Annotated in this window: 53 protein-coding genes (2 of these 53 cut by a window edge); 8 read left to right on the top strand and 45 right to left on the bottom strand. The window is 54.0% G+C overall.

The window, feature by feature from the left end:
- The 3 genes from clpB to rluD all read right to left on the bottom strand — a co-directional run.
- A protein-coding gene (gene clpB / locus ACT3R7_RS08530) for an ATP-dependent chaperone ClpB (protein ID WP_193091918.1) crosses the window boundary here: on the bottom strand, positions 1-2,561 show its 5' portion. The gene continues 37 nt to the left of window position 1, outside the view; 2,561 of the gene's 2,598 nt are visible here — the first part of the coding sequence; the start codon lies at positions 2,559-2,561; its stop codon lies beyond the left edge, outside the window.
- 142 nt (positions 2,562-2,703) lie between these two features.
- Positions 2,704-3,462: a peptidoglycan editing factor PgeF gene (gene pgeF / locus ACT3R7_RS08525; protein ID WP_192539814.1), complete on the bottom strand. Its 759-nt coding sequence runs from the start codon at positions 3,460-3,462 to the stop codon at positions 2,704-2,706.
- Positions 3,459-4,418 (bottom strand): 23S rRNA pseudouridine(1911/1915/1917) synthase RluD, encoded by a 960-nt coding sequence (gene rluD, locus ACT3R7_RS08520; RefSeq protein WP_193091919.1) that lies wholly within the window; start codon positions 4,416-4,418, stop codon positions 3,459-3,461. Before rluD ends, pgeF begins: the two co-directional genes overlap by 4 nt.
- Before the next feature lie 148 nt (positions 4,419-4,566).
- Between rluD and ACT3R7_RS08515 the strand changes: the two genes are divergently transcribed.
- Together ACT3R7_RS08515 and ACT3R7_RS08510 are read left to right on the top strand one after the other, a co-directional pair.
- A complete protein-coding gene (locus tag ACT3R7_RS08515; protein WP_018918930.1) occupies positions 4,567-5,376 on the top strand; it encodes an outer membrane protein assembly factor BamD in 810 nt (269 codons plus the stop codon).
- A gap of 201 nt (positions 5,377-5,577) precedes the next feature.
- Positions 5,578-7,281, top strand: coding sequence for a methyl-accepting chemotaxis protein (locus ACT3R7_RS08510; protein WP_496199011.1), 1,704 nt, complete (start codon positions 5,578-5,580; stop codon positions 7,279-7,281).
- An 86-nt stretch (positions 7,282-7,367) separates the two neighbouring features.
- On the opposite strand, the gene ACT3R7_RS08505 is transcribed toward ACT3R7_RS08510, so the two are convergent.
- On the bottom strand, positions 7,368-9,002 hold the full coding sequence (locus ACT3R7_RS08505) for an NAD+ synthase (protein WP_496199010.1): 1,635 nt from the start codon (positions 9,000-9,002) through the stop codon (positions 7,368-7,370).
- A gap of 128 nt (positions 9,003-9,130) precedes the next feature.
- Between ACT3R7_RS08505 and ACT3R7_RS08500 the strand changes: the two genes are divergently transcribed.
- Positions 9,131-9,403 carry a PP0621 family protein gene (locus tag ACT3R7_RS08500; RefSeq protein WP_018918933.1) on the top strand — a complete coding sequence of 91 codons (273 nt, stop codon included), beginning with the start codon at positions 9,131-9,133 and terminating at the stop codon, positions 9,401-9,403.
- Here ACT3R7_RS08500 and thiO read toward each other — a convergent pair.
- On the bottom strand, positions 9,400-10,500 hold the full coding sequence (gene thiO / locus ACT3R7_RS08495; protein WP_496199009.1) for a glycine oxidase ThiO: 1,101 nt from the start codon (positions 10,498-10,500) through the stop codon (positions 9,400-9,402). The two genes, ACT3R7_RS08500 and thiO, sit on opposite strands and share 4 nt — an antisense overlap.
- Positions 10,501-10,601: 101 nt before the next feature.
- On the opposite strand from thiO, the gene ACT3R7_RS08490 reads away from it, so the two are divergent.
- A complete protein-coding gene (locus ACT3R7_RS08490; RefSeq protein WP_444491568.1) occupies positions 10,602-11,132 on the top strand; it encodes a GspH/FimT family pseudopilin in 531 nt (176 codons plus the stop codon).
- A 6-nt stretch (positions 11,133-11,138) separates the two neighbouring features.
- On the opposite strand, the gene trxB is transcribed toward ACT3R7_RS08490, so the two are convergent.
- Positions 11,139-12,089 carry a thioredoxin-disulfide reductase gene (gene trxB / locus ACT3R7_RS08485; protein WP_496199008.1) on the bottom strand — a complete coding sequence of 317 codons (951 nt, stop codon included), beginning with the start codon at positions 12,087-12,089 and terminating at the stop codon, positions 11,139-11,141.
- Between the two features lie 224 nt (positions 12,090-12,313).
- Here trxB and acnA point away from each other — a divergent pair, with 224 nt between their 5' ends.
- Complete coding sequence (acnA, locus tag ACT3R7_RS08480) at positions 12,314-15,061, top strand: aconitate hydratase AcnA (RefSeq protein ID WP_496199007.1); 2,748 nt, start codon at positions 12,314-12,316, stop codon at positions 15,059-15,061.
- A gap of 60 nt (positions 15,062-15,121) precedes the next feature.
- On the opposite strand, the gene ACT3R7_RS08475 is transcribed toward acnA, so the two are convergent.
- The 6 genes from ACT3R7_RS08475 to ACT3R7_RS08450 all read right to left on the bottom strand — a co-directional run bounded on the left by ACT3R7_RS08475 (position 15,122) and on the right by ACT3R7_RS08450 (position 21,963).
- Positions 15,122-16,801 (bottom strand): NAD-dependent malic enzyme, encoded by a 1,680-nt coding sequence (locus tag ACT3R7_RS08475; protein WP_496199006.1) that lies wholly within the window; start codon positions 16,799-16,801, stop codon positions 15,122-15,124.
- Between the two features lie 283 nt (positions 16,802-17,084).
- Positions 17,085-18,296 carry a YeeE/YedE family protein gene (locus ACT3R7_RS08470; RefSeq protein ID WP_496199005.1) on the bottom strand — a complete coding sequence of 404 codons (1,212 nt, stop codon included), beginning with the start codon at positions 18,294-18,296 and terminating at the stop codon, positions 17,085-17,087.
- Between the two features lie 104 nt (positions 18,297-18,400).
- Entirely contained in the window at positions 18,401-19,399 is a 999-nt protein-coding gene (locus tag ACT3R7_RS08465) for a phosphotransferase enzyme family protein (protein WP_496199004.1), read from the bottom strand.
- A gap of 54 nt (positions 19,400-19,453) precedes the next feature.
- Entirely contained in the window at positions 19,454-20,467 is a 1,014-nt protein-coding gene (locus ACT3R7_RS08460) for an AI-2E family transporter (RefSeq protein ID WP_496199003.1), read from the bottom strand.
- Between the two features lie 606 nt (positions 20,468-21,073).
- On the bottom strand, positions 21,074-21,562 hold the full coding sequence (locus ACT3R7_RS08455) for a hypothetical protein (protein WP_138435700.1): 489 nt from the start codon (positions 21,560-21,562) through the stop codon (positions 21,074-21,076).
- 74 nt (positions 21,563-21,636) lie between these two features.
- The gene (locus tag ACT3R7_RS08450; RefSeq protein WP_192532262.1) at positions 21,637-21,963 is read right to left on the bottom strand and encodes a DUF7709 family protein; all 327 of its coding nucleotides are present in this window, start codon (positions 21,961-21,963) and stop codon (positions 21,637-21,639) included.
- Positions 21,964-22,339: 376 nt separating this feature from the next.
- On the opposite strand from ACT3R7_RS08450, the gene ACT3R7_RS08445 reads away from it, so the two are divergent.
- The gene (locus ACT3R7_RS08445; RefSeq protein ID WP_496199002.1) at positions 22,340-23,308 is read left to right on the top strand and encodes an integron integrase; all 969 of its coding nucleotides are present in this window, start codon (positions 22,340-22,342) and stop codon (positions 23,306-23,308) included.
- A 179-nt stretch (positions 23,309-23,487) separates the two neighbouring features.
- Here ACT3R7_RS08445 and ACT3R7_RS08440 read toward each other — a convergent pair whose 3' ends face one another.
- From ACT3R7_RS08440 to ACT3R7_RS08305, 28 genes are all read right to left on the bottom strand, one after another.
- A complete protein-coding gene (locus ACT3R7_RS08440; protein ID WP_496199001.1) occupies positions 23,488-25,662 on the bottom strand; it encodes an AAA family ATPase in 2,175 nt (724 codons plus the stop codon).
- Positions 25,655-26,095 (bottom strand): VPA1267 family protein, encoded by a 441-nt coding sequence (locus ACT3R7_RS08435; protein ID WP_496199000.1) that lies wholly within the window; start codon positions 26,093-26,095, stop codon positions 25,655-25,657. Before ACT3R7_RS08435 ends, ACT3R7_RS08440 begins: the two co-directional genes overlap by 8 nt.
- Complete coding sequence (gmtX, locus tag ACT3R7_RS08430) at positions 26,088-26,756, bottom strand: gamma-mobile-trio protein GmtX (protein ID WP_496198999.1); 669 nt, start codon at positions 26,754-26,756, stop codon at positions 26,088-26,090. Before gmtX ends, ACT3R7_RS08435 begins: the two co-directional genes overlap by 8 nt.
- The gene (gmtZ, locus tag ACT3R7_RS08425) at positions 26,753-29,374 is read right to left on the bottom strand and encodes a gamma-mobile-trio integrase GmtZ (RefSeq protein WP_496198998.1); all 2,622 of its coding nucleotides are present in this window, start codon (positions 29,372-29,374) and stop codon (positions 26,753-26,755) included. Before gmtZ ends, gmtX begins: the two co-directional genes overlap by 4 nt.
- A gap of 1 nt (position 29,375) precedes the next feature.
- Positions 29,376-30,842: a gamma-mobile-trio recombinase GmtY gene (gene gmtY / locus ACT3R7_RS08420; protein ID WP_496198997.1), complete on the bottom strand. Its 1,467-nt coding sequence runs from the start codon at positions 30,840-30,842 to the stop codon at positions 29,376-29,378.
- 163 nt (positions 30,843-31,005) lie between these two features.
- Complete coding sequence (locus ACT3R7_RS08415) at positions 31,006-32,028, bottom strand: tryptophan--tRNA ligase (RefSeq protein WP_496198996.1); 1,023 nt, start codon at positions 32,026-32,028, stop codon at positions 31,006-31,008.
- A 64-nt stretch (positions 32,029-32,092) separates the two neighbouring features.
- Positions 32,093-32,614 carry a pilus assembly PilX family protein gene (locus ACT3R7_RS08410; RefSeq protein WP_496198995.1) on the bottom strand — a complete coding sequence of 174 codons (522 nt, stop codon included), beginning with the start codon at positions 32,612-32,614 and terminating at the stop codon, positions 32,093-32,095.
- Positions 32,611-33,069 carry a prepilin-type N-terminal cleavage/methylation domain-containing protein gene (locus ACT3R7_RS08405; RefSeq protein ID WP_444491577.1) on the bottom strand — a complete coding sequence of 153 codons (459 nt, stop codon included), beginning with the start codon at positions 33,067-33,069 and terminating at the stop codon, positions 32,611-32,613. Before ACT3R7_RS08405 ends, ACT3R7_RS08410 begins: the two co-directional genes overlap by 4 nt.
- Entirely contained in the window at positions 33,069-33,488 is a 420-nt protein-coding gene (locus ACT3R7_RS08400; protein ID WP_444491578.1) for a prepilin-type N-terminal cleavage/methylation domain-containing protein, read from the bottom strand. Before ACT3R7_RS08400 ends, ACT3R7_RS08405 begins: the two co-directional genes overlap by 1 nt.
- Complete coding sequence (locus ACT3R7_RS08395) at positions 33,489-33,887, bottom strand: type IV pilin protein (RefSeq protein WP_444491579.1); 399 nt, start codon at positions 33,885-33,887, stop codon at positions 33,489-33,491.
- A gap of 63 nt (positions 33,888-33,950) precedes the next feature.
- Complete coding sequence (ispH, locus tag ACT3R7_RS08390; protein ID WP_496198994.1) at positions 33,951-34,928, bottom strand: 4-hydroxy-3-methylbut-2-enyl diphosphate reductase; 978 nt, start codon at positions 34,926-34,928, stop codon at positions 33,951-33,953.
- A 43-nt stretch (positions 34,929-34,971) separates the two neighbouring features.
- On the bottom strand, positions 34,972-35,418 hold the full coding sequence (fkpB, locus tag ACT3R7_RS08385; protein ID WP_018918965.1) for an FKBP-type peptidyl-prolyl cis-trans isomerase: 447 nt from the start codon (positions 35,416-35,418) through the stop codon (positions 34,972-34,974).
- 78 nt (positions 35,419-35,496) lie between these two features.
- Complete coding sequence (lspA, locus tag ACT3R7_RS08380) at positions 35,497-36,039, bottom strand: signal peptidase II (RefSeq protein WP_192539520.1); 543 nt, start codon at positions 36,037-36,039, stop codon at positions 35,497-35,499.
- Entirely contained in the window at positions 36,032-38,863 is a 2,832-nt protein-coding gene (gene ileS, locus ACT3R7_RS08375) for an isoleucine--tRNA ligase (RefSeq protein ID WP_496198993.1), read from the bottom strand. The genes lspA and ileS overlap by 8 nt, the downstream gene beginning before the upstream one ends.
- A gap of 7 nt (positions 38,864-38,870) precedes the next feature.
- A complete protein-coding gene (gene ribF, locus ACT3R7_RS08370; protein ID WP_417422301.1) occupies positions 38,871-39,968 on the bottom strand; it encodes a bifunctional riboflavin kinase/FAD synthetase in 1,098 nt (365 codons plus the stop codon).
- A 126-nt stretch (positions 39,969-40,094) separates the two neighbouring features.
- Positions 40,095-41,684, bottom strand: coding sequence for a murein biosynthesis integral membrane protein MurJ (gene murJ / locus ACT3R7_RS08365; RefSeq protein ID WP_496198992.1), 1,590 nt, complete (start codon positions 41,682-41,684; stop codon positions 40,095-40,097).
- A gap of 253 nt (positions 41,685-41,937) precedes the next feature.
- Positions 41,938-42,204 carry a 30S ribosomal protein S20 gene (gene rpsT / locus ACT3R7_RS08360; protein WP_018918970.1) on the bottom strand — a complete coding sequence of 89 codons (267 nt, stop codon included), beginning with the start codon at positions 42,202-42,204 and terminating at the stop codon, positions 41,938-41,940.
- Positions 42,205-42,469: 265 nt separating this feature from the next.
- Positions 42,470-43,225, bottom strand: coding sequence for an amino acid ABC transporter ATP-binding protein (locus ACT3R7_RS08355; RefSeq protein ID WP_496198991.1), 756 nt, complete (start codon positions 43,223-43,225; stop codon positions 42,470-42,472).
- Positions 43,222-43,890 (bottom strand): amino acid ABC transporter permease, encoded by a 669-nt coding sequence (locus ACT3R7_RS08350; RefSeq protein WP_496198990.1) that lies wholly within the window; start codon positions 43,888-43,890, stop codon positions 43,222-43,224. The genes ACT3R7_RS08355 and ACT3R7_RS08350 overlap by 4 nt, the downstream gene beginning before the upstream one ends.
- A gap of 65 nt (positions 43,891-43,955) precedes the next feature.
- A complete protein-coding gene (locus tag ACT3R7_RS08345; RefSeq protein ID WP_496198989.1) occupies positions 43,956-44,732 on the bottom strand; it encodes an amino acid ABC transporter substrate-binding protein in 777 nt (258 codons plus the stop codon).
- A gap of 256 nt (positions 44,733-44,988) precedes the next feature.
- Positions 44,989-45,678, bottom strand: coding sequence for a hypothetical protein (locus ACT3R7_RS08340; RefSeq protein WP_496198988.1), 690 nt, complete (start codon positions 45,676-45,678; stop codon positions 44,989-44,991).
- 316 nt (positions 45,679-45,994) lie between these two features.
- Positions 45,995-46,567, bottom strand: coding sequence for a PIN domain-containing protein (locus ACT3R7_RS08335; protein WP_496198987.1), 573 nt, complete (start codon positions 46,565-46,567; stop codon positions 45,995-45,997).
- Positions 46,567-47,025 (bottom strand): helix-turn-helix domain-containing protein, encoded by a 459-nt coding sequence (locus tag ACT3R7_RS08330; protein ID WP_496198986.1) that lies wholly within the window; start codon positions 47,023-47,025, stop codon positions 46,567-46,569. Before ACT3R7_RS08330 ends, ACT3R7_RS08335 begins: the two co-directional genes overlap by 1 nt.
- Before the next feature lie 136 nt (positions 47,026-47,161).
- Positions 47,162-47,356 carry a hypothetical protein gene (locus tag ACT3R7_RS08325; protein ID WP_496198985.1) on the bottom strand — a complete coding sequence of 65 codons (195 nt, stop codon included), beginning with the start codon at positions 47,354-47,356 and terminating at the stop codon, positions 47,162-47,164.
- A gap of 149 nt (positions 47,357-47,505) precedes the next feature.
- Positions 47,506-48,801, bottom strand: coding sequence for a FliC/FljB family flagellin (locus tag ACT3R7_RS08320; RefSeq protein ID WP_496198984.1), 1,296 nt, complete (start codon positions 48,799-48,801; stop codon positions 47,506-47,508).
- Positions 48,802-49,139: 338 nt separating this feature from the next.
- The gene (locus ACT3R7_RS08315) at positions 49,140-50,099 is read right to left on the bottom strand and encodes an Rpn family recombination-promoting nuclease/putative transposase (protein WP_496198983.1); all 960 of its coding nucleotides are present in this window, start codon (positions 50,097-50,099) and stop codon (positions 49,140-49,142) included.
- Between the two features lie 596 nt (positions 50,100-50,695).
- Positions 50,696-52,090, bottom strand: a complete 1,395-nt coding sequence (fliD, locus tag ACT3R7_RS08310; protein WP_496198982.1) for a flagellar filament capping protein FliD — start codon at positions 52,088-52,090, stop codon at positions 50,696-50,698.
- Between the two features lie 216 nt (positions 52,091-52,306).
- Positions 52,307-52,450: a hypothetical protein gene (locus ACT3R7_RS08305; RefSeq protein ID WP_193092711.1), complete on the bottom strand. Its 144-nt coding sequence runs from the start codon at positions 52,448-52,450 to the stop codon at positions 52,307-52,309.
- A gap of 472 nt (positions 52,451-52,922) precedes the next feature.
- Here ACT3R7_RS08305 and ACT3R7_RS08300 point away from each other — a divergent pair, with 472 nt between their 5' ends.
- A complete protein-coding gene (locus tag ACT3R7_RS08300; RefSeq protein WP_193092710.1) occupies positions 52,923-53,246 on the top strand; it encodes a hypothetical protein in 324 nt (107 codons plus the stop codon).
- A 422-nt stretch (positions 53,247-53,668) separates the two neighbouring features.
- On the opposite strand, the gene ACT3R7_RS08295 is transcribed toward ACT3R7_RS08300, so the two are convergent.
- Both ACT3R7_RS08295 and ACT3R7_RS08290 read right to left on the bottom strand, forming a co-directional pair.
- Positions 53,669-53,971 carry a helix-turn-helix domain-containing protein gene (locus ACT3R7_RS08295; protein ID WP_496198981.1) on the bottom strand — a complete coding sequence of 101 codons (303 nt, stop codon included), beginning with the start codon at positions 53,969-53,971 and terminating at the stop codon, positions 53,669-53,671.
- A gap of 215 nt (positions 53,972-54,186) precedes the next feature.
- Positions 54,187-54,483 carry a helix-turn-helix domain-containing protein gene (locus ACT3R7_RS08290; protein ID WP_496198980.1) on the bottom strand — a complete coding sequence of 99 codons (297 nt, stop codon included), beginning with the start codon at positions 54,481-54,483 and terminating at the stop codon, positions 54,187-54,189.
- Between the two features lie 196 nt (positions 54,484-54,679).
- Between ACT3R7_RS08290 and ACT3R7_RS08285 the strand changes: the two genes are divergently transcribed.
- Positions 54,680-55,681, top strand: coding sequence for a serine hydrolase domain-containing protein (locus ACT3R7_RS08285; RefSeq protein ID WP_496198979.1), 1,002 nt, complete (start codon positions 54,680-54,682; stop codon positions 55,679-55,681).
- A 46-nt stretch (positions 55,682-55,727) separates the two neighbouring features.
- Here ACT3R7_RS08285 and ACT3R7_RS08280 read toward each other — a convergent pair whose 3' ends face one another.
- The 3 genes from ACT3R7_RS08280 to ACT3R7_RS08270 form a co-directional block, all read right to left on the bottom strand.
- Entirely contained in the window at positions 55,728-56,321 is a 594-nt protein-coding gene (locus ACT3R7_RS08280) for an exopolysaccharide biosynthesis protein (RefSeq protein ID WP_496198978.1), read from the bottom strand.
- Complete coding sequence (locus ACT3R7_RS08275) at positions 56,314-56,778, bottom strand: TerB family tellurite resistance protein (protein ID WP_496198977.1); 465 nt, start codon at positions 56,776-56,778, stop codon at positions 56,314-56,316. Before ACT3R7_RS08275 ends, ACT3R7_RS08280 begins: the two co-directional genes overlap by 8 nt.
- A 65-nt stretch (positions 56,779-56,843) precedes the next feature.
- Positions 56,844-57,671 carry the 3' portion of a nucleoid-associated protein gene (locus ACT3R7_RS08270; RefSeq protein WP_496198976.1) on the bottom strand. 180 nt of this gene lie beyond the right edge of the window, so 828 of the gene's 1,008 nt are visible here — the last part of the coding sequence; the start codon falls outside the window, past its right edge — the gene reads right to left on this strand; its stop codon occupies positions 56,844-56,846.

Genomic DNA, 57,671 nt, shown 5'->3' with positions numbered 1-57,671 from the left:
ACCCGGATGGTATCTCCCGGTGAGAATTTGCCGGCCAGCAGATCTTGCGCCAGCGGGTTTTCAAGCCGGCTTTGAATAGCGCGTTTAAGTGGCCGCGCGCCATACACGGGGTCAAACCCCACCACGGCCAGCTGTGCCATGGCGTCATCGCTTATCTCAAGGCCTAAATCGTGCTCAGCCAAACGGGCTCGCAAGCGCTCCAGCTGAATACCCGCAATTGCCTGGATTTGCTCTTGGCCCAAAGCATGGAAGACCACCACTTCGTCAATGCGGTTGATCAGCTCGGGGCGGAAGTGATTACCCACCACCTCCATGACCATGTTTTTCATGTTTTCATAGTCATTGTCTTTATCAGCACTGACGTCACCACCCATGCGCTGAATGATGTCCGAGCCCATGTTGGAGGTCATCACGATCACGGTATTGCGGAAATCCACCGTGCGCCCCTGACCATCGGTTAACCGGCCATCTTCCAATACCTGAAGCAAGATATTGAAAACATCCGGATGGGCTTTTTCCACCTCATCCAGCAAAAGCACGGAGTAAGGCTTACGGCGCACCGCCTCGGTCAAGTAGCCGCCCTCTTCGTAACCTACATAGCCAGGAGGCGCACCGATCAGACGGGCCACGGAGTGCTTCTCCATGAATTCCGACATATCGATACGCACCATGGCCTCCTCGGTGTCGAACAGGAAATTGGCCAATGACTTACATAGCTCGGTTTTACCAACCCCGGTGGGCCCCAAGAACAGGAACGAACCGTTAGGCCGGTTGGGATCGGACAAGCCCGCCCGAGAGCGGCGCACGGCGTTGGCCACCGCTTCAACCGCTTCATTTTGGCCGATCACCCGTTCATGCAGGGCGTCTTCCATCCGCAGTAATTTATCGCGCTCGCCTTCGAGCATCTTGGAAACCGGAATCCCGGTCCAGCGCGAAACAACCTCGGCGATCTCCTCTTCAGTGACGTTGGAGCGCAGCAGTTGGTGGCTTGCGGTATCCGCTTCGCCTTCACCGCTTTCGGCAATTTTCTTTTCCAGCTCGGGAATTTTGCCGTACTGAATTTCCGACATACGCCCTAAATCGCCCTGCCGACGGGCCTGCTCCAGATCAAGACGCGCCTGTTCCAAATCAGCTTTGAACTGCGCTGAGCCCTGGATGCTGGCTTTTTCGGCCTTCCAGATTTCATCAAGGTCAGCGTATTCACGCTCGAACTCATGAATCTGATTGTTGAGCGCTTCCAAGCGCTTCTTGGTGGCTTCGTCGGTTTCCTTCTTAAGCGCCTCGCGCTCCATCTTGAGCTGGATTAAACGCCGATCCAGGCGGTCCATCGCTTCGGGCTTGGAATCAAGCTCCATACGAATCCGCGAGGCGGCCTCATCAATCAGGTCGATGGCCTTATCGGGCAACTGCCGGTCGGTGATATAGCGAGTAGACAGCTTCGCCGCGGCAATAATCGCCGAGTCAGTGATATCCACACCGTGGTGCACTTCATAGCGCTCTTTTAAGCCACGCAGAATTGCCACGGTATCTTCTTCTGTCGGTTCATCGACCAACACTTTCTGGAAACGACGCTCAAGAGCCGCATCTTTTTCGATATATTTGCGATACTCATCCAGCGTAGTGGCGCCGACGCAGTGCAGCTCGCCGCGGGCAAGCGCGGGTTTGAGCATATTGCCCGCGTCCATGGCGCCTTCCGCCTTACCGGCCCCCACCATGGTGTGCAGCTCATCGATAAACAGAATGACCCGCCCTTCTTCCTGAGAGAGCTCTTTGAGCACCGCTTTCAGGCGCTCCTCGAACTCACCGCGGAACTTGGCGCCCGCCAGCAGTGACCCCATATCCAACGACAGCACCCGTTTGTCTTTTAAGCCTTCGGGCACTTCACCGTTGACGATACGCTGTGCCAAACCCTCAACAATGGCGGTTTTACCCACCCCAGGCTCGCCAATCAAGACAGGGTTATTTTTGGTGCGCCGCTGAAGCACCTGGATAGTACGGCGAATCTCTTCGTCACGGCCAATCACCGGGTCGAGTTTACCGTCCAGGGCGCGCTGGGTAAGATCAAGGGTGTATTTATTGAGCGCCTCACGCTGATCCTCCGCATTCGGGTCATCGACGCTGGCACCGCCGCGCAGGCTATTAATCGCCGCCTCGAGTGACTTGCGGCTAAGCCCCGCGTCTTTCATCAGTTTGGTAAGCGGGCCGTTCATTTCTAACCCGGCCAGCAGCACCAGTTCACTGGCAATGAACTGATCGCCGCGCTTTTGCGCTTCACGGTCGGTTAGATTGAATAGCTTGATAAAATCCCGCGAGGGCTGCACTTCACCATCGAACTGGCCCACCTTGGGCAAGTTATCCAACTGCTGCACTAACCCATCGCGCAGGCGCGAGCTTGAGCCCTCGGCCTTTTCGATCAGGGCTTTAATGCCCGTGTCTTTGGTATCCAGCAGAGCGAGGAGAAGATGAGAGGGATCTAGTTGATTATGACCGCGACCCACGGCCAGTGATTGCGCTTCGGCAATGGCAGCCTGAAGCTTGGCAGTAAACTTATCAAAACGCATAGCGAGCCTCCTGGGGTAGCCCTGCGTTCGGACGCACGGCGTGGCCCAATAACATGTCGGTTAACGTGCTAATCACTATTAGCTTGACAAGTTAAATGGCGTCATTTCTGGCGTTTTCAAGAGCAGATAATACTCAGCAAGTTTATTTGTTGATCCAGATCACGCTCGCCATGCGCCCCGTGGTACCGCCATCGCGCCGGTAGGAGTAAAAGCGCGACTCACACGCCGTGCAGAAGTGCCCGCCGCTAATATGCTCGATCCCGAGCGCCTCCAGGCGAAACCGCGCCAGCCGATACAAGTCGGCCATATAGTGGCCCATCCGGTAAGGGCTATGGTCAAACGCCTCTGCGGTTTCAGGGTGAACAGCCACAAACGCGCCGTACACTTCTGGCCCCACTTCAAACTGGGCATTGGAAATCGCTGGCCCCAGCCAAACAAGAATATCGCCGGGCTCGGTATTCATGGCCGCAACCGTGGCTTCCAAAACGCCCCCCGCCAGGCCTCGCCAACCGGCGTGAGCCACCGCCACCTGGGTTCCGGCACGATTGCAGAACATGACCGGCAGGCAGTCCGCTGTGAGTACCACGCAAGCATACTCATCGGAGGTGGCAACGGCCGCATCCGCCTCTGGCGTATCGGCCTGATAACCCTGCTGCACACGTGCGCCGTGGGTCTGATTCAGCCATAACAACGGGCGCTCGTCGCCTATCTCTTTTTGCATCAGCCGTCGGCAAAGAGCGACATGTTCAGCATTATCGCCAACGTGGGCGGCCGTATTAAACGCCGCAAAATCATTCTGGCTGGGGCCTGTTTCCCGCGTGGTAACAAAGGCCCGCACGCTTGCGGGCGCAGGCCAGTCAGGAATCAGCAGTGTGGGGCGTAAATCGATGGCATCACTCATCGCATGGTCTCATTATCTTCGCGCAGGTAGTCCAACAACATTAGTAGATCATCGGGCAGGTCGGCATGAAAAGTGAGCGTTTCACCACTGACCGGATGCACAAAGCTTAGCTTGCGAGCATGCAGCGCCTGGCGAGGGAATTCCCGCAGGATTTCCTTGAGCGGCCCGGCCGCACCTGGCGGCAGTCTGGCGCGGCCACTGTAAAGCGGGTCGCCAATCAACGGGTAACGGGCGTGGGCCATATGCACGCGAATCTGGTGCGTACGCCCGGTTTCCAGCTGGCAGCGCACATGGGTATGGGCGCGAAACCGCTCGACCACGCGAAAGTGAGTCACGGCAGGCTTGCCCGAGTTGGTGACCGCCTGACGTTTGCGATCTTTCGGATGCCGACCAATAGGTGCATCGATGGTACTGCCCGCCACAGGCTTACCAATCACCACCGCGTCGTACTGGCGCGATACGCTACGTGCCTGAAGCTGTTCGACCAGCACGGTTTGCGCCTGAATGGTTTTAGCCACCATCATCAAGCCAGTGGTGTCTTTATCCAGACGGTGAACAATCCCGGCGCGCGGCACCTCGGCAAGCGTAGAGTGATGGTAAAGCAGCGCGTTGAGCAAGGTCCCGTCCGGGTTACCGGCCGCGGGATGCACGACCATATTGGCAGGCTTGTTGATAACCATCACCGCATCATCTTCATAGACAATATCTAGCGGTATATCCTGGGCTTCAAAGCGCCGATCTTCTTCGATGGTCGCCTTCAACAACAGCACTTCATGGCCGTGCAGCTTCGCTTTCGGTTTGGTTTGTACGCCGTCCACGGTCAGCTCACCCGCGTTGATCCATGCTTTTAATCGCTCGCGAGAGTAATCACTGAACAACTCCGCCGCCGCTTGGTCAAAACGCGCACCTGCGAGCGTCGCAGGTACACGTTGCATGGCTTCAACTATCCGGGGCATGACGTTACTTCCTTTAACAACACCCGACAATACGCTGCTAAGCCTGCGTTTTGCGTCGAGGTGATTTATAGTGGGCTTACTGTGACCTATTCTATCATGGCCATCGTCGCTTTTCGGTGATTGAGGCTTGTTTGCAACGAGGATGATGATGCGCGTTTTTTCTGCTGCCAACCGCTTTGGTGCCCTAGCTTTAAGCCTTGCCCTTCTGGCAGGCTGCGCCAGTAACGATACAACACCTGATGAAGAGCAAGATGAATTTGCCGGGGTGCAAGAGCGCGAGCTTTACGAACTGGCGCGCACGGCGCTGGATAGCAACCGTTACCCAATTGCGATCGAGCGGCTGGAAGCACTGGATACCCGCTATCCTTTCGGCCCTCATGCCGAGCAAGCGCAGCTAGAGCTGGTCTACGCCTACTATGAAAATAGCGACTGGGAAGAAGCCCGGGCGGCGGCAAGCCGTTTCATTCGCCTGCATCCTGACCACCCCCAAGCGGATTATGCTTACTACCTGCGCGGGCTTTCTGCCTGGCAGGCCGGCCGCTTCAGCCTGGAACGCTTACGCCTGATCGATATTTCCAAGCGTGACCTGGGCGCCTCACGCGATGCGTACAACGATTTCCGCGAGCTGATCCAGCGCTTCCCGCAAAGCGAATACGCGCCAGATGCTCAGCAGCGCATCGTCTATTTGCGCGAGCTACTAGCCAACCATGAGCTGCATGTGGCTGACTACTACCTGCGGCGTGGCGCCTATCTGGCAGCGGTTGAACGTGGCCGCTGGGTAGTTGAGCATTACCCTGAGTCCAACGCCACCCGCGATGCACTGGCCACCATGGTTGAAGGCTACCAAGGCCTGGGCATGAACGACCGGGCTGGCGAAGTACTTGCCGTACTGCGCGAAAATGCGCCTGACCACGAGCAGCTTCAGGGCGGCCGCTTTGTACCCAAACATCTTGACTGACACCTTCAGCACGGCTTGAGCAACGCTCATCCCTGTCCAATAGCCCTGTCATTCTGAATAAAACCACGCTTCGGCGTGGTTTTTTGTTTATAGCCAGTTCCGAACCAATAGTTAATCAATAGTTGTACAAAAAACAAATAGCGTACTAGTATCCTCACACCCCGAATAAAAAGCGTCCTCCCAGCATTCAAGGAACTGATCATGCTCACGTCAAACGCCCGTTTTGCAGGCGCTAAGATAAGTACGCGCCTAATACTGGCCTTTTCCACCATACTGGCACTGCTGATAGCACTGACGACTATCGGTATCTATCAGGTCAATCAGATCAATCATGGGCTTACCGCCATCAATGATATCAATGGCACCAAGCAGCGATTTGCCGTGGACATGCGCGGCAGCGTGCATGATCGCGCCATTGCTCTGCGCGATATTGTCATGACGACGGACAATGGCCGCCAAAGTGCCCTACGCGCCGAGCTTCAAAGCTTGCAAAATGATTACCAAACCGCCACGGCTGGCATGCAGCAGATCATCAACCAATACTCGACCACGCCCGAGCAGGTGAATCTGCTTGATACGATTGAACGCCAGGCCGTGATTACCCGCAGCCTGACCCAGCAGGTCATTGACGCCCACGATGCAGGCACTGATGAGGCCGAACGAACGCTAATGCTTGACCAGGCAGGACCTGCCTATAGCGAGTGGTTAAACCGTATCAATCAGTTTATCGACATGCAGACCCGGATCAACGATGTCAGCACGTCAGAGGCACGTGCAACCGCGTCGGGCTTTCAAATGCTGATGCTGGGTTTGACGCTGTTTGCGCTGCTGGTGGGTGGCTTGATTGCAATGTTTCTCTCCCGTCAATTGCTGCGCGAGCTGGGCGCCGAGCCGCATGAAGTCAAAGCCTTTGCCGAAGCTATCGGACGGGGTGAGCTAACCACCAAAGGGCAGCTCAAAAAAGGCGACACGCGCAGTATCATGGCTTCTCAGGTGGCCATGGCCCAGCAGCTACAAACCATTGTTACCCAGGTGCGCGCCTCGGCGGAAGCAGTGGCATCCAACAGCGAACAGATCGCGGAAGGCAACAACGACCTGTCATCACGCACCGAGCAGCAGGCTAGCGCCCTGGCCGAAACGGCTTCAGCCATGGAGCAGCTCAACAGCACGGTAAAACTCAACGCAGAAAATTCCGAACAGGCAAGCCAGGAAGCGCAAAGCGCTTCACAGCTCGCTACCAAAGGCGGTGATGCGGTACATCAGGTAGTGGATACCATGAACGAGCTGAACCAGAGCTCTCAGGAAATCGCCGGTATTACCTCGACCATTGATTCCATCGCCTTCCAGACCAACATACTGGCGCTCAATGCCTCCGTTGAGGCGGCCCGAGCAGGCGAGCATGGCCGAGGCTTCGCCGTGGTGGCTGAAGAGGTGCGCAATCTTGCCCAGCGCAGCGCGGAAGCCGCTCGCGAAATCAATCAACTGATCGCCAGCAATCTAGACCGCGTCAAGCACGGCAACCAGCGCGCCGAAGAAGCAAGCAAATCTACAGAAGAGATCGTGGCGGCGATTGATCGCGTGACCACCATCATGCAGGAGATCAGTAACGCAAGCGCCGAACAGAGCGCCGGCGTACAGGAAGTCGGCCAGGCCGTTACCGAGATGGATCAAGTGACCCAGCAGAACGCAGCACTGGTGGATCAAAGCGCCAAGTCCGCCTCCAACCTGCGCCAGAATGCCCGCCAGCTGCTGCAAATGATGGGAGCATTCAAACTTCCTCAAGCTGCCCCAAAAACTACTCAACCGGCTGGTCAACATCTAGCGCCGGCTACCTCACCGGTGGTGCGCCAGCCGGCCCTGAGCCCTGCCCAGCGCCAACCAGAACCTGAGTGGGAAAGCTTCTAGCCCCCTATCACTACCCGCGACAATAAAAAAGGCTCCTGCTATAAAGCATTACGCAGGAGCCTTTTGCGTTGGGTCTGGCGCTATGCTTAGTCGCCCGGCTGCCAGCCGTTAACAATCGGGTAGCGGCGGTCGCGTCCGAAACCGCGCGATGTTACCCGCACGCCAACCGGGGCCTGCCGACGCTTGTACTCGCAGCGGTCTACCAGTTTGACCACCTGATAAACGTCTTCAGCGTCAAAACCGGCGGCAATAATCGCTTCAGCGCTCATATCGCCTTCGATGTAGCTCAACAGGATGGCGTCGAGCACGTCGTAATCAGGTAATGAGTCGCTATCCTGCTGGCCGGGCGCCAGTTCTGCGCTGGGTGGCCGCTCAATAACGCGCTCAGGGATCGCCGGAGACTGGGTGTTACGCCAGCTCGCCAAACGATAGACCCAGGTTTTATAGACATCCTTGAGCGCATTGTAGCCACCCACCATATCGCCGTAGAGCGTGGCGTAGCCCACCGCCATTTCACTCTTGTTGCCGGTGGTCAGCACCATCAGGCCCTTCTTGTTGGACAGCGCCATTAGCAGCACACCCCGGCAACGCGACTGAAGGTTCTCTTCAGTGGTATCGCGCTCGGTGCCGGCGAAGCTTTCCGAAAGCGTCGCCATAAAGGCATCGACCATGGGCTCGATGGGCATCACCTCGTAATGCACGCCAAGCATTTCCGCCTGTTGGGCGGCGTCCTGCTTCGAGATATCCGCGGTGTAGTGATACGGCATCATCACCGCCTGCACCCGCTGCGGCCCTAAAGCATCTACAGCAATTGCCAGGGACAGCGCTGAGTCGATACCGCCGGAAAGCCCCAACACCACGCCTTCAAAGCCACTTTTATTGACGTAATCGCGAAGCCCCGTTACCAGCGCGCAGTAAAGGCTCTCTTCCGGCTCTACATCCGGTTCGATTTCACCGGCCTGGGGCTCCCAGGTAGACGCGCTGGTCTGCAGCAGTTGCACCGGCATCAGGCCTGCCTGCCAATACGGGGCGAGAACCTTTAGCTCGCCATTGGCATCCACGCACTTGGAGCCGCCGTCAAATACCAGCTCATCCTGGCCGCCAATCGTGTTGACATAAATAATTGGCCGGTTGACGTCCTGGGCACGCAGCTCCAGCAGGCGTAGGCGCTCACCCGGCTTGTCCTGGTGGTAAGGGGAAGCGTTCAGGCTGATAAGTACTTCCGCCCCCGCGGCCGTTGCGGAGCGTACCGGCTCGCTTTCCCACAGGTCTTCGCAAATCAGCAGCCCGAGCTTGACGCCTTTATGCTCATACACCAGCGGCTCAGTGCCCGGCGTAAAATAGCGCTGCTCATCGAATACCTGATAGTTGGGCAGCGCCTGCTTGGCATATTCGGCGTCCCACTGGCCGTTATACAGCACGCCCGCGAGGTTATAGCGCTTGCCTTCGCGCACGCCGGGATAGCCTATGATGACCAATACGTCGCGAGCGACTTTTTCAGCCATTTTAGCCCGCGCTTCGCGCAGCCGGGTCTCCATGGAGGGGCGTAGTAGTAAATCTTCCGGCGGGTAGCCAGATAAAAAAAGCTCAGGGAAGATAACGATATCCGCCCCATGCTCAATGCGCGCTTCGCGCACAGCTTCAATAGCACGCGCCGCATTGCCGGGAATATCCCCGACAAGCGGATCGAGTTGGGCCATTACCAGCGTTAAGTCTTGCATGGGCGTTAAAATCTCTTGAGAATCTTTGAAACATTGTCAGGTCAATGCATTGTCCCGCAAGGACCGCCTGCTGGCAAAGCCCGCACCGGCATTGATCACTTCATCTCCGCTTAGGAGGGCCTATAAGGATGAACCTTTTGATCATTCGCTTAATTATTTTCGCCGTACTGTTCTATGTCGGCCTGAAGCTTTACGGCATGTATCGCCAGCATAAGCTTGCCCGTGATGAGCAGCATGGCGCTTTAAAACGTCACGAGGGCGGCCAGATGGTGCGCTGCCGCTGGTGTGATGTTCATGTACCGGAAACCGAGGCGCTGCGCGACCACGAGCAGTGGTTCTGCTCAAGCGCCCATCGCGACCGCTACCTTCAGGAGCAGCAGGATAAAGACGGCGGCGCTTAGCCTCCCAAGTGCGCCCGGGTCGGTAGGAAAGGCGTCGGGTCAATTAACGGCTCCCGGCCAAGCAGTTGATCGGCCAGCAAATGGGTAGAGGCTGGCGCCAGCACTAGCCCATTACGGTAATGCCCGGCGTTAACAAACACATTGGGCTGCTCTGGGATTGCGCCGATAAATGGAACGCCGTCAGGTGAGCCGGGGCGCAGGCCTGCCCAGTGGTAGGCAACCGGGCAGTTTGCCAGAGCCGGCACGATACGCTCGGCGCTTTGCTTTAATGAAGCCAGCGCCTCTGCGTCGGTAGTTTTATCAAACCCCGCCTCTTCCAGCGTAGAGCCGACCAACAGCAGGCCATCGTTACGCGGGATCACATAGCGGCCGTCTTTCAGCACCACACGCTGCACAAGCCCTGGGGGCGCCTGGTAGGCAATCATCTGACCTTTCACTGGGCGTACCGGCAGGTGCACGTCAAGGGTTGACAGTAGCTTCGCGCTCCACGCGCCACCGCATACCACCAGCCGCGCGGCTTCAAAGGCTCTTTGCGAGGTGTTAACGCCGACCACTACTCCATCACGGCGTAGAAAGTCGTGCATCTCGCAGTGTTCCTGTAGCGTTACCCTCGGCATGCCGAGTAATTTGGCGCGTAGCGCCTGGCCAAGCCTTGGGTTCCGCACGCTGCCCAAGGTGGGCATCCACAGCGCATTTTCATGAGTAATGGCAACGTCAGGCTCTTTTTGATGCACAAAATCGGCATCTACCTGCACCAGTGGTTTACCCAGCTGGCGCGCCCAGCCTAGCGCGCGCTCCTCGTCATCGACATTTAAATAGAGCAAACCTTTTTGGCGGTACTCGGGGTCAATGCCGGTCTCTTCAAGTAAACGCAGTGCCAGGGTCGGGTAGGCTCCTTCTGACCAGCGTGAAAGCTGCGAGATGGGCGGCGCATAACGCCACGGATAGAGCGGTGATACAATCCCGCCACCCGCCCAGGAGGCTTCTTTGCCACAGGTGCCACGCTCAATAATCGTGACGTGCTGCCCGGCATCGGCTAACTGCAGCGCGGTCAGCATGCCGATAACACCGCCGCCAATAATTAGAAAATCGCTCACTCACGTTGCCTGCTTTGGCTTGCTTAATGGCCGACACACAGGCCGGATAGGACGATGAGCATAGCGAGGAGATTGGACAGGTCAAGCGACAGGGAGAGTACATGACGCATCGCCATACCGAATATTCACTCAGAGCGAGCGGATTTACCCTTATCGAGCTGCTGGTTGTGCTGGTATTGGTAGGTGCGGTGGCAGTTTGGGGTGTGCCACGTTTTCAGTCATTAGGCGAGCGCACGGCGGTCACGAGTGAAGTAAACCGGCTGCAAAGCGCGCTTTCACTGGCCCGCAGTACGGCAATTACTCAGCAGGGCGATATAACGCTGTGCCCGGCCAGTACCAATTACAACACTTGTCTAAGCGACTGGAGCGGCGAGCTGATGATCGTCAATGGCGATAAGACGCGAGATATCAGTCAGGACGAGATCGTGCGACTGTTTCCGCCCACCAGCGGTGTGGATGTGAGCAAAAACGGCCATGCGCGGATCAAATACACGTCGCTTGGGCATGCCACGGGATTTAACAGTACGTTTTCGATCTGCCCCCGGCACGCAGCCGGGCGCACGCAAGGGGCAGATTTGGTACTCAGCGTATTAGGCCGGGCCAGGGTGGTCGAAGCGCCTATCGACTGCTAAGACAGCCTAGGCAATGCCATCCAGATAACGCTCGGCATCCAGCGCAGCCATACAGCCGCTACCCGCAGAGGTAATCGCTTGGCGATAGATATGATCCATGACATCGCCACAGGCAAACACGCCGGGCACGCTGGTTGCAGTGGCATTACCTTCAAGCCCTGAATTCACCTTGATATAGCCACCGTTCATTACCAACTGGCCTTCAAAAATGCCGGTATTGGGATGGTGGCCAATGGCGATAAAGAGCCCTGGGGCCTGAATTTCTTTGAGCGTGCCGTCCAGCGTTGATTTCAGGCGTACGCCGGTAACGCCTGTGTTATCGCCCAGCACCTCATCAATTTCCTGGAACCACTCAAGCGCAATGGTGCCCGCCTCGACTTTTTCGAACAGCTTATCCTGCAGGATCTTTTCGGCACGCAGCGAATCGCGACGGTGTACCAGAGTAACTTTCGAGGCGATATTGGAAAGATACAGCGCCTCTTCCACCGCCGTATTGCCGCCGCCAACCACAATGACTTCCTGGTTACGGTAGAAAAATCCGTCGCAAGTTGCACACGCCGAAACGCCCTGGCCCATAAACTGCTGTTCAGACGGCAGGCCGATATAACGCGCGCTGGCGCCGGTTGCTACAATCAACGCGTCACAGGTGTAGATGCTGCTGTCGCCCTTGAGGGTAAACGGCTTCTCATCCAGGCTGACGTCATTGATATGATCGAACAGCACTTCGGTATTAAAGCGCTCGGCGTGCGCTTTCATCCGCTCCATTAGCTCAGGGCCTTGTACCCCTTGATCATCGCCTGGCCAATTATCAACGTCTGTCGTGGTGGTTAACTGGCCACCCGCCTGCATTCCGGTAATCAGCAGCGGCTTTAAATTAGCTCGTGCTGCATACACGGCCGCTGTGTATCCCGCCGGGCCGGAACCAAGAATAATCAAACGTTCATGACGCGTTTCCATGACACCACCTTGTAAAATCTAGCTGATAAAGTCGCAGAGAGTTTGCCTGAAATGGCGCCAAGTACAAGCGATTGCAAGGTTAAGCGTTGGCTATTAGGCGAAGACACCTTGAATCAGCCTTTATAAACACCCATGTCCTACTACTATGTAAGCCATACTAAAAAGGAAGACAGTGACCGTCGCGCTAAGCGAAATGCCGCGCAACGCAATAAGAGGAGAAAGGCATGAGTAATACACCCGATACACTGCAAACGCTGGATGTGGGTAGCCAGCAGTACCACTACTATAGCCTTCCCAAAGCCGCCGACGCGCTTGGCAACATTGACCGGCTCCCCAAAACGCTAAAAATTCTACTCGAAAACCAGCTGCGTTTTGCCGATGATGAAAGCGTTGACCAGGAAGATATGCAGGCGCTGGTCGACTGGCAGAAAGAGGGTAAATCCAGCCGTGAAATCGGCTACCGCCCGGCTCGCGTATTAATGCAGGATTTTACCGGCGTACCCGGCGTAGTCGATTTAGCCTCCATGCGCGCAGCGGTAGAAAAGCTCGGCGAAGACCCCGCTCGCATCAATCCTCTTTCTCCGGTTGATCTGGTAATCGACCACTCTGTCATGGTCGACAAGTTTGGCAATGCCACGGCGTTTGAAGAGAACGTCGAAATTGAGATGCAGCGCAACCGTGAACGCTACGAGTTTTTGCGCTGGGGTCAGCAGGCCTTCAATAACTTCAGCGTAGTGCCGCCCGGCACCGGTATCTGCCACCAGGTCAACCTTGAGTATTTGGGCCGCAGCGTGTGGACCAAAGAAGAAGATGGCACCACCTTTGCCTACCCGGATACCCTGGTAGGCACCGACTCTCATACCACCATGATCAACGGCCTTGGCGTACTCGGCTGGGGTGTAGGCGGTATCGAAGCCGAAGCGGCGATGCTTGGTCAGCCGGTATCCATGCTGATTCCGGAAGTGATCGGCTTCAAACTGACCGGCAAGCTGCGTGAAGGCATTACCGCGACGGACTTAGTCCTCACCGTTACCGAAATGCTGCGCAAAAAAGGCGTTGTGGGTAAGTTTGTCGAATTCTACGGCGATGGTCTGAAAGACCTGCCCCTTGCTGACCGCGCGACGATTGCCAACATGGCACCCGAATACGGCGCCACCTGTGGCTTCTTCCCGGTCGATGACGAAACGCTGAACTATATGCGCTTAACCGGGCGCGAAGATGAGCAGGTTGCGCTGGTAGAAGCCTATAGCAAAACCCAGGGGCTGTGGCGTGAGCCTGGCGACGAGCCGGTGTTCACCGATACCCTGCACCTGGATATGACCGAAGTTGAAGCAAGCCTTGCAGGGCCCAAGCGTCCGCAGGATCGTGTTGCTCTAAAAGATATGGCCGCGGCTTTTGATAAAATCATGCAGGAAGATGCCAAGGCTCAGCCCACCACGGAAAAAGGCAAGTTCGACTCTGAAGGTGGACAAGCGGCCGTAGGCATTGAGCGCAGCCTTGAAGGCGAGTTCAAGCATGCCAGTAGCCAGGACGTCACGATTGGCGATCAGGCCTTTAGCCTTGATCCAGGCGCTGTGGTCATTGCCGCCATCACCTCGTGCACCAATACGTCTAATCCTAGCGTCATGATGGCCGCTGGCCTTCTGGCCCGCAAAGCGCGCGAGAAAGGCCTGGCTACCAAGCCCTGGGTGAAAACCTCGCTGGCTCCAGGCTCCAAGGTGGTCACCGATTATCTGGCGGCGGCCAACTTGAACGACGATCTAGACGCTTTAGGCTTTAACCTGGTCGGTTATGGTTGCACAACGTGTATCGGTAACTCAGGCCCACTGCCTGAGGCGATCGAGAAAGCCGTCAACCAGGGTGATTTAACCGTGGCCTCGGTACTTTCGGGTAACCGTAACTTCGAAGGCCGTGTTCACCCGCTGGTCAAAACCAACTGGCTCGCCTCGCCCCCCCTGGTGGTTGCCTATGCGCTGGCAGGCAACGTTCAGCGCGATTTAACCAAAGATCCCTTGGGCGAGGACAGTGACGGCAACCCGGTTTATCTGAAAGATATCTGGCCTTCTCAAGCCGAAATTGCCGAGGCCGTTGAAAAAGTAAATACCGAGATGTTCCGTAAAGAGTACGGCGAGGTATTTGAAGGTGATGAAACGTGGCAGGCGATTAATGTTTCTGAAAGCCAGGTTTATCAGTGGCCTGAATCTACCTACATTCAGCACCCGCCTTTCTTCGAAGGTATGGGCCGCGAACCCGACCCCATCGAAGATGTGAGCAATGCCCGCGTTCTCGCCATGTTGGGCGACTCGGTAACCACCGACCATATTTCACCCGCCGGCGCTATCAAACCGGATAGCCCCGCAGGCCGCTACTTGCAGGAGCATGGAGTGAAACCGGTCGACTTCAACTCCTACGGCTCGCGCCGGGGTAATCATGAAGTTATGATGCGCGGCACCTTCGCCAACGTGCGTATCAAAAACGAGATGCTGGATGGCGTGGTCGGGGGTGAAACCCGCTATGTGCCCAGCGGCGAGCAGATGTCGATTTACGATGCCGCCATGAAATACCAGGAAGCAGGCACGCCGCTTGTCGTGATTGCCGGTAAAGAGTACGGCACCGGCTCTTCGCGCGACTGGGCCGCCAAAGGAACACGCTTGTTGGGCGTGCGCGCCGTCATTGCCGAGTCGTTCGAGCGTATCCACCGCTCCAACCTGATCGGCATGGGCGTGGTACCGCTGCAATTCCCGGAAGGTGAGACGCGTGAAACGCTGGGATTAACCGGTGATGAGGAAGTATCGATTGCGGGATTAAGTGATTTAAGCCCCGGCAAAACGGTCCAGGTCGTGATCAAAAACGGTGATAACGAACGTACCGTTGATGCCAAGTGCAGAATTGATACGGTCAACGAGCTGGCTTACTACCGCCACGGTGGTATCCTTCACTACGTGCTGCGCAAAATGATCGGCGCAGCCTAAGTAATACCTACCAATGCTTGCATGCCCCCACCTCGGTGGGGGCTTTTTTTTGCCTATTCCTTAAACGGCACGGCGACGATAGGTACGATACTCAGGCGACCAGCTCGCTTTCTCGATAGCTTCACGTAGCTTGGTGCCGCTGGTCGTCAACGCAACGCCATTATGTTGGGCGGTGGCGGCAACTTCGAAGGCAATCGACTGGCTGATTTCCCGAATACGCGAAAGTGGCGGTAGAAGCGCGCCTTTACCCTCTTTAACGATCGGTGCTTCACGCGCCAGCGCCCGCGAGGCGCTCATCAGCATCTCGTCGGTAATCCGGTTCGCGTTGGCGGCAATCACGCCTAACCCAATACCCGGGAAGATATACGCATTGTTGCACTGGGCAATCGGGTACGTACGGCCGTTATACACCACCGGCGCAAAGGGGCTGCCGGTAGCGACCAACGCCTGACCATCGGTCCAGCGAATCACGTCTTCAGGCACCGCTTCCGCCTGAGAGGTCGGGTTGGAAAGCGGCATGATGACCGGGTGCTCGCAGCCCGCGTGCATGGTTTTCACTACCTGCTCGGTAAAGATACCGCGCTGGCCACACACACCAATCAATACCGTCGGCTTCATCTGGGCGATGGTTTCTTCCAGGCCCTGGCCATTCCACTCGGCGACCAACGACGGGTCATGCGCCAGACGGCGCTGGAAATCACGCTGCCACTCCTGATCTGAAGTCATCAAGCCTTCGCGGTCGACAACGAACACTCGCGCCCGCGCTTCGCTTTCCGTCAGGCCTTCAGCTTCCATTGCGACCACAACCTGCTCGGCAATCCCGCAACCGGCAGAGCCGCCGCCAACGAATACCACACGCTGCTGAGCAATGGTTTCTTCACGCGCCTGACAGGCCGCCATGAGCGTTCCCACGACAACGGATGCCGTGCCCTGAACATCATCGTTAAAACAGCACAGCTCGTTGCGATAGCGCTCAAGCAGCGGCACCGCGTTAGCCTGAGCAAAATCCTCAAACTGCAGCAGCGCATTGGGCCAGCGGCGTTTTAGTGCTGAAATGAACTCCGCCATAAAGGCATCGTACTCTTCCTGGCCTACCCGCTTATGGCGCCAGCCCATGTACATGGGGTCGTCCAGCAGCGCCTGATTATTGGTGCCCACGTCGATCATGATCGGCAGGGTATGCGCGGGGCTGATGCCACCACAAGCGGTATAAAGCGCCAGCTTACCAATTGGGATACCCATGCCGCCGATGCCCTGATCGCCCAGACCCAGGATACGCTCGCCGTCGGTTACCACGATCACTTTAACGTTATCTTTAGTGGCGCTGCGCAGCATGTCATCCATATGCTCGCGATCCTGGTAGCCGATAAACAGGCCCCGGTGATTGCGATAAATATTGGAGAACTCCTGACACGCCTGACCAACGGTCGGCGTATAGATAATCGGCAGCATCTCTTCCAGATGCTCGGATACCAATCGGAAGTAGAGCGTTTCGTTGTCGTCCTGAATGGCACGCAGATAAATGTGGCGTTCAAGATCGCTATTGCACTGCTGGTACTGGCGATAAGCGCGCTCTAACTGATCGTCAATGGTTTCGACATTTTGCGGCAGTAGGCCAATCAGGTTAAACGCCAATCGCTCCTCTTGAGTAAACGCGCTGCCTTTGTTCAATAGTGGCATTTCAAGTAAAGAAGGACCGGCGTAAGGAATATATAAGGGGCGTTTACTCGTCGTGGACATAGGCGCTCTCATTCGGGTCAAATTCTATTGCAATGCAGCAACGCTGGGCGTTGGCGGCGTTTGCCAATAATGTAACATGCTAGTACGACAAAGGTGGAAGTGACACACCGATTACGATAAAAAACGCCCCGGCTTTGGGCCAGGGCGCAGGGCTTAAAGCAGCTTTTAAATGGTTTTAAAACAGTTTTTAAAACGGTTCTTAAAACGGTATTTCAAACAGAATTTAAGACAGAATTTAAGACAGAATTTAAGACAGAATTTAAGACAGTAATTGCACAAGCGATTAACTCGTTTTGGCAACCGGCTTACGACCTTCCACACCGCCGAAAAAGAACGGGCGCAGCTTAACGCCGAACATATTGCCCGCAAACGCCGCAACCAGCCATACCCAGCCGTGCAGGCTACCGGAGGCGATACCGCCAAAGTAAGCGCCAATATTGCAGCCAAACGCCAGGCGCGCACCATAGCCCAGCATTAGCCCACCGATGACTGCCGCCAATAACGAACGCAGCGGAATTTTAAAGTTAGGCGCAAAACGACCGGCCAAATGCGCGGCGGCCAACGCCCCCAGCATAATACCAACGTTCATCACCGTGGTGATATCGCTCCATACGCTGGCTTCAAGTGCTGCAGCGTTACCTTGGGACTGCCAATAACCCCATTGGCTAACATCACCGCCCACCAGCTCAAACCCTTTGGCGCCCCACAATGCAAAGGCCGAGGTAATGCCCCACGGGCGGCCAGCCAGCGCCAAGGTGGCAAAATTCAAAAGCGCCAAGGCAACCGCCCCGGCTAACAGTGGCCAGGGCCCGGTTAGCCAGCGTTCAACACCCGGCTTTTCAACCACCGGTGTACTTTCCAACTGGCCATGACGACGCTTTTCCATCACCAGTGTAAAGGCAGCGATGGCGGCAAACAGCACCAGGCTGATCGCTATTCCACCACCCGTACCGGCAATATCAATCAACGAGACCGGCTGAAAAGCAGGTAAGCTCTGCCACCACGCGAAGTGCGCCGTACCAATGACCGAGCCCACGATAAAGAACACCAGGGTAATCAGCATGCGCGCATTGCCGCCACCCGCCGTAAATAGCGTGCCCGAGGCGCATCCACCGCCAAGCTGCATGCCTAAACCAAACAGAAACGCGCCAAACAGTACGGAGATACCAATAGGCGATACAAACCCCTGTACCTCAGTGCCAAATAGGGTACCGGCGCCCAGCGCAGGAAAGAACAACATAACGGCAATCGCCAGCATGACCATTTGTGCGCGCAGGCCACGCCCACGCCGCTCGGTAATAAATACCCGCCAGGCAGCGGTAAACCCAAAGGCTGCGTGATACAGCACCATGCCCAATAAACCGCCCACAATCATCAGTAGGCCAGTATTAGCGCCAAACACCACGCCTATCACTAATGCGCCGAGTACGATTGCTGCCGTGGCAATCAGCGGCACCCGATAGCTGGTGGTCGCCGCGGGCGTTATCGTTGACATACAGTCACCTTCACCTTTTCAATGCCAAAAGCGCCTGCAATCAAGCAGGCGCTATGGTCAACGTGGATAATGGCGCTAAGCTTAACGCCGCACTCACATAGAAGCTAATACATCACGCAAGATCTAGCGTGTAGATACTGGCGGGCTAAATGGGCGGTGCCCTGAATATACCCCTTGCCCAATTCAAGGGCGGTGGGGCTTTCTGCATGCGTTGCCAACCAAGCGCTGAGCATAATGCGACGAAGCATAATAAACGTATCCAGCGCTGCTACGTCCTCCTCCTCGAACGTAGCCATGCTTCGATAGCCACGGACCCACGCATCGCGCAATTCGGGCACCATGGGATTGAGCTCGTGAAAACTGATCGCGGCGGCAAAGTCGTAGGCGTACCAGCAAAAGCCACTGTCGTCGAAGTCGATCACCGTGAGCCGGTCGTCACTGACTAATAAATTCGCTAGCCGCAAATCCCCATGCACCAGCCCATAACGGTCTCCACGATCACCATATTCGGCGATAAAGCTATAAATATGCTCGATGGCCTGGTGGATTACGCTTTTATCGACACGACTAATGCCGGGCGCCTCTCGCCAATCCCCCCACAACCCATCAGGCGCAATCATGGTGTCGAGATGCCAGCGCTTACGCGTAAATCCTTTGGGTGGCTGCCACGCTTTACTGTGCTTATGTAACGAGGCCGTGACGGCGCCCAGCGTTGCAAACCAGTTAGGCAGCTCTTGCCCAACATGGGGTTCATGGCCGCTCACATACTCAAACGCTACCGCGTGAAACTCGCGATTACCCGTATGGATGCTTACGACAGGGTTTTCGCTAGTGGTGCTAATCGGTCGTGGCGTGTGAATATTACTGGAGGCACGCAGGGCATTAATCCAGGTAATTTCGGACTCGATCTCCCTACGCTCGTGATACCCGGGGCGATGAACGCGAATTACCCTTTTGTCACCGGTGTGAGGATCCTGAGCAACGAACGTGGCATTTTCCGATGTGGTCAGCAATTCAATTTGGGTGTCGGGGGACATCTTCCAGACATCGAGCGATTGGCAAATTCCCGACTTGAATTCATCGATCAATGCTTGTGTATACACCTGAGCCTCCATTCACCTGCTTTGTTAATGTGCAGCACACATCGATATGCATGACTACGACGCCTCTTCTTCTCGCGTGACGTAAAGGCGGTTAACCATCACAAACACCACAACGGTCAGCGGGGCCGCTAATAACAGGCCTGCCACCCCAAACAGCGTACTGGCAGCAAATAGCGAAAACAGCAGCATGGCGGGAGGAAGATTCACAGCGCGCTGCTGGATCAGCGGCTGTAAAATATTGCCTTCAATCTGCTGAATAACCGTGTAGGCAATCAATACAAACAACGCCGTTTGAGGGCTTACTGTGTAAGCAAGCAAGAGCGCAGGAATCGCTGCGACAAGCGGCCCCACCAGCGGCACAAAATCCAGAAGCCCGGCAATAAGCCCCAGCCCAAGCGGCGCCGGAACATCTAGCAACCACATGCTGATACCCACCAACAGCCCGGTGACCACCATGGCCACTAACTGCCCGCCCAGCCAGAAACGCAGCGCCTTGCCGCTATCGTCAAGCGCCTCTCCCAAACGTGGGCGGCTTTTAATCGGGGCAAGCAACAGTAAACCACGGCGGTAAACGTCCGGCTGCGCCGCAAAATAAACCATCCCCACGATAAGCGCGAAGAAGTTGACCACGCTCCCCCCCATCGAGACGACGACCATGCCAATTTGAGAAATGCCGTTCCCAAACATGCTGCCTGCTCGCTCAGCGGCGTTATCCAACAGCGGCGCCAGCGATGTTCCCTCAATACGCTCCTGCAGCTGCTCCCAAGCATCGGGCAGCAATGAGGTCAAGGCTTCCAGCTCGGAAGATACCTGCGCCCCAAATCCCCAACTGATCAGCCCCAAGACCACTATCAAGCCAATAATAACGGTTAACAGCGCAAGCCATCGGGGCGCGCCCAACCGTAGCAGCGGCGCCATGCAGGTTTGCAGCACACAGGCGCCCACCACCGCACCAAAAATCAAGATAAGCAGGCCAACAAGCTTCCAAAGCATCAACGCTACCACTGCCAGCATTAATACAATCAGCGCGTATTCCGTAAACGTCCGTTGTCGATCAGTGGTATGCATTCACTCTTCCCTTTGATACATTGATAGAATCACGAGCCTAGAATCTAAGTCTTATATAACCCATTAAGCACTTACTTATAGGCGATGCACTATAGAGCGCCACCGTTGTTACTGATAATCTTTTTTACATGCACATTGTTGTATATCGATCTCAAAATTAAAAAACCCCTTCTTCCGGAGTATATAGTGAATTTTGTGTACTTCTTTTGGTGAGTGAGTGAATGCCCCATGAGCAAAGGCTTTTGGGGCATTTTTCGTTTTTACACGGTGTGTAATTTGGTGTGTAAAAACAGGAGCACTTGCTCCAAGGGCTCTGCCCTCTCGCCGCAAGCGGCGATTCACCCGAGGTATTTCACGACCAGCGATGTAATCCAGTGAGAGCACAGATACAGATAACTTCCTCGGGGAGGCTTAAAAGTGAGCAATGGTCGTACCACCATACTCATACTGTAGCTGGAGGATGCCACAATAAATTGGCCGCCCGTAGCTTTGGTCGCAAAGCGAACGTTCAGATTTCGGAATAACGCATAGCTAAGCGGCGGCTGAAAGCCGTCCGGTGGACGGCCGACAGGCCGGGAACGAACTTAAGCGACTTGTTAAAAGGCATCAGGCCCGCCCCCTAAGTTTCTGGAATAGGTTCAGCCAAAAAGACGAGTTGGTCACAAGCCATAACCCAACGGCAAGCTGAAACGCCAGCCCCACCGTCCAAAGCAAACTGGAAACTGAGATGTCTGCTGTATTTGGGATAAACCCCAGGGAACGCGGTAGGTAAACGATTGCATCAACAACGAAGTACAAGCCAGCCAGTTGAAAAAGCGCCTTTTGAGAATCATTACTTAAGGAACTTTCTGAATCCGTCTGGGCGCGTGAAAGAACGGATTTCGCCGCTTTGTTGATTAAAAATACGGCAACAATACCGATGAGAAGGAAAGATCCAATAAGGCCGATGTAAGCGACTAGCGGCATCTCTTTCTGCTGATACTGCTCGATGCTCGAGTAAGCCAGAAAAAGACTCGGCAAATTTAAGACAACCTCAATCAGCAGCCAGATCGAAATAACCCTTAGCGCGATTGCTGTGACTTGCTGTGAATTCATGCTTTACCTTTTAACGCCGAAGCTCAGTTGCCGCTGTAGAGCGAAGCGGAACAGCGGTCAATTGCAGCGACTTGTTAGCTTTGTTTGCCAAGGTATTCTTTAGCGTACAGGCCAACTAAACTACGCCCAGGATTTTGACCGTTAATCCATTCATCAACGGAGAATAGCTCAAACAATCCAACTTTAATCAAGGTCGGTACTGCGATCTTCAGCTGCTCTTCTACCTCGCCACGCTCACCTGCGTTGTATAAAGCGACGTTGCGGAGCATCGTGGCAACCGTACCTGTTTGTACCTTACTTCCATCTTTAAGGGTGACTGCGGGAAGCTCTTCTCCTTCGGCCACGATCTTTTTATTGATCGAACCAAGTTGCTCGATATTTTCTGGTGAACCTTCGGACATCTCGATCTCCTTCAATAATTTTCGTAATAGCTAACAGCTTATTAGTTTGCTTTCTTATTAAACCGCAACACCATCACCCAGTCCAATACTGCTTCACAACCTGAATAACCTCGATTTTTCAGATCATTACCCCTCCATCTCAGGGGGCTTTTGAGCTTTTGGTTCTGTGAAAAGTGTGCACGCGGGATATTTATGCACGTTTTTGCACGTTAAATCCAGTGGGTCGAATTTTTCCCATGCTGAAACAGATACCTACAGAGATGCATTGTGAAAAGCGAGCAGGGCCGTGCAAATTAAGCCGCAAGAATTTTGGCGTTTTTGGGTGTTTTTTATTATAACTGTACGTACATACAGCATTCAGCCACGGAGGGCGAGCGTGTCGAAATCACCGTTTCTACAATCGGTCCGCACAGAAATTAGGACAAAGCAGTACAGCTACCGAACCGAGAAGTCCTATCTTTACTGGGTTCGTCAGTTCATCCTTTTCAATGACAAGAAGCACCCAAAAGTCATGGGTAATCACGAAATTGAGCGTTTCCTGAATCACCTCGCCGTCAATCGGGGAGTCAGTCCGGGCACTCAAAATCAGGCGCTATGCGCGATTATTTTTGTCTACAAGCATGTGCTGAAGCGGGAGATTGAAAACCTACACTACAAGATGACGAAAACGCCTCGACGCATGCCAACCGTTCTGAGTCCCGATGAAGTTGCTTCTATTCTTCAAAACATGGATGCAGAGTATTGGCTCATCACTGCGCTTCTTTATGGATGCGGTTTGAGAATCAACGAAGCTCTTTCGCTTCGCGTGAAAGACATCGACCTAAAAAGCCGCAGTTTGCTCGTATTCAACGGTAAGGGACGAAAAGATCGATACACACTGATTCCAGGCAATCTAAGAGAAAACATGGAGCGACAATTCGCCCATGTCAGGGCTGTACATGAGTCCGATCTGGCCGATGGATTCGGGCTTACGTCAGTGCCGGCCTCACTTCACAAGAAGTATGGACCGGCCATGAAGGACTTTGGTTGGCAGTACCTGTTCCCATCCGTAACAAGATGCGTTCATCCCATCGCTGGTTATGTGTGCCGCCACCATCTTCATCATTCATCGTACTCGCGGCGATTGAGGCAGGCCGTTCTGGCCACGGGAATCACCAAGCGTGTGACGGCTCATACCTTTCGGCATGCCTTTGCGACAGAGTTATTGAGATCGGGGAGCGATATCAGGACGGTTCAGGAAATTCTTGGGCATAGCGACATTCGAACGACAGAAATCTACACGCATGTCATTGGCGATCGACGTGCTGGAACCGTCAGCCCTTTTGATCGTTTGCCAAGTTCTTGATGGGGCATTGCTTACCCGTTTAAGGGGCGTAAAGCCTGGAATTGGGGATGCGGCGAATGTTCGCTTTTGTTTATGAGCTGATTTCGAGGTATTTGACGACCAGCGATGATCGTTTAAGATGAAGTTGCGGTACAGGGAGAGGTCCCGATGGCCGCGACCGGCGATGAGGGGGCGTGCCATTAATGGCTAACCCCCGAATCCCTCTCTTGCAGCAGCTCCCTCAAGAAACTCGCCCGCCTGGTGGCATTGCTTACCGATTTTACGATGGACGCAAAATCACTAGCCTGCCCGACAATATGTATCTCTGCCTCGGCACGGGTAATCGCCGTGTAAAGCCACGCACGGTCTGAGATACGCCCCGTCTGGACTGCCACGACGATTCTCGGGAACTGGCTCCCTTGAGCCTTGTGGAGCGTGATTCCGTAGCCAAGCTCCATGCAATCGAAGACTTCATCCGTAATTGAAATGGCTTCGCCGGTATCCAGTGTCACGACACCAAATGTTTCCTGGCCGTCCTGGGTGTCGCGCTCTGTTGAGGATAATACGCCAAGAGACCCATTCTGAATGCCTATGTTGTAGTTGTTCCTGGTGAAGAGGATCGGGTCGCCCACTCTGATATCGAGGAAGAATTCATCGCCATGCAATCTAAACTGCAAGCGCTCCCCATCGGGATTGATCAGCTTTTGGCACTCACGGTTCACCTCGCCAACTAGAGCCTTGGTGGCTCCAATGATCTGGGTGTTATAGGGTGACTCCGCATACAAGGATTTGCACTTATCGACCACCTTCTGCGGAGGCGTCTCGTGGAACGTGATTGCGCCAACCGATAACGAAGGAGGCATCTCGCCCCGGTTGATAGTGGTCGAGTATTCCGGGATACCCGTTGAGCCTTCTTGGCGTTTGACGATGTTCAGCTCAACCGTAGCGATTGCGCCCGATTCAACGATGTCTGAGAGAACTTTGCCACAGCCGATGGCTGGTAGCTGGTTCGGGTCGCCGGTCAGGATGATGCGTACCGAGGGATCGAGGTGCGTAACGATCCGATACATGGTCGGCAGGTCGATCATACTGGCTTCGTCGATGACCAGGAGATGCTGCGCCTGATCCAGTGACGGCGAGATCGGCTCTTCCCTCAGCAGGCGAGCAATCGTCATGGTGAAGAATCCGATGCTCTCGTGCAGCCGCATGGCTGCTCGCCCTGACAGAGCGACCGCATGAACCTTATAGCCCAGCGCAGCATAGGCTTTGAGCACGGTTCGAAGCACCGTGGTTTTACCCGTTCCGGCACCACCCGTGATGCAGGACACCGAATTCGTCAGGCTCGACTCGACCGCTTGGAGCTGCTGCTCGGTCAGGTCGTAGGGCAACTCCTGAACGGCCTCGGTGAGCGCCGTGAAGACGGGTTCATCTTCATCCTTGGTGGCGGCCAAGACCTTGAGCCGCTTCGCAACGACCGACTCCATTATGATTTGGGCGGTAGGATGGTAGGTGCCGGTCTCTGGCCGGAGAATGAACTGGCCGTTGCGATAACCGCTGGCGAACGCCTCTGCGACCAGGGCTTTATTGCCCAGAAGCTTGATCACCTCGGGCCTGAGCGCCTGATGGGAGGCGTAGGTGTGCCCCTTTTCTACCTCTTTTCGTATCGCGCTTTCTAAAGCAGCTGCGAGCCGCACCGGTGTTGATTTCTTCATGCCCATCTGTTCAGCAATGGCATCGATATCGGGAAAAGACATCCCGAATCCGAGCAATGCGTAAGGATTGCTCTTGAGTATCTCAACGGTGCGATCATCGTGGTATTTCAGGATGCGTTGCTGAATGCTCAGCGGCACTCCCAGAGAGGCCAGCCAGTTAGCATGCGCAAGGTTTCTGTACTTTGCGTAGCCGTTGTAAAGCGCGGTTACCGAAACCTCGCTGAGAACCTTTCTGAGAAGGGCTCTGTGCTTAGTAGTGTCGGACTGGAGTATGGGGTGCAGATCGCTGCCAAAAGCATCCCAGAGGGCTCGTGCTTTGGCCTCACCGATACCGGTGAACTCCTTTTCATTGGCAATGAAGCGGATCAGCGCTTCGCCCGTTTCGGGCAGTGTGCACTCCATCTCAGCTGGGGCATCATACAAATGCTGCTGAAGCTGATAATCACCTGCCTGAACGGTCCCCAGCGTCCTTACACCACACACCCGCCATTGCTGGCCAACGGACGGTTTAATAGGCAGGGACTGGTTTTCGCATCGGATGCTGACGATATATTTGCCCGAGTTGATTTTGTAACTGTCGGCTTTGAGGGGAATGCCCGTGAAGATCGTGTATTTGTAGCCGTTATGCTGGCAGCTGGTGACACGGAAATAATCCTCATGCATCGGGCGCGACTCCGAACTCAGTGAGGACTTCGGACAGTTCACCGTAACGTTTTAGCTTGGCTTCGAGGGTTGCCACTCGGGCCTTTAGCTCAATGTTTTCCTGCTCCAGCACTGAGAGCTTTCTCGATTCCATGGCTCTTTGGTTAATGCTGGGATCGTAGCGCTTCGGTTCTGACCGCTGGGCCAGGGCGGTTTCGGTCAGTTCTGGCAGAACACCCCGATCACGCAGGCTTTGCTCCAGATTCTCCAGTGCCGCTTTAATGGCCGGATTCTGGCGCAACGCGCTCTTTCCGATACCTATGGCTTTGGCGACTTCGCCACGGTTTAACTGGCCCCGAAAGATGATCTGCTTAAAATCGTCATCCGTTTGGGTGGCCACCCAGCTCTGGAAGGCACTCAGGTTCTGACGTGCTCTTTCCTGACCATTACTCATCCATTTCCCCAAGGATCTTTTTGATCGCTGTTATAAATCCGCGAGGTAGGATTTCCGTACCCAGCTCATCTTTCACTTGGCCCAGTACGTTCGCTCTAAATCCGAGTTTCTCCAACCATTCCTCGGAGCAGACGGTTTGCAACGCCTTGATCTCGTTTTCCGAACAGATCCCCTTTAACGAGGGCAGCAGCTCCACGCTGGCTTCAGACTGGGGCTCCACATAGGTCGTGGGACGCTTATCAATCACGATCTCGGTTGTGCTCTTGAGCATGTTGGCTTCGCTTCTGTAGCGATCCCGCTCCCGAATGATTTGTCCGAACAGCGCACGCACCGCCGCGTCCTCAATGCGCTCCAGCAGTTGGTGGTCCTGGCTCATTCTCTTGGGTGGCCCTACCGGTGGTTTCTTCGTGGTGGTCTTTGCCTTGGCGGCCCACGCTTCGACCAGATCCCGATAATGCTTGTTTGAAGTGGCACGAATCGACTGATAGCCCACACCGCCATCTTCCTCGGATACGCGCCCAATGGTGGTGATGGAAAAGTCCCGAGCACCGGAGTCGAAGTAGGCGCTCAACGTTTCGTGGAGCTTATCCAGAGAAGCCTTCGTCTTCGCGGTCTTGCCGTCTTTAAGGGTGTCTAGAATCGCACCAACATCAATGTTCATTCGGACACCTCCAAGGCCGGAATCCGCTTCAGAGCGCCCGACGATAGCGTGATCGGGGTGATTTGTTTGACGGCCTCAAATCCGCATTTCAGCAGCCCATCGTTCTCCAGGAACTCTTGCGCTTCGATGTAGTTTGTCGCGATTCGGTAGCCTTCCATCTGGTCGTCTGGGTCCGCGATCTTAGCCATCTTTCGAACGAGCGCATTACCCACGATCAACTGTGTGTTTTCGTCCATTTCCAGAAAGACGGGCTTGTACCCGGAGCGGGCCATCATGCGACTCAAGGCGTTGGTGCGCTTGGCAATCGCAGGCGTCTTTCGCAGGTCATCGTGTAGGTCGGGATAGAATTCAGCGTCCTCGCAGAGCAAGGAAAGGTGCAGCAATTCCGAGTCGGTTTCGATGAATTTCATGCTGACATTGAGGTCTTCCGCAGACCCCACGGCGACCAGCTTTTGACGGTCATCGTCCTCAGTTCGCCCATTCTCAATCAGGACCACTTTGTTGATCAGATTGAAGATGGCGATGTAGTCCTTGGCGTACTCATCTGCCTCCACGCGCTGCTTTTCGAACCGACGCTCCAGCGCCTGAAGTTCGCTGTGTTTGAGAAACGGCTTACCGGTTTCCTCGGCGGTGAACAGCTCATCCTTCAAGGCCTCTAATTGGCCTTCAATCTCGACGGCCAGTTCAGCTGCCTGATGCGCCTTGTAGCTGACCTGATTGAACTTGGAATTCAGCGCTGGCAGGTAGGTTGCATCGGTGATATGCCAGCGACAGCGGGGGCAGTTTTCAGGGCCATGGGATACCGGGCCATAAATCCTTGAATACGCATGTTCTGAATCTTTTATAAGGGGGCCGCCGTTCCAGCAGCCGCCAATGGTGGACAGTTCATCCGAACGCACGGAGTTGCCGCCGACCAGGCACAGACCGGTGGCCCGCTCCTCCCAGCCGATCGGATTTCGGTTGGCCAGTACGGTCGCGACAGAATTGTACTGATCACCGTGGAAGGCAGCGCGGAGTTGGATCTGCCTCATCTCTGCGTCCTGAAGAAAGTTCTTCAGTGATGCTTCCCCGCGTTCAACCAGGGCGGAGTCGACCTCGCTCATTTTCTCGGCCATCACCGAGGGCGTGATCTTGTTGTAATAGATCGTCATCAACAGGCGTGCATGTCCCGCGAGAAGCTTGGAGATCACCGGCAAGGGCAAGTCGGTGTCCATGGTGTAGCAGGTAATCAACGAGACCCGAAGGCTGTGAAGCGGGTATTCCGTTGCCGTCTTGGCTGTTTCTTGACCCTCGAAGTCCTCGCCGTAGTCTTTCACAAACCGCAAACGGTCCCCGTCTTTCATCCTCAGGCCCGACTGGAACACATCCTCTTCCAGTTTCGACAAAAGGCGGTACCAAGGGTTTTTGATAGATTCTTTGGTGATCGGAAACGCGAAATTTCGCTCCCGAAACAGAAAGGCAAACTCGCCCATTTCGGCCAATTGCTTCTTGGATTTGGCGATGCCTAAATGTCTTGTTTTAAGTTCTGTACCACTGGTCAACCGGTTAATCGGGTTGTACTTTTCCTGCCAGTTACGGAGTTTTTCCAGCCAATACAGCAGTTCTTCGTGCTGCCACGGGATGGTATACCCTCGCTGAATCTCATCTTTGTTTTGGTCGGCGGTTTTGTTGGTCGAGACGTACAGCCCGGTGGCATAGCTCTCCGTCATCGAGTCAAAAATGCGCCGGAAGACGCCTTTCTGATAGGGGCGTTTCGGTGTTCCGTACCTGAACGGGTGCTGGATGTTCTCGACCCAATGACCCCGCTCGTAACGCCAGGTATCGCCTTCGCCGGAGTCCAGAAACCGGAGCTGGTAAGAGCGAAGGGGCAGATGGAGCTTGGTAAATAGAAACATCGCCATCACAGGCGACCAAATCTCATGGACCTCAACTTTCTTGCTGTTCCTGGTCACAGTCCGTGTACGGGAAATGCAATCCAGATCATCGGGATCAATGACCTCCGGAGGCACTTCCATCCAAGCCAGATTCCCAGTTTGAAGGTGATCGATGGCCCACTGCCAGTCCCGGAAGTGAAACCCGACCCATGGCGTTTTATTGTCGGAGTCATCGGTTGGATAGGGGCAAAGAATGTGCCTGGCTTGCTGGATATAGCGATAAGGTAACGGGCTGTGGACGGTTTCGGTGTTTAATGTGTTTTTCTTGATTTTATCGAGCGGATTCAGGAACAGGGGCCGCTCTACGCCGTTATCATCCTCGACACTCAGATGGCTCTTGAGGATGTAGTCGCATAAATCGACCATGAGCGTAACGTATTGCTGGTTACTAGCAGTCGTTCCACTGCTAACCAGAAAGGCATCAAGCTCTTCACTGGACACCTTGTGGCCGCTCGGATGGCCCTTGAACATTGTGGCCACGTCAGCGGCATACGGGGCTTGTGCGTTCAGGTAAAGAAGAAATTTTCTTATACCCTCCAAACGTCTATTAACGCCTTTGTCTTGCGTTTTTAGCCATTCAATGGCGTACTGCTGCCATTGTAGCCAGTCGTGCCCCAGTTCCTCAGTCACCCACCCCAGAGTCAGATCCGTGGTGTAGCCTTTGCTTCCCGATTTTTTGGTCATGTTATCGCTTCCCTAACCGTGGATTCTTGCCGGTGAAGTGGCCGTTTGGATCGAGGTGTTCAAAACCGTGTTCTGCCAACGTCTTCCAGTCGAAAGAGGCGGGAGGCTTTTCCTTATCCGATCCCAATTGAAGTTGCTGGGTTGCCTGGGACAGCGCTTCTGAGACTTTCACGCTGGAGGGCATGGTGTAAGGAACCTGAGACTCCAGGCTTGCGTGATGCAGGCACTTTTTGCGAATGAGTGGATCCACCCCGGCATCCGTCAATCGGCGGCCATAATTGTGGCGATGACCATGAGGATCGAGTCCTACGCTCTTGTTGGGTTCGAGGCCAATTCGTCTTAATCCAGCCGCGTAGCTTTGGGTGAAGGCGTTGTAGGTATAGGGATTGCCCAGATAGCGAGAGTCGAAGCTGATAAACGCATAGGGGTGATAGCACCCCAACGATGCACGGAAAACCAAATACTGTCGCCACAGCAACATGAATATCCGAGCAAACTCCTGCGGGAAGAAATACGCCTCCAGATAACCATCTTTGTGATCCAGGGTTTTGGATTTCCAGCCGAGATGCTGGGTGTTTTGCATCTCCTGACGCGGTATGCGTGAATATTTTTCCTGGAGGTACGCCTTGCGGGTTTTTATCCCTTTTCGGGACTTCCATCCTTCAGGTGCCTTACCTTCTATCTCGTTGTAGATCCTCACGATTGCCCGATCCGGATCGGAGGGGTCCTCGAAGACATCTGTGACCCAAAGCAACAGTGCTTCGCTACGCCTCAACCCGGCCGCGTGCATCAGGAGCAAGATAAGCTTGTCCCGCAGCGCAACTCGCGGGTCTTTGGCTCCTCCCAAGCCATTCATGTAGAAGTCTTCAAACTTTCCCGTAGGGAAGGCAATGGCATCGTCATTGGTTCTTGCCAGAGGCGTTCTGCCCTTGATGCTGCGGGCTCTCTTGACAGTATTGTTGATCGACTTGTCTTTGATGTGTCCGAGGAAATCGTTCTGGTTGCGCCTAAACCAAGCGGCATACTGGATGCGCTCCTCATGTCGAGTGGCTGTCCGCAAGGTATTAAGAGGCTTGCCCAGACCTTTGTCCGAGAGCCAATTGGTGAAATTCGTCAGATTGCTGATGTGTCGATGTATCGTGCTATTACTGGCCGGTATCCAATAAAGGCCAGAGGGATCCAATCCATCTTCACCGATGGTGCCGCTGTAGAGCCGTCGGACAAAGGCCGCGAACAACGCTTCGGGTTCATCGAACATGCCTTCGTTGGCACTCATGAACTCGATGAGGAGCCTAATCGACTGAATATGGTTAGTGATTGTTGAAAGTGAGATGCCGTTTAGGTGAAGGCTAAGCACATAATCTGTGACTGACCCCAAAACCCCTTGGTCAGTCAGAATGACCGGAATCTCTGTGGCCACTCCACTTTTGTCCTGAACTACCTTGGCTGTAACCTTCGTTGCAAACATCCTTGATGCCCTACACATATTACACAGTATTCACTATACATATAGTTCATTCTTCAGGAAAAAGAAACCCCCAATTAAGGGGGTTTTTATCAAAATTACACAGTTCTAGGTACTATACAGAACCAACTGGAAGGGGTTTTTAGTAGGTGGCGCCTTTTACTATTTAAATAAAGCGGCCGAGTCCCACCGCTGAACGAAGCTGATCCATAGTTTTGGCTGCCTCTTCACGCGCCCGCTGCGCACCTTTTTGCAATACGGCTTCAATATGGGCGGGATCTTCCATTAGCCTGTAATAACGTTCTCGGGGTTCGCTCAGATGCGCATTGAGATACTCAAACACCTGGTTTTTGGCATCTCCCCAGCCGATACCCGCGGCATATTGTTCGCGCATGGCGGCCGTTTCGCTTTCATTGGCAAACGCTGAATAAATCTGGAACAGCGTGCAGGTATCCGGATCTTTAGGTTCGCCGGGCTCAAGCGAGTTGGTTTTGATTTTACGCACCAGCTTTTGAAGCTTTTTTTCAGGTGAAAACAGCGGGATCGTATTGTTATAGCTTTTGGACATCTTGCGCCCATCCAGGCCTTTCAACACCTCGCCCGTTTCACTTACTACGGCTTCGGGTAGAGTAAAGTACTGACCTTTATAAAGGTGGTTGAATCGACCAGCCATGTCGCGCGCCATTTCGATATGCTGAATCTGGTCGCGCCCTACCGGCACCTTGTTGGCGTTGAACATCAAAATATCGGCAGCCATCAATACCGGGTAGCCAAACAGGCCCATGGTGACGCCTTTATCAGCATCCTGGTCGCCCGCCTCCTCGTTCTCAGCCACGGCTGCCTTATAGGCATGGGCACGGTTCATGAGCCCCTTGGCGCACACACAGGAAAGCATCCAGGAGAGCTCTTGAACTTCAATCAAGTCAGACTGGCGGTAAAAGATTGCGTTGTCGGTATCCAGCCCAAGCGCCAGCCAGGTAGCGGCAATTTCCAGGCGTGACTCTTGTACGCGCTTCGGGTCCTGGCATTTGATCAGGGCGTGATAATCCGCCAGAAAATAGAACGATTGTACGTTGGGGTCCTGGCTTGCTTCTATGGCCGGTTTAATCGCACCAACGTAGTTGCCTAAGTGCGGTGTACCAGTAGTCGTAATACCGGTTAGGACGCGGGTTTTGGCAGTTTGACTCATTGTGTTTAGGCTCTTGGGCAAATAGGCCTATCATAACGCGCTGATTTACGCGTGGCGAATAGCATTAGCGTAAGCCTGCCAGCTGCCATTGTGGCTCGGCGTCAGTCTTGAAAAATTCAAGCTGCGTGACCAATGCGTCATCGGGAACTTGCCCATGGCGGCTGGCGGTAATCGCCACTCGATCATTGCTGAGTTTCTTGATATCGATGGCGATACCTTCTGCTAGAGGATCCTGTTGAGCGGTATCACGGCCCACAGCTAAACGGCTGAGAAATGCCTCAAACGCGCCTACATCCAATAACGCATCGAGCTCTTCTGGCTGAAGGCGGTAATGATCCCCAGCGCTCAGCGCCTGGGGCGCTTTAGTTACTTGGTTTAAAAAAGCGTCCCGCTGGGCTGAACGATGGCTATCCGCCAACGCAGCCAGCAGGCTTTCATCGATCATCTGCGCTTGCACCGAGGAACGGAAATTCCCTGCCAAACGCTCATCAACGAGTGCTGACTGCATGCCAGCGACACCGAGTAACAGCGCCGCGGAAAGCATCGCCATTACAACGACTAATGCAGCTCCTTGCTGATGCTTCATAAGCTAACGCCTGTGGGAGTAACTACTTGGCTTCGCTGCATCACGTGCCATATAAAGGGCGCTTGTTTTGAATCTGCAAAACGCAAGGTTATACGGTGCAGCCCCGCTACGCCCTGAACATCTTGTTCAAAAAGATTAACGGTATGGCAATCACGGCTGCCTTTATAAAGCCCCTCAATCAATGGCTGGCCATTTCGGCGTAGCGCGCAGGTGTTATCGTTAACTAACGATTGGCTAATCTCATAGCGGCTTCCTGCACCGTGGCGAACGTCTCGCGTTAATGCCTCGGCAGCAAAGATAATGGCTTCCTGCTGACGACTGATCGTCTCCACACGAGTAAAGGTGGTCACCGTGGTTAATAAAAGCTGCCCAGCGCCTAGAATAATAACCGCCCCGATTACCATGGCGACCATGACTTCAACTAGCGTAAAACCCGCTTGGCGTGTATTGACCACTACGCCCCCTCACTTAACGGCAGTGTAAATACGTAATCAAGGAGCTCATGCGCCTCTTGTGAAGGCCAGGCGTTAACCGTAATGGAGACGGTAAAGTGACAGCGTCCATCAACCACGCTGCGCTCAACCTCACCCGCGGAGCCTTCAAGCGGCGCATCAAGACCTTCAAACCACTGAGCCCGCCAAGCGCTTCTCAGGCTAGCAAGATCAATGCGGCGGCAATTCTGTGTTGTTGCAAGCTGTCCCCAGGCGCTCTCCTGCATATCGACAGCCGCCAAGCTCGCGGCCGAGTATTGATAGCCGGTCGAGGCACTTTGCAGCGAGGTTAATTGCATTGCCGCAACTCCCATAAGCCCAAACGCTAAAAGCGCCAAGGCAATCAGTGCCTCAACCAGCGTGAACCCGCGTTCGCGCTGCATTTACCAGCAATCCTTGGGTAAGCGTTCTCCTCGACTATTAAGCGTAATAGCCGTTTCGCAACCATCGTCTTGAAGCGTAGAAGCGCTTAGCAGATAGCCATCCCCCTCCTCTTTTGAAAGCGTAAGGGTGTAGCGCTTGCCGGGAGATTGAGAGGGAATGTCACACTCATGATAGGTATACATGCGGGAGTTGCAGCGTTCCAGCTCAGCGGCTGCCTGCATCAACCCCGCATGTGCATCGGTACGCAGGGAGGCTTGAAGGTGACGGGTATAGATAGGATAGGCCATGGCCGCAATGAGGCTGATAATGCCCATTACCACCACAAGCTCAATAAGCGTAAAACCGCGCTGGCACTTTGGCTTGCCACCAGCGCGTAAAGCGTAGAGATAAAACGTCAAATAATGCTCCTGCTCAGGCCACCGCATACACTTTCAGTATGTCGGAAACCGATGCGCAGTGCATTAGCTGCTGACGATTACCTGCTCACGAAGCTCTTTAGGCATGGAGAACGTAATGTTCTCTTCCCGGCCAAGCAGCTCTTCAGGCATGGCAGCGCCTAGGGATTGCAGCTTGGCGATAACCCCTTTAACCAGCACTTCCGGAGCGCTTGCGCCAGCCGTAACGCCGATACGGCCAACGTTCTCAAGCCAGGCGGCGTCAATCTGATCGGCATTATCGATCAGGTACGCTGGAGTCCCCATGCGCTCGGAAAGCTCACGCAGGCGGTTGGAGTTTGAGCTATTGGGACTTCCTACAACGAGCACCAAGTCACTGTCGGCGGCAAGCTCGCGCACTGCGTCCTGGCGGTTTTGCGTGGCGTAGCAAATATCGTCCTTACGCGGACCGCTGATCTCGGGAAACTTGTCGCGCAAAGCGTCGATGACCTTGGCCGTATCGTCCATCGAAAGCGTCGTTTGCGTCACGAAGGCCAGCTTGGAAGGGTCGTTGACGACCAGATTGGCAACGTCCTGTTCATCTTCCACCAAATAGATATGTCCGCCGTGAGCCGTATCGTAACGTCCCATGGTGCCTTCTACTTCCGGATGGCCCGCATGCCCGATCAGCACGCACTCATGGCCACGCTTGGCGTAGCGCAGCACTTCCAAATGCACCTTTGTAACTAACGGGCAGGTAGCATCAAATACTTTCAGCCCACGCCGGTCGGCATCGGTTTGAACAGCCTGAGAAACACCGTGGGCCGAAAAAATCACGATCACGTCATCCGGCACTTCGTCGAGTTCTTCCACGAAGACAGCCCCACGCTCGCGCAGGGTTTCCACCACAAAGCGGTTATGCACCACTTCATGACGGACATAAATGGGCGGTCCAAACACGTCGAGGGCTCGGTTGACGATATCGATAGCGCGATCCACGCCGGCACAAAAACCACGCGGATTGGCCAATTTGATCTGTATGGGCTGTGCTTGCGTCGATTGCATAATAGCGCCTTGATGCGTAAACGCATCGCTAGTGAATAATAAACTAGTGCGTAGTGACGGGCTTAACGTCGAGAATCTCGACTTCAAACGTTAATGTACGCCCTGCCAGCGGATGGTTAAAGTCCACCTCTACGCGATCACCTTCAATGGTTTTGACCACACCAGGCAATTCCGTTCCCGCTTTATCGGCAAACGACATGACCATCCCCAGTTCAGGCTCTTCATCACCGAAATCGGCCCGTTTGAGCGTCTGAATATTCTGTGGATTGTGCTGACCAAACGCATGCTCGGGAGTTATTTGAAACGTCCCGCTTTGGCCCGCGGCCATGCCTTTAATGGGATGCTCAAAGCCTGGCGGCAGATTGCCATCGCCGAACTGGCAGACAGCCGGTGCCTTCTCTTTGGTTGAATCCACCACCGTGCCATCTTCAAGCTTTAAGGTGAAGTGCAGCGTCACTTCCATCCCGTCGTCAATTAGGTAATCGCTCATTACTCTGCTCGCTATTGGGTGACACCGCGGCCGTAGACCTCGTGGGTGAGACCGCGGGTTGATTAAACCACTCTTCGATCAGGTCACAGTCCGATGAGCTTTCTTACGACGTCGCTCACCCATGACTGATTCCCAGATTAATCCGATGGCGCCTAAGACAATACCAATATCCGCCACGTTGAATGCTGGGTAGTACCAGCCGGCCACATGAAACGATAGAAAGTCGACCACGTAGCCATGCACCAGACGGTCATACAGATTACCCAGCGCCCCACCAATGATCAGCGGCAGTGAAATGGCCAGCAGCTTTTCATCCGCCCTGACCCGTGAAAGCCAGATGGTCAGGCCCACGCTTGCCCCTATGGCAATAATGGCGAAAAACCAACGCTGCCAGCCCGGGTGAGTGCCTAGAAAGCTGAACGCCGCCCCGGTGTTATGTATTAACGTCAGATTGAAAAACGGCAGCACTTCCACCGGCTGCAGATACCCCAGCTGACTGCTGGCAATCGCCTTGGTGGCCAGATCCAGCACAATCACAGCGACGGCCAGCCACAACCAGCGCAACGGCTGCCGCATGGGCGGCCGAGTGCTTGTGGAGGCGACAGGTTCAGGCTTAGGCATAGCGACGCACCTCACCCGGGCCATCCGGCAGGTTAAGGATCGAGCGCTCACAGAGCGTGGGGTGTTCAGGATGCGTACCCACGTCTGGGCGACGCTCCCAGCTACGTTCGCACTTATCAAACGTGCTGGCCACAACTGCTACCTTGAGCCCGTCAAGCTCGCTATAGGCGGATGCATCGGCATCCGCAAGCGGCTTGAGGGTCGCTTCCGAAGTAATCAGCACAAAGCGCAGCTCATCGCCCAGGCGTGACAGCAATACATTGAGTTCATCGCTGACATACAGGGTAACTTCGCTATCCAGCGAGCCTTTGATGGCGCCCTCGCTGCGCGCTTCTTCCAAGCGCTTATTCACCGCCTGTTTGACCTCAAGCACAGCTTCCCAGTACTCGCGGCCCATCTCGGCGCCAGCATCAAGGGGAGTCAGGCCGGTATAGTAGGTTTCCAGCAGTACGCTATCGCCACGCTTGCCTGGGATATGCTCGTAGATCTCTTCGGCGGTGAAGGAGAGGATCGGTGCAACCCAGCGAGATAACGCCTCGATGACGTGATAAAGCGCACTCTGGCAGCTGCGGCGTGCCAGCGAATCGGGCTGAGTGGTGTACTGACGATCCTTGATGATATCCAGGTAGAAACCGCCCAGATCGCGCGAACAGAAAGTGTGAACCTGCTGGTAAACGTCCAGGAAGCGGTACTCTTCATACGCTTTCTGAATGCGCTCCTGCAGCTGCAGTGCGCGATCGACGACCCAGCGATCCAGAGCGATCATATCGTCAAAGGCCACCATATCGCGCGCCGGGTCAAAGCCGGTCAGGTTACCCAGCAGAAAGCGCGACGTGTTGCGAATACGCCGATATACGTCCGCTGTACGCTTGAGGATCTCATCCGACACGGCCATTTCATTTGAGTAATCGGTCGAGGCCACCCAGAGGCGCAGAATATCCGCGCCCAGCTTGTCCATCACCGACTGCGGCGCGACGACGTTGCCCAGCGACTTGGACTGCTTGCGGCCTTGCGAGTCGACGGTAAAGCCGTGGGTCAGCAGCTGACGGTATGGCGCATGGCCGTCGATTGCCGAGCCGGTCAGTAGCGACGAGTGGAACCAGCCGCGGTGCTGATCAGAGCCTTCCAGATACAGATCAGCTCGCGGGCCGCTTTCATGACCATGCGGATGTGAGCCGCGCAGCACATGGCGGTGCGTGGTACCCGAGTCAAACCAGACGTCCAGCGTATCGGTGATCTTGTCGTACTCGGCGGCTTCAGCACCCAGCAGCTCGGCGGCATCCAGGCTAAACCAGGCATCGATGCCCTGCTCCTGTACGCGTTTGGCGACTTCTTCCATCAGCTCAACAGTGCGTGGATGCAGCTCGCCGGTTTGCTTGTGCAGGAAGAACGGAATCGGCACGCCCCAGTTACGCTGGCGCGAAATGCACCAGTCCGGGCGGTTGGCGATCATGCTGTGCAGACGCGCCTGGCCCCAGGCGGGGGTGAACTGAGTCGCTTCGATACCTTCCAGCGCACGCTCACGCAGGGTTTTACCGTCTTTCCCCTGAATATCCATGCCCACGAACCACTGGGCCGTCGCGCGGTAGATGACCGGCGTTTTGTGGCGCCAGCAGTGCATGTAGCTGTGCACGATGGGCTTGTGGGCCATCAGCGCACCCACTTCTTCAAGCTTGGCGACGATGTTGGGGTTGGCTTTCCAGATCATCTGGCCGCCAAAGAACGGCAGATCATCAACGTACACGCCGTTGCCCTGCACCGGGTTCAGCATGTCGTCAAAGCTCATGCCGTGGGCGCGGCAAGTATTGAAGTCATCCAGGCCGTACGAAGGCGCAGAGTGAACGATACCGGTACTGCCCACTTCCGATTCGACATAATCAGCCAGGTAAACAGGTGACAGGCGATCATAGAACGGATGGCGGAAGTTGATCAGATCAAGCTTTTCGCCTTGAGTGGTGGCAATGACCTCACCTTGTAAACCAAAGCGCTCAAGGCAGCTTTCCACCAGCTCTTCGGCAAGCAGCAGCAGGCGCTCGCCGGTATCCACCAGCGCGTAGGTAAATTCGGGGTGAACGTTGAGCGCCTGGTTGGCAGGAATCGTCCAAGGCGTGGTGGTCCAGATCACGACTGCCGCCGGCTTGGGCAGCTCGCTCAGGCCAAACGCAGCGGCAAGCTTGTCGGCATCTTCCACCGGGAAGGCAACATCGATCGCATCTGACTTCTTGTCCTGATACTCGACTTCCGCCTCCGCCAGGGCCGAGCCGCAGTCAAAGCACCAGTTGACCGGCTTCAGGCCTTTGAAGACGTAGCCCGCTTCAACCATGTCGGCTAATGCGCGAATCTCCCCCGCTTCATTGGCGTAGTCCATGGTGCGGTAAGGATGATTCCAGTCGCCAATGATCCCCAGGCGCACGAAGTCAGCTAGCTGCGTTTCAACCTGAGCACCGGCGTATTCACGGCACAGCTCACGGGCTTTTTCAGGCGCCAGGTGTTTGCCGTGCGTGGTTTCTACCTTGTGCTCGATCGGCAGACCATGGCAGTCCCAGCCCGGCACGTAAGGGGCGTCAAAGCCCGCCAGGTTTTTCGACTTAACGATAATATCTTTTAAAATTTTATTAACGGCGTGACCAATATGGATACTGCCGTTGGCGTAGGGAGGGCCATCGTGCAGTACAAACAGCGGTGCACCTGCGCGCGCTTCGCGCAGGCGCTGGTACAGGTTCATATCCTGCCAGCGTGAAACACGCCCCGGCTCCTGCTTGGGCAGCATGCCACGCATGGGAAAGTCGGTTTCAGGCAAGTTTAGCGTGTGCTTATAGTCCATGGTTCGGTCAGCCGTTGTTAGTATCGGCAGCGTCATCCGCCGAAGAAGGATCAGAAGAATTTGTCTTGGAAGCCGTTGTCTTGGAAACCGTTGTCTTGGAAACCACTGTATTTGAAATCATGGCCTCACGCCCAAGCGGGGCCGAGGCCAGCGGTAGCGCGGTAGTACGGTCAGTGACTGCCGTCGCAAAGTAGCGATGCGCTTGACCCTGATCGCGCTCAATTTGCGCTTTTAGCGCATCAAAGTTGTCGAATTTCACTTCCCCACGAAGCCGCGCACAGGGAAATACTGTCATGCGCTTGTCGTAAAGATCACCATCAAAATCAAATAGGTGCACTTCCAGAGTGGGCCGTTTGGAACCCACCGTGGGTCGAAAACCTACGTTGGCGACCCCATAATGGCGCTGGCCGTTTTCAAGCGTCACCCCAACGGCATACACGCCGCGCAGAGTTAATGGCTGAGGCAACAAGGGCAGATTCGCCGTGGGTACGCCGATAGTGCGGCCCAGCTGTTGGTCACGCACCACACGCCCTTCAAGCGAGTAAGCCCGGCCCAGCAGGCTTGCCGCCACGGCGAAGTTACCGCTGGCAAGCAAGGTACGCACCCGGGAGCTTGAAACACGCTCATTCTCGACCGTAAAGGTTCGGGTATGCTCCACTCCAAAGCCGCGCTCTTCGCCTACCGCCGCCAACAGCGCGAAATCGCCCTGCCGGTCGCAGCCAAAACGAAAGTCATCGCCGACCACCAGATGCTTAACATTCAGCCCTTTGATCAACACCTGATCAATAAATTCACGCCCGGTCAGACTTCTAAGCGCGTTATTGAAAGGCAGGCACAATACCTGCTCAGCGCCGTACTGGCCTAATAGACGCACCTTTTCACGCAGGCGCGTCAAGCGTGGCGGGGCCTGGTCGCCGGCAAAATACTCACGCGGCTGGGGCTCAAACACGACCACCGTTAACGGCACGTTCAGGCGTGCGGCATGTTCACGGCACTGCTGCAAAATCGCCTGATGGCCACGATGCACGCCGTCAAAATTACCAATGGTAGCGACGCAGCCACGTTGTGCCGCCGCCAGATTGTGCAGTCCTCGAATGACGCGCATGGCACCTCAGCCGTTAATAATTTGCCGCTCCCAGGCCTTATCAGGCTTAGGCGAGGCATAAAAACCTCTGATTATAGCGAACCTACGCTAATATATGTCTAACTCTCTACGTTTCAACGTATCGATTTAGCTTTGCATCTTAAAATGCCGCGGCCGCAAACCAAACGCCGCCAGCCAGACAAAGTAAAGCGAACCGCCCAATCCGACCAGGCCACTCACCCAGGCAACCCGCTGCCACAGGCTAAACCCAAGCCATTCCTGCCACCCAGGCGACACTACATAGAGGGCGACCGCCATTAACGCGCTGCCCCCCAGCAGCTGCACCGCATAACGCCCCCAGCCCGGCTGAAACACCAACACACCCTGTTTGTGCAACAAGTACCCCAGCAGACCAGCATTCAAAAATGCCGAAAGCGCGGTGGCTAACGCCAGGCCGGCATGGGCCAGCGGCCAGATCAAAATAAGGTTGAACACCATATTAGCGACCATGGCGATGATACCCACCTTAACCGGCGTTTTGGTGTCCTGGCGGGCAAAAAAACCAGGCGCCAATACCTTGATCAACATAAAGGCTACCAGGCCAAAGGCATAGGCGCGCAGGCTCATCGCCGCCATTTGAATATCGTTATCGGTCATTGCGCCATAGTGAAACAGCGTAATCAACAGAGGTTCCGCCAAGACGGCCAGCGCCAGCGCAGCGGGCAGGCCTAACAGCAGCACCACACGAATCGCCCAGTCGAGCATGGCGGCAAAATGCTCCTTGGACTGCGAGGCATGGCGCTTGGAAAGCGCAGGCAAAATGACCGTGCCAATCGCCACGCCAAACACACCCAACGGCAGCTCGACCAGGCGATCAGAGTAATAAAGCCAGGAGACGCTACCCGCGGCAAGCAGCGAAGCCAATACGGTATCCAGCAATAAGTTGATTTGCGATACCGATACCCCGAACAGCGCGGGGGCCATCAGCTTTAAAATACGCTTAACGCCGTCGTGGGCAAAATTTGGCCAGGGCGTGGGCATGAGTCCTAAGCGCATTAAAAACGGCACCTGGAAAACCAACTGGGCAGCCCCGGCAATCAGCACACCCCAGGCCAGGGCCATGGCGGGTTCTTCCATTAGCGGCATTAAAAATAGCGCCGCCCCAATCAGTGAAAGATTGAGCAAAACCGGGGTAAACGCAGGCACCGCAAAGCGGTTCCAGGTATTGAGTACGCTGCCTGAAAATGCCGTGAGCGAAATAAGCAGCAAATACGGGAACGTCAGCCGCAGCATATCGGCCGTCAGCGCGTGCTTGTCAGGGTCGCTACCAAAACCTGGGGCAAATACCCAGATCAGCCAAGGCGCGCACAGCATCGCAATTGCGGTGATCAGGGCCAGCAACGCCGTTAAACTACCCGCCACCGCGTTTAAAAGCTCGCGGATCTCCTGCTTACTGCGCTGGGTCGAGTATTCGGAAAGCACCGGCACAAAGGCCTGGTTAAAGGCGCCTTCGGCAAACAGACGGCGTAGAAAGTTAGGAATCTTGAAAGCCACAAAAAACGCGTCCGCGCCATCGCCCGCCCCGAGCAGGGTCGCGACCACCACATCGCGCACCAATCCCAATACGCGCGAAAGCATGGTCATGGCACTCACCACCAGCCCTGAGCGCATTAGCCCACGGCATGGCGGCACATCCAGCGTGGTAGAGGTTTCGTCAGGGGGCGTGCTTTGGGTCATTTTTTTGATCCATGGGCGCTGGCAACCAATACCCATCAAGGGGCGCTAGGCTTCGTATGAAAACTGCTTACGCTCGATCATGCTGCGTTAAAAATCGGCTCAAAATACTCATTTACACCCTGTAAACTCCGTTTTTTCGCCGATTTTTGCCTTGCCTGATCTTCGCTCACCGACTTTTCATACAAAGCCAGGATAAAACCATCAGACACAAAAAAACCGGCCGCAGCCGGTTTTTTTTATGGCGCCTGCCGGCTTACGCCGCCAGAGCCTTAATACGCTTGTTCAAACGGCTTTTCAGGCGCGCTGCTTTCTTCTTGGAAAGCACGTCCTTATCAGCGATACGGTCAACGACCGGCTGCATTGCCTTGAACTCTTCCATCGCCTTAGCGTGGTCGCCAGTGCCAATCGCTTTGATCACACGCTTGATATAGGTGCGGACCATGCTGCGCTGGCTGGCTTTCAGGACGCGACGAGTCTCGGCCTGGCGGGCGCGCTTGCGTGCTTGCTTGCTGTTCGCCACAGGTATCTCCTTGGAGAATAAAGGTTGCCGCTAATTCGGCAACGGATTAACTATGTATGCGCCGCTGATGTGCTCACTATTAAAGGTGCCCACCACACGACTTCCTTAACAACCAATTGATTTGACGAGCAATTAAGCTAAGTCAAAGTGTGTGACCGGCAGTCAATCTGGCTGCCCGCCCACGGGTCTTGTCTGAGAGGATGGCGTAGTCTATCACGCGTAAAGCGCCCTTGCTAGCGCATTATAAAACGCCCTTCAAGCCTTTTTAGGGCAGGGGCTGGCCCGTCGGGGCAAGTATTTTACGCAAAAAGTGCTGCGTACGCGGGTCTTTAGGTGCGGTGAACAATTCCTCGGGCGGGGCTTGCTCAATGATCTGCCCTTCATCCATAAAAATCACCCTATCCGCCACGTCTCGGGCAAACTGCATTTCGTGGGTCACGATAATCATGGTCTGCTGTTCAGTGGCAAGCTGCTTCATCAAGCTCAGCACTTCATCTACCCATTGCGGGTCTAGTGAAGAGGTGGGCTCATCAAACAAAATCACATCGGCGTTGGCGGCCATTGCCCGGCCAATGCCAACGCGCTGCTGCTGGCCGCCGGAAAGTGCCGCCGGATAAGCATCGGCCTTATCGGCCAGGCCAATACGCTTGAGAATCTCTCTTGCTCGCGCATGGGCTTTTTCCTTGGGCAGTTTATCCACGACGATCATGCCCTCACTGATGTTCTGAAGCGCCGTTTTATTGGCGAACAGGCCATAGTTCTGAAACACAAACGCCGTCCGTCTACGCAGCTTTAAAATATCGGCGCGGCTGGCCTTCTGCACATCCACCCGCAGATCACCAACGGTGATGCGCCCCGAGTCCGGGCGCTCCAAAAAATTAATGCAGCGTAAAAGGGTTGATTTGCCGGTGCCTGAAGGGCCGATAATCACAATGATTTCGCCCCGCTCAAGGGTTAAATCAATATCGGCAAATACGTTTTGCTTACCAAAACGCTTGGTGACGGCTTCAAGCGAGATCATCGTTGATACGCCCTATTCAGATAAATTTCCAAGCGGCGCTGGCCCCACGAGAGTATTTCCACCACCACCCAGTAAATAACCGCCACGAGCAAAAAGGCTTCCAGGTATAAAAAGCTGCTGGCGGCCTCTTTTTGGGTTGCCCCCATTAGCTCTGTGACGCCCAGCGTAAAGGCCAGCGACGTTGCCTTGATGATATCAATGAAGTAGTTCATCAACGTTGGCGTAGCCACACGGGTAGCCTGAGGCAGAATAATACGCCGCATCAGCTGTGGCTGAGTCATGCCAATCGATAGCGCCGCTTCGGTTTGGCTACGGTCAATCCCCACGATAGCGGCACGTATCGACTCGGCCATGTAAGCCGAGAAGTGCAGCGTCAGCCCCATGACGGCAGCCGTTACACCGTTAATTGATACCAACGCCTCAACCAGCTGAGGCAAGCCGTAATAAAACAGGAACAGCTGCACTAATAGCGGCGTGCCTCGAAAAAACGAAATAAACAGCAGCGCAAAGCCGTTTAAAAGCGGCACACGGGTAACGCGAATCACGGCCAGTAAAGAGGCGAGTATCAGCGCCAGCAGCATGGCGATAGTCGCCATTTGAAGGGTAAGCGGCAAATAGCTTAGAAGGACCGGTAACAGTCCCCACATATATTCCAGGTTTAGCATGTCAGCATCGCTTATAAGCAAACGGCCGTGGATTACCCACGGCCGACGTTACTACAGGGTAGCGTTTATTCCGCCTGCTGCGTGATATCGACATCAAACCACTTTTCCGATAGCTCGCGTAACGTGCCGTTCTCACGCAGCTCGGTTAACGCTGCATCTACCCGGTCACGCTGAGCATTGCCTTGTTCATTATTACGAAACGGCAGCGCATTCTCGATTACCGTGAAGGGCTTGCCAGCAAGCGCCAGAGGTAATCCGCGCTCTTTAATCACCTGAGTGGCGCTCACGCGGTCCATAACGAACGCGTTGATACGCCCCAGCGCTACATCCTGCTCGACGTTTGACTCGTAGGTGCGGATATCAATCTCGGCCGCATTGGGCAGCTCGCGCAGCAACTGCTCATAGTTAGAGCCCAGGTTAACCGCCACCGTTTTACCGGAAAGGTCTTCTACGCCCTCAATAGACTCGTTACCCGCACGAACCACCACCTGCGCGCCGTCATACACATAAGGGGCGGTAAATACGTACTTGGCTTCGCGCTCAGGCGTGATCGTAATCTGGTTGGCAATGGTATCGATGCGCCCAGAATCCAGCATGCCGGCTAACCCAGAGAAGCTCGCCGTCACAAACTCAACGTCGTCGCCGGTGATCTCGCCCACCGCATTCATTACATCAACCTCAAAGCCTTTGAGTTCATCGCGCTCAACAAAGGTAAACGGAAAATAGCCGCCGGACATCCCCACCTTCAGCGTATCGGCATGAGCCTGCACAGCAGCAAAACCGCTGGCTAGGCTTAATGAAAGTACCGCGACTAATACGTTTAAACGGCGTGTTCGAGTCATCAGTTGGCATCCTCATTGGCAAAGATCATTTGCACGGGTGATAGGGGGTAGGCTGGGCAGGCTTTAATAAGCAACGGATCAGCTATGCATGCATCATAAACACAAAAAAGAATATTAAAAATAGTTTTTATGCATCAGAGTTATTAGAGATTACATAAAAGCATACGCGCTATTGCTGACACACCAGGATACTGCCCTTGATAGCCAATTGTAGCCGCAGATGAATGAACCCGTCGTGCAGCTAATAAACGGATTTTTAACCGCCAGTGATATTTTTGAAGGTTTTACGTGAGGCTGGCTGACGCTCTTCATCGAGTATCGATCCGCCCAGTGTGGCAAATTCTTCACTCAACTCGACCAGCTTGCCCAGCTGCACCTTATCGAAGCCGCGTTTGCGCTTGGGCTTTTCAACAATCAGGCTTATTCCACCGACTAAGTTCGCCTCCTCCAAAAACACTTCTTCGGCAGGCATAATACCCGGTGGGTAGGCGTTGGCTATGCGTATCGGATTTTGTGGAGTGACACCTGAAGCTATATATAACTGAAGCGAAGCGTCATAACGCGCCTCCCATGTTTGCAGCAGAGCATAGATCTTTTGGTTAAGTTCAGGGCCCGGCTGATCAAAAATGACAAACAGAGAATACGAGGCACTAGGTGGCAGTGTGGGAGGAGGAGAAGGAGGAGCGCTATCCAGCTCTGCAGAGGGCGTCGGTTTAGCCACTGCCGCGCTTTCTTTTACTGGCACAGGGCTTGGCTTAGCGCGTGTAGAAACTGCTGACTGTCTCGCACGTTTACCCGCAACGGTTAGCCAAAAGCTATCCCGCCCGGCAGCCAACCCCAGCGCCTCTTTCTTGCAGAAAAAGAAATAACCCACGACCACTAGCGTATTAAAGCTTAACCAACCTGCCGCAATGGCCAGGGTCAATGCCAGCGTATGTGCGTTCATTGCTTAATTCCCACTACTTTTTACAAGACGGTAAGTATCAGCTAGTCAGAACAAAAAGCAATTTTAATGGGCTAAGCAATTAGTGCAATGATGCGAGGGAAAGGGAAAGTGCGAAAGGCAAAATATGAGTTAAATGTGTCAAAATAGCGGCTAGCGGTCGCCTGCTTTTAGTATCGCTAACGTATAGTCACGCTGCTTGATCGAGCATGTTGAGGAAATAGTCGTGATCATTCAGCATGATTTTATCCAGCTAGTGCGCTTCAGCGCGGGCAATGATTTCAGGGACGAATTTTCTCAACCTCTATAACATCTACTTTTATAATAAAAGCCGAAAAGATCTGAGTTCACTCACCGTTTCAGGAAGCCTTTGATTTAGGAGTAGATCAAGATACTCATCAGCGGTAAAGGGCGGTTTTTTCAAACTTCTGCGGTGCTGTTGTACGGCCTGAACAACACTGCCCGGGCTCAAAGCCAACATATCTATTAAAAACTCATCAGGATGTATGGCCCTGATGTCGTACTGGGCGAGCGTATCGCTGGGAAAATCTTTAAGATTAAACGTAATAATTGCCTCAGCATTACTATGAACAGCACAAGCAAGTACATGTCGGTCGTCCGGATCAGGTAACGTTAAGCCATCAATCAAGGGCTCAAAACCTTCAACCACCGCATCACGCGTATGGCTATCCATCAGGTCACGAACACGTTCAAGCTTTTCCCATGTTAGGTCATTACGTTGAGCCAATAAGCTACGCATCCACTCATCATGTATTTGACGCGACCAACGAGCACGGTACAAATCAGTCATCGCCAAATGAATAAGCAAACTTCTTAACGGTGCTGGATAAAGCACACAGGCATCGTACACAACGGTGTAGCAAGAACTCATCAGTAACCCAGATTTAATGATTGATCGAGCGCTGATAGTTCATCTAATGCCTGAAGCCGCTTTTGATCGACCCCTTGTTTATACGCCATGACATCTGAGTACTTTACCTTGCGTCTGTTTCCAACACGATGGAACGGGAGTTTGTTTTCATCCAACAGCTTAATAAAAGAGGGACGAGACATATTCATGGCATCAGCCGCTTCTTGCGTCGTCATTTCCGCATGCACGGGAATTAGCTTCACCATGTTGCCATCGCCCAACTCAGTCAGTATATCTACCAGCAGGCGAAGCGCACTGACAGGCACTTCAACCTGATGTGCTTCCCCGTCTTTACCAGTGAGGGATACTTTCTGAGTAGAAGCTTGTGTCTCAACATAGGCGGCAAGCTCCCTACTCGATAGCTTGGCAAGAACGGCCTCCTCTTGACTGGGTAACAGGCTAGAAAGTGCAGTCATCATCTTTACTCCTCAGGTATTTTACAAAAATATATCATTGCAACAGTCTAGCATTATTCGCATTATTCGAAAGCATTAAAAAAGTTTCGGTGAAGACAATGACCCAGGCAGGCGACACAGCGAAAACCATTCTCAAATTTCAAAGCAGCAACATCGCCAGCGTATGTTCGCGCTGCTGTTTAATGGATCTATCGAGGATATCGAGAAGGTGTTCGTAATCTTCAGACATGGTTTTATCCAGCCCATGCGCTTCTGCTTGATCAATCGTGGCTTGCGTGTCGCGGATTACTTTTTCCAGTTCCAGCGCTACGCGTTCATGGTCATCGGGACGCATAACAACCTCCAAGTGATATCGATAACCGCTTACTCAGCCTAGTAAACAACCTGCCTGCTACCAGCGCATAAATAAAAACCGACCCCCTTAGGGGCCGGTTCATTAAGGCAATTGATAAGATGGTTATCTCATCACCACCAAGGGCTAGCTTAGCCCAGCAGAGACAGTACAGACTGCGGGATCTGGTTCGCCTGGGCCAGTACAGAAGTACCCGCCTGCTGAAGGATCTGCGCGCGAGTCATGTTGGCAACTTCAACTGCATAGTCGGCATCTTCGATGCGCGAACGAGCAGAAGACAGGTTGGTCTCGTTGGTGTTCAGGTTGGTGATAGCATCGCCAAAACGGTTCTGAACCGCACCCAGCTCGGAACGCAGGCTGTCGACTTTGTTCAACGCTTTGTCGATTAGGGCCATTGGATCATTGGTGCTTGCACCAGCGAACTTATCCGTAGCAGCATCGCCACTAAGAACGATTGAGGTAGCAGTTGAGTCGAAGTCTTCTGTAGGCGTGTCTCCACCATTTGCAAGCGCACCGGCGTCAATAGCGTAGTTACCGCCTTGAACCGTTACAAATGCAGTAGCTGCACCTGTTGCGTCAGCCCCAACTTTTACAGGTTGGCTTGTAAGGTTAATCTCGGAAGCAACAGCAATACCGCTATCAGGATCAGAGTAATCAACGTTAGCGGTATTTAGCACTACTTCGCCAGTCGCATCATCAACAGAGGCAGCGTAAAAGTTATCACCAGACTTAACTACAAACTGATCCGTTGCATTGCCACTAGCATCTAGCGTGTTACGCAGAGAAAGTGTCGAAGCATCTACATCAAGAGCCGTCGCCGCTGCACTCAGGTCAACGTCCTGTGGTGTAGCACCACCATTAGTAACTTGGGTGATAGCTTCGCTAACGTTCAGGCTATTTTTCGATACAGAGAAACCATCCATACCCAGAGTATTGGAGTTGATTTTCTGCAAGTTGACAGAAATGGCTTCACCATCGTTCGCGCCAACCTGAATTTTCAGGGCCTGATCGCTGTCCAGAACTTTAACACCGTTGAAATCAGTCTGTTCAGAAATACGATCGATTTCTGACAAACGCTGGGTGATCTCATCCTGGATGGATTTAAGGTCGTCCTGAGAGTTAGTGCCGTTACCAGCCTGCACTGTCAGTTCACGAACACGCTGAAGGTTGTCGTTGATCTGGTTCAGCGAACCTTCAGCCGTTTGTGCTACTGAGATACCGTCATTGGCGTTACGCTGTGCCTGGGCCAGACCAGTGATCTGAGCGCTCATGCGGTTAGCGATGGCCTGACCGGCAGCGTCGTCTTTCGCGCTGTTGATACGCAGGCCAGAGCTCAAGCGCTCCATGGAAGTGGCCAGAGAGCTTTGTGATTTGGACAGGTTGGACTGGCCAATCATGGAAGTAATGTTGGTATTGATCACTGACATGGTGGTATTCCCCTTTCAATAAGACTGGCCACGTGGCCCGCTGTTCGACGTGTTGTGCGCCGTTATACTTAATAACGGCGCAGTAGGGGAAAGCTTTAGGGGAGTTAGTAAAAAATAATGTAACTGTTGGTAACGAGGGGATTAGAAATATTTACAAATGCCAGGCCCAGCACTTTGTGGGAGCTGAGTTCACTCGGCGATGGCGGCGTTAGCCGCCCTTACCCCGCCAAGCCGCTGCATGCGGCGCTTCACTCAGCGCGTAGCCACGTTCTCAATGCCAAATATGCTGCTTAAAGGATTTTCACAAGACTTCGCACTGAACAGAGAGGATGCTTTCGTTAATGCCGTGTTTCAGCACGTAGCCTCTCAACATCTTCAATGGGCAGTTCCTCAATCTCGGCAATCAATTGATCCGTCATTTCAGTGAGCGCGATCAACTTACGCGCCGCATTACGTTTAGCTTCCAGAGTTCCCTGCTGATGCCCTTCTTGGCGGCCTTCCTGACGACCTTCCTGACGCTCTTTCTTCACCAGGTTTTCCAGGTTTTCTGCCAACATGTCTTTGTCCTCCACCAGACTGGTGAGCGTTTCAAGGTTAACGCCTGCGCCAAGCCGCTGCATGTGGCGCTTCACCCAACGGGTAATAATAGGGTCTATTCGCGGTTTATGCGGGTCTGCCTGAATAATCGCGACTATTCGATCAACCGCCTGTTGCAAGCTTTCCCAGCTCGTGGCCGCATTCTCAATGCCGAATATACCGCTTAGAGGGCTATGACGCTGTGCCAGTTCCTGATTGCTATAGGCGCCTTCGTCAATGACATAATAGCGCAAATGCGGTTGATACGGTTTCAGGAAAGCGGGCGGTTCTGGCTGCACCATGTCGTAAATATCTTGCGGGGCTGTCCAGCGGGGGTTGCCGTTGTATAACACGACAGGGAACACGGGCGGCAAGCCCTTGCCGGGCGTAGTAGCTTTCGCTTTTAACAGGTGGTCATAGAAGCAGGCGACATAATGCATCAGCCGGATGGGCATTGTGCGGTCTACCCGGGATTGAAACTCAAGCAGCAGGTAAAGGTAAACCTCTTGGGTCGCCCCTTGCCAGTTCACCTGCACCGACCAGACCAGGTCTTCAAACTTTTCTTCAAACAGGGGCGTAATGTAATTGCCGCTGTGAAGTTTTAACGTGCTGAAATCCATCAGTTCGGAAATTTCCGGCGGGGCAAAGCCTTCCAGCAGTTGCTGGACAAACTCTGGGTAGCTAAAAAGCTCTTTATAGCCGGTGTCGTAGTGATTCGCCATAGGCACTCCTGCGCAGTACCGGGATGTTAGCATGGCCGCGCGAGGGCTATCACTTTTGCGGCTTGGGCAGGCAGGTTGTGGGAGCTGAATTTGTTCTGCGAAGGCGGCGCCACCTGCCTCAACCCCAGCAGCGCTGCGCACTGCATTGCGGGTGCCTCGCTTCGCTCGTTACGCCGCACTACGGTTGGTCTCTCACAATAATTTGGCTCAACTGGTTTTGTGGGAGCTGAATTTATTCGGCGATGGCGGCGTTAGCCGCCCTTACTTTGGTAGCGCTGTGGGCTGCATTGCGGGTGCCTCGCTTCGCTCGTTACGCCGCACTACGGTTGGCCTCTCACGGTGAGCTGGCTCAACTGGTTTTGTGGGAGCTGAATTTATTCGGCGATGGCCGCGCCACCAGCCCAGCCCCGGCAGCGCTGCGTTGCGGGTGCCTCGCTTCGCTCGTTACGCCGCACTACGGTTGGCCTCTCACGGTGAGCTGGCTCAACTGGTTTTGTGGGAGCTGAACTTATTCGGCGATGGCGGCGTTAGCCGCCCTTACTTCGGCAGTGCTGTGGGCTGCTTCGTTCGCTCCTACAAGGGTCTAGATAAAATTACTACTTGCGGCCTAGCTGGGCATCCAGTGCATCGAACTGCTGGGTGAGGTACGAACTCATGCTGTTCATCTGCGACACCATAACGTCGAGCTGGCCGAACTGAGTTCGGTAGCGAGAAATCGTTGCGTCAATGCTTTTCTCCATGCGCGCATAGCGGTCATCAAGACTTTTGACGTTGTTCTCAGCGCCCGTAATGGCACCTTTTAATACGCCGTTACTGCTTACCATCTGATCAATGGAACTAGCCAGTTTACCCGCCAAGCCACCGTCTTTTTTATCACCGGCAAAAAACGCACTCAACGCTTGCGGGTTATTAGCGACCAAGCCGTCTAATTTAGCGTCATCGACCTTTAACTTGCCGTCATTCTGTAAGGTAATGCCCAACTGGCTTAGCGTAGAAAACTCGCCACCTTCAACACCGCCGGTGAGCACGCTACGCAGGCGGGACTCTATGGTGCGAATTGTTCGATCACCTAGCAATTCGCCTGCGGCTCCGCTTTCAGCATTAAAGCTAGTGAGTGTGGCTGTCGTGTCTTTTAAATCGTTAAACGCTTTGACAAAGCCGTTAATCGCTTCACGCTGTTTTAAAGTATCGCGCTCAATATTAACCGTGCTGGTCGCTTTTTCACCTTCAGCAAGGCTTAACTCGCCCAGGTTAAGCGTTACCCCCTGAATAGCACCTTCCACTTGATTTTTAGCGCTGGTGATCGCGATGCCGTTAACTGTTAGGGAAGCATCCATCCCCTGGCGCTTGGCTCCGACTTCTGTTGCTTCACCGAACGGGCCGGTAACTGCTACCCCGCCCGCGCCTACAAAGCTAAAACTATCGATAGAAGCGTCTTTGCCAGTGGCTTTGGAACTTAATGCTAAACGGTAACCTTCGCCATCATTAATAATCGTGGCATTCACACCGGCGTTTTTATTGGCGTTAATTGCGTCACGAATATCGTTTAGAGAGCTCTCGGCACTAATCTCGATATCGACCGAATCGCTGCCCGCAAAATTTAGCTTGATTGAAGTAGCGCCTTGCAAATCGAGCGGTTGATCTTTCTCGTCAACGCGAGTAGAGGCCAGCGAACCCGATGTCGCTAGCTGACTAACTTCTACTCGATAGCTACCGGGTAATGCGCTCGCTGAAGTAGTGGCTTTAATATCATCGCCACGCACATTGGCGGAAAGGCTCTGGTAAAGCTTTGGGTCATTGATCTTGGCAACCGCATCGTTAAAAGCGTTAAGCGAGGTTTGTAGCTGACCGTAAGCGGAAATCTTGGCTTTCTGATCGGCTTTCTGCTGTGTAATCGGCTCCAGTTTACCGCGCTCGGCTTTTTGAAGCTCATCCAGCAGGCCGGTGAGATCTAACCCTGATCCAACGCCAAGGGAGGTAATTGATGCCATACTGGCTGCTCCTCAGTCAAAAGACTAAACCGTTTAAAAGGTGCCATGTTCTGTTGGCACGCATACGTCATTAACAGCTTTATCGGCCGAAATGCTGATAACTTTAACGCTATTTTATGTTTTAACTACTGACTCTGATCAAGACAATGTCTACCAAGAGCGGCAGGCATTAAATGCAAAGAGACTAATGAACAATTACGTTACCGCCTCTCATCGCTAACCTCGACCTAGCTGGACATAGAGCGCATCAAACTGCTGAATAAGGTAGCTGCTGACTTGGTTCATCTGCGCCACCATGCTTTCCAACTGACCGAACTGCAACTGGTAGCAGGCAATCGTTTGCTCAGGAGATTTTTCCATACGAATATATCCTTAACAGTTTCAACCCTCGTAGCAGCTCTTTACAGCATCATTTGCCTGCTTTGCATATAAATACCGCTGACCTTCATTGAGGAATACATTAATTATGCTTGTTGTTTATTCTCGACTATTAAACCCGATACTTAAGCTCTATCGGTGGTAAATTAAGTAGCGGAAGGTAACTAAAGGTAAACTGCCTATAATCCAGCTATGTTCATCCACAATTATTTCTATGCAGCCACTGTGTGTAATTAAAAAAATAGTGTCTACTATCAGAATCTTAAAACATCATTAGATGGCTAACAACTTACCCATAACTAAGTAACTTAGCGTATTTAAGTATTATTACCACTATGTTAAAAACAATAAAAATTAAAGATAATTGTTAAAAATTAGACCTTGGTCTAACACCCCACCTGCTTTACAATGCACCGCAACATATTCACTCGCGCCGTTCGCAGGACATCGCATCATGCATGCACAGTACGTTTACGACTCCAGCCACACGCCTGCTACCAACGCTCAGCGTAGCCTTCGCCACTGCCTTTCAGCGGTAGCAGAAATGCTTTATGACCATGGGTATGTGCTTGAGAGCATTACGCTCTCGCAACGCGGCCTGACCGAGCGTGAACTTAGCGCCTTGCGCGCGCAGGCAACTGAGTGGGCAGCCTGCCAGGAGATTTTGGAAACCAGCGGCGCTGCCACCCTTAATGGATATGGCCGCTTTGTTTTGACGGCCATGGGCCGTGAGCTGATGTTCGATATGTTCGGCCAAGGGGCGGCTGACTGCGCTTAAAGCGCGGTGAAAAAAGGTACTCGCGTAAACACAAACAGACACGCACAAAAAAGCCCACAGGTTTTGCCTGTGGGCTTTTTATTGGCGCGATTAACGCAGGCCGAGCATCGAAAGGATGAACAGTACAACAACAATCAGACCTACGATATAAATGATATTACGCATGTCGGCGCTCCTTGCTAGTTTGCGTTTTGGGTGAAATCAAAGGGTTGCTTACTTCGAAGTAACGCCTTCAGCCTAGCAGGCTTTCTGCCTCTTTGCGTAATATTCCTGCATTTTCCTTCAGAAGGCGGCTGAGCGTATGTGGCTGCAGTGCTCACGTTAAAGGCGTTTGCGGTTTTCGTCGAATGCTTGCTGGATCATTTTCTGCTGCTTGGCATCGATTTCTAACTCACGGTAAAGGGATGACCATTCGGATAAGCTTACCGAAGGACTTCAAGACCTTTGCTACGGAGAACATTGAGCAAGCGTAGTGACGAACCAGAAGGCGTCCTATCTCCACTTTCCCACTTGCGAACAGACTCCATGGAGACGTTCACACACTCAGCCATGACTTGCTGGCTGACTTTTAATTTCTTACGCAGACCAGAAATTTCTTTCGCGTCTAGTACCTTAACCTCAGGAACACACAAAGACTCAAATTCACGCATGGTAACGTTAGTAATTCCACCCGCACGATGTAGAGCCTTGGCATCCTGAAGAACGCTCTCCAAAATTTTACTCATCGTCCTGTCTTCTAGGAACTACGCGGATAAGCGCGGATTCCTTTACTTGCTCTTGGAGCTTTTTGTCGCTCAAATTTAATACACTTTTCGCTAGCTTTAAATTGGGCTTTCCGCTATCCACTGCGGGCAATAGGCAAAATAGATGCCCTGTCGGCTAGCGACGAGTTCCCCTACAGGGTTACCTGCCAACAGTACCTCTACGGTGTGAATACGCTTCATTTTCGCCCCCGGGCACGCCCTGCCTGCTTGATCTCTTCAAGTGATACGGGGTGCTCATGCTTGAATAGCTCGGCAATTTGGCGTGTGGTGCCCAGCGCCGTGGCAATGAGCACCAGGCTATCAAGGGTTATTTGCCCACTGGATTCGAATCGTTTGATGGTGGACTCTGAAATACCCGTCATCTGCGCCAAGGTTTTACGAGAAAGGTTTTTTGCCAGTCGCGCTTCTCGTGCGTTGGCACCAACCTGCTGAGACAGCTCGCCAGGAGCAAGCAAAGAGTGAGTGAGCGCCATAGAAAACCTATAAATAATGGTCTATTTATAAACCATTATACACTTAAAATGACTATAGAATGTCAAATATGGCCTTTAATAATGAAGCGCTCCATTTCAGATCCAGACAGTCCTCTTTCGTCTAGTAGCTATCTGCGGTGGAACCTCTCTTACTTCTAGACCTCGAATCTTTGCCACTTATATCGAAGGTGTTGTGATGCGCGCGTCTGCTTGGCTTGTTCCGTTAGCTGTTATTTCTTTGTTACTCACCGCCTATGCAGCCGCTGATGAACCTTCAGCGCATGCACTGCAGACGCTAGATCAGCAAACCAGCCAATTAAGCCGCATACACAGCGTGGTAGTTGCCTATGATGGCGAGATTATCCATGAATATCACCAAGGTGGCCCCGGCACTGCGCAGCCAGCCAATATCAAGTCGCTTTCCAAAACCGTGCTGGCGGCCGTTACCGGCGCGGCCATTGAAGAAGGCATTATTGAATCCGTCGAGCAGCCCATGGTGGCGCTATTCGGCGACCGCCTGCCTTCAGGGTTAGATCCACGTGTTAGCGATATTACGGTTGAGCACCTATTGGCTCAGCAGGCGGGGCTAGAGCGTACTTCAGGCGGCAATTACAGCGCCTGGGTGGCAAGCGCCAACTGGATTAACGACGCGCTGAGCCGCCCATTCGTCGATGAGCCCGGCGGGCGGATGCTGTATTCCACCGGCACCAGCCACCTGCTTTCGGCTACGCTTACCTATGCAAGCGGTGAAACTACCCATGCACTTGCAAAGCGGCTGGTGGGCGATCCGCTCAATATCTCAATCCCGCCCTGGCCGCGCGACCCTCAGGGCATTTATTTTGGCGGCAACGATATGCAGCTTTCGCCACGCGCGTTGATAGAGGTGGGCGAGCTGTACCGCAACGATGGCATGATTGATGGGGAACGCATACTGCCAGAAGACTGGGTGGAAGATTCATGGGCGGCCCGTGGCGTCTCGCCCTGGACAGGTGATGGCTATGGTTTGGGTTGGTTTATTACCCAGTTGGCAGGTGAGGAAGTGTATTACGGCCGAGGTTATGGCGGTCAGGCGCTGTATGTCATCCCGAGTAGGCAAATGACGGTGGTGATCACCTCAGACCCAACGCCCCCATCGCCTGGGGGTCAGTTTCAGCAGCAGCTCAATCAGTTGGTGGTGGGGCTTCTTGATGGGCCTTAATACAGACTTGGAGAGCATTAGCTTTCGCTCGTGACGTTTTAAAAGGCTAAAAAAGATACATGAGTATCGCTAAAAACGTCGCGGTCGTGATCAGAAAGCCTAACGAAAGTACCAAGCCGTCACGTGCGACAAGCCCCAGGCCAAACAGCGTTAGCGCAAGGCCTGCGCCATTGGCGGAGAAGGGAATAAATTCCATCGGTGGCATGGCTAAAGCCACCAGCAGGCAGGCAAGCGCCGTGGCGCGTATTCCCGCGTAACCGGTCATCCACTTCAACCGCACGCCCAACAGGTTATCGACCCATCGAGCGGGCTTTTTTAAGGCGTGAATGGCTTTATCAAAATTTTTGCGGGATACCGACCGATTGAGAAGCCAATTAGGTAACCAAAACGTTTTCCTGCCTGCCAATAACTGAGTGGAAACCAGCAAGACCAGGGCGGCCATTAACGTAGGCATGCCGGGGATATCGCCAATGATCGGGGCAAGCGTGATTAGCCCGGCAATCAGCAACAGCGGCCCGAAGGAGCGACGCCCGACAGCATCAACAATATCATCGACACTCACACGCGGCGCATCGTGCTCCATCTGCTCTATCGTCTGAATAAGCTCGGTTAGATTGGTAGCCTCTGTCGATTCACTCATGCGTGTTGCGGCGCTCCTCTACCTGCAGCTTGGCATGGATAAAATCGCTATGGCTGACGTGAAGCAGATCCGCCAAACGCCGAATACGGTGCTCTTCAAGCGGGTCTACGCGGCCATCCACCCACGCCAACTGCCACATTAAGGCAACCAGTTCGCAGCGCTGCGCATAGCCATAGTGCTCTCTTATCAGGCTGACGAACTGGTAATGATCGACCGCCTCTTCCACCTCGGCTTCAGCAAGCGCCATAAGCTCGGCGACTTCGTGTTCACCTAGCCGGTAACGGGTCGTCAGCATTTGCTTTAACGCCGCACGTTCGGCATCGCTGGCATCGTAGTCAGCACGCATTACTTCACACAGCAGTGCCGCGGTGGCAAGTTCAAGGGTTAACGCCCGGTTGTCGCGCCGTTCAGGTTCAGCCAGGGCACGTTGAAAGAAGTGGGTAATTGCATCCAGCATCGTGTTTGCTCCGTTGATCAGCTCGGCCTTTCGACGCGTTTCAAGCCGTTAAGTGCCTCGGCTAATTAACTTTTACGCTTGGTAAGCTGCTCTTTGAGCTGCTTGGGCACCTGCTTGATAATCAGCCGATCCTGGCCCTCGTCATACTCGATGCTCGAACCCAGTAGATGCGAGTCAAAGCTGATGGACACACCGCCTGCACGCCCGGTAAAACGCCGAAACTGGCTAATGGTGCGTTTATCCGGCGGGATCTCTGCGGCAAGCCCGTAGTCGGCGTTACGGATATGCTCAAAAAATGCTTTGGGCTGCTGCTCGTCAACGAGTTCAGAGAGCGCTTCCAGGGTCATGGGTTCGCCGCGGCGCAGCTGTTCATTGGCGTAATCCACTAGGGTATCGGTTTTGTCGCGGCTGGCGTCTTCGTCGAAGTCCTCTTTTTCGACATAGTCGCTGAAGGCTTTTAACAACGTGCGGGTTTCCGCCGGGGCATCGATGCCCTCCTCCATACCCAATAAGGCCACCATGCCTTCGGCAAGCTTTTTGCCGCCGCGGTCTTTTAAAAACGAGACGTATTGGGCATTGGGCGCATCACTCTGCCATTGGGTGAGATTGACCCGAGCAGCCAAGGTCAGTTGGCTGGTGTTTAGCTGCGCTGCTGGCACCGCTTGATGTGCTTCGTTAATGCCGATGCCTTCGCGCTGGTGAACTAACGCTATAAACAGGGTTTCCGTATCGCCCTGACGTAAATGCGCGAGCAGTAAATAGCCACTTACCGAGAGCTGCTCCTGTAGCTCGCGCGCCAGGCGCTCGGCAATCGCTGTTGAGAGCTGCGTGAAGTCCTGCTCGCCGGCCATGTAGTCGCTCAGCCAGGCAACCATTGGCCCAGCCTGTTCGCC

Origin of the sequence: Halomonas sp. AOP43-A1-21, from assembly GCF_052376775.1 — a bacterium.
Taxonomy (GTDB): Bacteria; Pseudomonadota; Gammaproteobacteria; order Pseudomonadales; family Halomonadaceae; genus Vreelandella; species Vreelandella colorata.
The sequence above is the reverse complement of the archived record's forward strand: the minus strand, read 5'-3'. Positions and strand labels throughout refer to the sequence as shown.

Excerpts from the sequence above, each read along its gene's own strand:
- ACT3R7_RS08300 (WP_193092710.1), top strand. The coding sequence starts at position 52,923 with ATGCATGCACAGTACGTTTACGACTCCAGCCACACGCCTGCTACCAAC.
- rluD (WP_193091919.1), bottom strand. The coding sequence starts at position 4,418 with ATGCCCCGGATAGTTGAAGCCATGCAACGTGTACCTGCGACGCTCGCA.
- lspA (WP_192539520.1), bottom strand. The coding sequence starts at position 36,039 with ATGCCTAAGCCTGAACCTGTCGCCTCCACAAGCACTCGGCCGCCCATG.
- ACT3R7_RS08470 (WP_496199005.1), bottom strand. The coding sequence starts at position 18,296 with ATGTCAACGATAACGCCCGCGGCGACCACCAGCTATCGGGTGCCGCTG.
- ACT3R7_RS08335 (WP_496198987.1), bottom strand. The coding sequence starts at position 46,567 with ATGAGTTCTTGCTACACCGTTGTGTACGATGCCTGTGTGCTTTATCCA.
- ACT3R7_RS08460 (WP_496199003.1), bottom strand. The coding sequence starts at position 20,467 with ATGCATACCACTGATCGACAACGGACGTTTACGGAATACGCGCTGATT.
- pgeF (WP_192539814.1), bottom strand. The coding sequence starts at position 3,462 with ATGAGTGATGCCATCGATTTACGCCCCACACTGCTGATTCCTGACTGG.
- ACT3R7_RS08330 (WP_496198986.1), bottom strand. The coding sequence starts at position 47,025 with ATGATGACTGCACTTTCTAGCCTGTTACCCAGTCAAGAGGAGGCCGTT.
- ACT3R7_RS08355 (WP_496198991.1), bottom strand. The coding sequence starts at position 43,225 with ATGATCTCGCTTGAAGCCGTCACCAAGCGTTTTGGTAAGCAAAACGTA.
- ispH (WP_496198994.1), bottom strand. The coding sequence starts at position 34,928 with ATGCAATCGACGCAAGCACAGCCCATACAGATCAAATTGGCCAATCCG.
- acnA (WP_496199007.1), top strand. The coding sequence starts at position 12,314 with ATGAGTAATACACCCGATACACTGCAAACGCTGGATGTGGGTAGCCAG.
- ACT3R7_RS08290 (WP_496198980.1), bottom strand. The coding sequence starts at position 54,483 with ATGGCGCTCACTCACTCTTTGCTTGCTCCTGGCGAGCTGTCTCAGCAG.
- ACT3R7_RS08415 (WP_496198996.1), bottom strand. The coding sequence starts at position 32,028 with ATGAGTCAAACTGCCAAAACCCGCGTCCTAACCGGTATTACGACTACT.
- ACT3R7_RS08410 (WP_496198995.1), bottom strand. The coding sequence starts at position 32,614 with ATGAAGCATCAGCAAGGAGCTGCATTAGTCGTTGTAATGGCGATGCTT.
- ACT3R7_RS08455 (WP_138435700.1), bottom strand. The coding sequence starts at position 21,562 with ATGAATTCACAGCAAGTCACAGCAATCGCGCTAAGGGTTATTTCGATC.
- ACT3R7_RS08305 (WP_193092711.1), bottom strand. The coding sequence starts at position 52,450 with ATGGAAAAATCTCCTGAGCAAACGATTGCCTGCTACCAGTTGCAGTTC.
- ribF (WP_417422301.1), bottom strand. The coding sequence starts at position 39,968 with ATGCGCGTCATTCGAGGACTGCACAATCTGGCGGCGGCACAACGTGGC.
- gmtX (WP_496198999.1), bottom strand. The coding sequence starts at position 26,756 with ATGAACATTGATGTTGGTGCGATTCTAGACACCCTTAAAGACGGCAAG.
- ACT3R7_RS08345 (WP_496198989.1), bottom strand. The coding sequence starts at position 44,732 with ATGACTCGAACACGCCGTTTAAACGTATTAGTCGCGGTACTTTCATTA.
- ACT3R7_RS08450 (WP_192532262.1), bottom strand. The coding sequence starts at position 21,963 with ATGTCCGAAGGTTCACCAGAAAATATCGAGCAACTTGGTTCGATCAAT.
- ACT3R7_RS08320 (WP_496198984.1), bottom strand. The coding sequence starts at position 48,801 with ATGTCAGTGATCAATACCAACATTACTTCCATGATTGGCCAGTCCAAC.
- ACT3R7_RS08475 (WP_496199006.1), bottom strand. The coding sequence starts at position 16,801 with ATGTCCACGACGAGTAAACGCCCCTTATATATTCCTTACGCCGGTCCT.
- ACT3R7_RS08505 (WP_496199010.1), bottom strand. The coding sequence starts at position 9,002 with ATGCAAGACTTAACGCTGGTAATGGCCCAACTCGATCCGCTTGTCGGG.
- ACT3R7_RS08510 (WP_496199011.1), top strand. The coding sequence starts at position 5,578 with ATGCTCACGTCAAACGCCCGTTTTGCAGGCGCTAAGATAAGTACGCGC.
- ACT3R7_RS08285 (WP_496198979.1), top strand. The coding sequence starts at position 54,680 with ATGCGCGCGTCTGCTTGGCTTGTTCCGTTAGCTGTTATTTCTTTGTTA.
- murJ (WP_496198992.1), bottom strand. The coding sequence starts at position 41,684 with ATGACCCAAAGCACGCCCCCTGACGAAACCTCTACCACGCTGGATGTG.
- fliD (WP_496198982.1), bottom strand. The coding sequence starts at position 52,090 with ATGGCATCAATTACCTCCCTTGGCGTTGGATCAGGGTTAGATCTCACC.
- ACT3R7_RS08490 (WP_444491568.1), top strand. The coding sequence starts at position 10,602 with ATGACGCATCGCCATACCGAATATTCACTCAGAGCGAGCGGATTTACC.
- ACT3R7_RS08435 (WP_496199000.1), bottom strand. The coding sequence starts at position 26,095 with ATGAGTAATGGTCAGGAAAGAGCACGTCAGAACCTGAGTGCCTTCCAG.
- ACT3R7_RS08440 (WP_496199001.1), bottom strand. The coding sequence starts at position 25,662 with ATGCATGAGGATTATTTCCGTGTCACCAGCTGCCAGCATAACGGCTAC.
- ACT3R7_RS08295 (WP_496198981.1), bottom strand. The coding sequence starts at position 53,971 with ATGAGTAAAATTTTGGAGAGCGTTCTTCAGGATGCCAAGGCTCTACAT.
- fkpB (WP_018918965.1), bottom strand. The coding sequence starts at position 35,418 with ATGAGCGATTACCTAATTGACGACGGGATGGAAGTGACGCTGCACTTC.
- ACT3R7_RS08315 (WP_496198983.1), bottom strand. The coding sequence starts at position 50,099 with ATGGCGAATCACTACGACACCGGCTATAAAGAGCTTTTTAGCTACCCA.
- gmtY (WP_496198997.1), bottom strand. The coding sequence starts at position 30,842 with ATGTTTGCAACGAAGGTTACAGCCAAGGTAGTTCAGGACAAAAGTGGA.
- trxB (WP_496199008.1), bottom strand. The coding sequence starts at position 12,089 with ATGGAAACGCGTCATGAACGTTTGATTATTCTTGGTTCCGGCCCGGCG.
- ACT3R7_RS08280 (WP_496198978.1), bottom strand. The coding sequence starts at position 56,321 with ATGAGTGAATCGACAGAGGCTACCAATCTAACCGAGCTTATTCAGACG.
- ACT3R7_RS08275 (WP_496198977.1), bottom strand. The coding sequence starts at position 56,778 with ATGCTGGATGCAATTACCCACTTCTTTCAACGTGCCCTGGCTGAACCT.
- ACT3R7_RS08500 (WP_018918933.1), top strand. The coding sequence starts at position 9,131 with ATGAACCTTTTGATCATTCGCTTAATTATTTTCGCCGTACTGTTCTAT.
- ileS (WP_496198993.1), bottom strand. The coding sequence starts at position 38,863 with ATGGACTATAAGCACACGCTAAACTTGCCTGAAACCGACTTTCCCATG.
- ACT3R7_RS08325 (WP_496198985.1), bottom strand. The coding sequence starts at position 47,356 with ATGCGTCCCGATGACCATGAACGCGTAGCGCTGGAACTGGAAAAAGTA.
- ACT3R7_RS08340 (WP_496198988.1), bottom strand. The coding sequence starts at position 45,678 with ATGAACGCACATACGCTGGCATTGACCCTGGCCATTGCGGCAGGTTGG.
- ACT3R7_RS08515 (WP_018918930.1), top strand. The coding sequence starts at position 4,567 with ATGCGCGTTTTTTCTGCTGCCAACCGCTTTGGTGCCCTAGCTTTAAGC.
- gmtZ (WP_496198998.1), bottom strand. The coding sequence starts at position 29,374 with ATGACCAAAAAATCGGGAAGCAAAGGCTACACCACGGATCTGACTCTG.
- ACT3R7_RS08400 (WP_444491578.1), bottom strand. The coding sequence starts at position 33,488 with ATGCAGCGCGAACGCGGGTTCACGCTGGTTGAGGCACTGATTGCCTTG.
- ACT3R7_RS08350 (WP_496198990.1), bottom strand. The coding sequence starts at position 43,890 with ATGCTAAACCTGGAATATATGTGGGGACTGTTACCGGTCCTTCTAAGC.